Here is a 55,077-nt window from a genome sequence, read left to right on the forward strand (position 1 = left end):
GGTCTTTGCTGGACCGGCGGCGGGTTTTTCTTCTTGCGGTCTTGCCGTTTCTTCAGGCCGGTCGCGCGCCCAGGATGCGCGCCGCCGCCGTCACGCCCCACCAGGCCGCTTCCTCGAACACCGAATAGCCCGACAGGTCGGCGTGGGCGAACAGGATCGGGCCGTCCACGTCCCGCAGCGCGGCCAGGCCGGCGTTGGACAGGCTGCCGCAATGCGGCGTGGCCATCGCATGGCCGCGCACGGTGATTTCCAGCCGGCGCGCGCGGCGCCAGAATTCCTCGCCATAGGCGGCGACCAGGTCGGCGGCGGCTTCGTCGCGCAAGGCTTCGGGGCTGGCCTGGCTGAGCCAGCGGCGCGCGTCGGCGGGCGCCAGGCGATTCAGCGCGTGATAGGCGGTGAAGACGCTGCGCGGCGACCGCGCCACCCGCAGCAGCTGGTGCGTGGAGACCACATAACCCAGCCCCTGGCCCTGGTAGACCACGTTGTCCCAGGACAGCGGTTCGCCGGGCGCTTCCAGCGGGTAGCCGTCCATGACGAAGTTCGACACCATCCAGGCCGCGCGCGGCGAGGCGTGGACCGCCGGGTCGTAGCCATAGGCGCGGATGTCGGGCAGCAGGCGCTGCGCCACGAACAGCGGCATGGCGCAGACGGCGCGGCGCGCCTGCAGGGCGTAGGCGCCGCCGTCATCGGCGACGCAGGCGATGCGCGGGCCGGCCGGCGTTTCGCGGATGCGCGCGGCCGTGCCGGGCAGCAGCCAGCGGTCATGGCCCAGCCTGGCGCTGATCGCCGCGCGCATGCGCGCCATCAGTGCGGACAGGCCGCCCGGCCAGGTCAGCACCGCGCCTTCGGCGGCGTTGGCGGCATGGCCGTCGCGCGCGGCGAAGTAGTGCAGTCCGGCCCAGGCCGACACGGCGCCGGCGTCCGCGCCGTAGTCGTCGCGGCAGCAATAATCCAGGTACCAGCGCAGGGCCGGCGAGGTATAGCCCTCGCGTTCCAGCCATTGCCTGAAGGTGATGCCGTCCAGCGCGGTCCAGGCCGGATCGCGCGAGGACAGGGCCAGCGGGATGGCGAAGACCTTGCGGCCGTCGTTGCCGCGCCGCGTATGCAGGGCCTGCACCTGGGCCAGGAAGCGGCGGTGCTGCGCCAGATCGGCCTCGGGCAGGCCGTGCATGGGCAGCAGACTGTCTTCCCAGCGGCCGTCGCGCAGCAGCCGTTCCTGCGGCGAATGGACCAGCGCGGTTTCGTCGTAGTAGGGGGCGTCGCCGCCGGCGTCGCGCTCGATCAGGCCGAAGTCGGCCAGCATCTCGCGCACATGGGTCGATTCGCGCGAGGGCAGGGGCAGGTAGTGCGCGCCCGTCGGATAGTCCAGGCCGTCCTGCGCGCCGCCGGCGGCGTTGCCGGCGTATTCCGGCCCCGCGACCACGACGAAATCCGCATGACCCTCGCGCGCCAGTTTCCAGGCGCAGGACAGGCCGGCGACGCCGGAACCCAGGATGGCCACGCCGCAGGCGCGCGCGTCCGTGGGCTCGGGCAGCGCGGCGCCGTCGCGCAGCGCGTGGCCGGCCTGCATGCCGGGATAGCGGACCTGGGCCGGCGTCTCGACGATGCGCGCGCGCAGGTAGCCGGCGCCGCCGGCGATGGCGGCCGCGGCGGTCGCGCCCAGCAGGAACGCGCGGCGCTGCATCAGCGGATGACCTTGCGCCAGTCTTCGTCGAAGTAGCGCACGAGGGACTGTTCGTTCAGGCGGTTCGGTGGCATGGCCAGCGCGGGCATGTCGGCGGGGAAGTGGAACAGCTCGCGCAGCGTGGCCGGGTCCAGGTAGCGCGCGGGCACGGTGACTTTTTCCGGAGGCGTGTAGTCGCGGCGCTTGCCGGCCAGGATGAAGCCCCAGTCGCCGAAGGACGGCACGTAGGCATGGTAGGGCCAGGTGTGCAGGCCGGCTTCCTTGAGCGTGGCGTCCACGCTCCAGAACGAGCGTGGCGCGAAGTACGGCGAGGTGGACTGGATCACCATGTAGCCGTTCTCGGCCAGGTGGCGCGCCATCAGATGATAGACCGGCACCGAGTACAGCCGGCCCAGGCCGAAGTTGGACGGGTCGGGGAAGTCGACCACGATGTAGTCGTAGACCTCGGCATGGCTTTCCAGCCAGCGGCCGGCGTCGTCGTTGATGACGGTGACGCGCGGATCCTTGAGCGCGCCCTGGTTCAGCTTGACCAGCGGTTCGGAGCGCGAGAACAGGCCCGTCATGGCCGGGTCCAGGTCCACCAGCGTGACGTGTTCGACGTTCGGGTGCTTGAGGATCTCGCGCACCGCCAGCCCGTCGCCGCCGCCCAGCACCAGCACGTTGCGGGCCCAGGGCAGGGCCAGCAGGCCGGGATGCACCAGGGCTTCGTGGTAACGATGCTCGTCGCGCGAAGAGAATTGCAGGTTGCCGTTGATGTACAGGCGCAGGTCGTCGTGCCAGCGCGTGACCACCAGGCGCTGGTAGGGCGTGGTCTCGGCATGGACCATGTCGTCGCCGTACAGGCCTTTCTCGGCCCAGGCCGTCATGTGGCCGGAATAGACGAAGCCCAGCGTCAACAGGCCCAGCACCACGCCGCCGCGCACCGCGCGCTCGGCCGGCCGGCGCACTTCGGCGCGGAACAGCCAGGTGGTCCACAGCGCCACGCCGGCGTTCAGCATGCCGAACAGGAAGCTGGTGCGCAGCAGGCCCAGCTTGGGCGCCAGCAGCAGCGGAAAGACCAGCGACACGGCCAGCGCGCCCAGGTAGTCGAAGGTCAGCACCCGGCTGACGATTTCGCGGAACTCGGCCTTGCGCTGGTTGAACACGCGCATCACCAGCGGGATCTCCATGCCCACCATCAGGCCGATGACGAACACGCCCACGTAGAGCGCGGCGCGGAACGGCGCCGCCAGCCAGGCGAACACCAGGAACAGCACGGCGGCCGACACGCCGCCCAGCAGCGCGACCAGCAGCTCCACGTCGATGAAGCGATTCAGAACGTCTTCATCTTTTACATATTTTGACAACCACGAGCCGATGCCCATGGCGAACAGATAGCAGCCGATGACCGAGGAGAACTGCAGGATCGAATCGCCCAGCAAATAGCTGGCGAGCGCGCTGCTGATGAGCTCGTAGCCCAGGCCGCAGGAGGCGACGATGAGGACCGACAGGATGAGGACGCGATCGCGCATGGAGGATCCGACAGGAAAAATGCACTCGGAGTATATCGAAGGCGCCGTATATACTTCGCGCAATTGGGGAGGGGCAACCATGCATCCTGCAGTGACCTATCTGATCTACATCGTCTCGGCGCTCGTCATGCTGGGACTGTTCACGGCGATCTATACCGCCGTGACGCGCTACAAGGAATTCGACCTGATCCGCGAAGGCAACATCGCCGCCGCGCTGTCCTATGGCGGCGCGCTGGTGGGCTTTTCGCTCACGCTCTGCTCCAGCATCGCCGTCCATGCCAGCTTCATCATGTTCCTGGTCTGGGGCCTGGCCGCGCTGGTCGTGCAGATCGTGGTCTACGTGGCGGTGGCGCAATGCGTGCGCGGCATGAATGACGCCATCCAGGAAAACAACGTCGCCATGGGCGGGCTGATGGGCGCCGTCTCGCTGGCGGCGGGCATCGTCAACGCCGCCTGCCTGACCTGATCGGGCGCGGCACCGGAATCGCAACAGGAGGACTGGCCATGAGTCTCGGTTCATTTATCCGCAAGCAATTTATCGACATCCTGCAGTGGAACGAGGATCGCGACGGCGTGCTCGCCTGGCGCCATCCGATGCAGGATTTCGAAATCCAGTACGGCGCCAGCCTGACGGTGCGCGAGTCGCAGATGGCGGTGTTCGTCAACGAAGGCAAGGTGGCCGACGTGTTCGGCCCCGGCATGTACAAGCTGACCACGCAGACGCTGCCGATCCTGACGTACCTGAAGAACTGGGACAAGCTGTTCGAGTCGCCCTTCAAGTCCGACGTGATCTTCTTCAGCACGCGCCTGCAGCTGGGCCGGCGCTGGGGCACGGCCCAGCCGGTGACGCTGCGCGACAGCGAGTTCGGCATGGTGCGCCTGCGCGCCTTCGGCGTGTACTCGTACCAGATCGCCGATCCCGGCATCTTCTACCGCGAAATCAGCGGCACGCGCGACGTGTACACGGTTGACGACCTGGAATTGCAGCTGCGCAACATGGTGGTCGCCGCCATGACCACGGCGCTGGGCGGCTCCAAGGTGCCGTTCCTGGACATGGCCGGCAACCAGGGCCTGATGTCGCAGAGCATCAGCGAGCAGCTGGCGCCGACCTTCGAGCGCTACGGCGTCAAGCTGGACAACTTCACCGTCGAGAACGTGTCGCTGCCCGAAGAGCTGCAGAAGGCGCTGGACACGCGGATCTCCATGGGCATGGCCGGCGACCTGGCCAAGTTCACCCAGTACCAGACGGCCACGGCCATTCCGATGGCGGCGCAGAACGAAGGCGGCATCGCCGGCATCGGCGCCGGCCTGGCCGCGGGCGCGGCGCTGGGCCAGACCATGGCGCAGGGGCTGGGCGCGGCGGCGGCAGGGCCGGCCGCCCAGCCTGCCGCGCAGCCGGCGCCGGCCGCCGTCGATCCGGTGCAGAAGCTGCAGCAGCTCAAGGACCTGCTCGACAAGGGCCTGATCACCGCGGCCGACTATGACGCGGCCAAGGCCGACGTGCTCAAGAAACTCACCAGCTGATCCCAGACCGCACCAGAGCATCCTCCGAACCCATGCAGCAGGTCCTGTGCCCGCAGTGCGGCGCTCCCGTCTCGTTCACGTCCGCCGCCTCCGTCATGGCGGTTTGCGGCGCCTGCCGCAGCACGCTGCTCAAGGATGCCGCCTCGGTGCGCCGCATCGGCGAGGCGGCCGAGGTGCTGGAGGACTACTCGCCGATCTGCCTGGGCGCGGCCGGCAAGTACGAGAACAAGCGCTTCGACGTGGTCGGCCGCATCCAGATGCGCTACGACGACGGTTTCTGGAACGAGTGGTACCTCTGGTTCGAGGACGGCTCGGACGGCTGGCTGTCCGATGCGTCCGGCCAGTACGCGGTGACGCGGCGGCGGCGCGCCAAGACTGCCAGGGAGATGCCGGCCTTTGACCAGATCAAGCCGGGCTTCTTCTTCAAGCTGGACGGCCAGAACTACGTGGCCTCCGACATCCGCACCTGCGCGGCCGGCGGCACGCAGGGCGAGCTGCCCTTCGTGGCCGATGGCGGCTGGCAGGCCAAGGTGGCCGACTTCCGCAGCCTGGACGCCTTCCTGACGCTGGACTATTCCGACGGGCCCGAGCCCGAGCTGTACATCGGCCGCGCGTTCGAACTGTCCGACATGCAGGCCGCCTCGCTGCGCAACGCCGATCAGGTGCGCGAGACGGCGGGGCGCTTCCGTGGCCAGATCAAGGCGCTGGACTGCCCCAATTGCGGCGGCTCCATCAGCTTCGTGGCGGCGATGGCGACTCAGGTGGTGTGCCCGTCCTGCGGCTCGACCGTGGACTGTGCCGGCGAGAAGGCCGAGGTCATCGAGAAGGCGCGCAAGCTCAAGTCCATCAAGACCACGCTGGCGCTGGGCGAGATGGCCAGCATCGACGGCGCCGACTACAGCCTGATCGGCCTGATGAGATGCGCGGACCCGGATCCCGAGGAACCGTCGCAGTGGATCGAATACCTGATGTTCAACCCGGCCAAGGGTTTTCTGTGGCTGGTCGAGACCGATGACGGCTGGGAGCGCGTCAAGGTCTGCGATACCTGGCCCAGCCTGGTCAATGCGTCCACTGTGCGCTGGCAGTCGCGCCAGTACCGCAAGCTGCACGACTACACCTCGCGGGTGGAGCTGGCGCTGGGCGCGTTCAACTGGCGCGTCAAGGTCGGCGACAGCACCCAGATCACCGACTACCAGACGGGTAGTTTCAAGCTGACGCGCGAGCAGGGCGGGGCCGAGCTGGGCTGGTCCGCGTCCACGCCGGTGTCGGCGGCGCAACTGGCCGAATGGTTCAAGCGGCCGGAGCTGGCGAAGCTGAAGTCGTCGATCGACGGGGGCAAGTCCGGCGCCTACGCCGGCTGGGCCTGGATCGCGACCATCGTCCTGGCCTTCCTGAATTTCGACAACATCCTAGAAGGCCGGCTGCTGCCGTCGCTGATCGGGCTGGCCTTTCTGTGGCTGCCGGCCAAGCTGGCGGACAAGCTTTCCGGCAGGGGCGAATAAGACGATGGGCAAGTTCATCTACACCGTCTATGCCGTGATCGTGGTGCTGGCCACCACCGGCGCCAGCGCGCCGGGCGCGCGCTTCGGCGGCACGGGCACCAGCGGCAGCACCTGGGGCGGAAGTTCCTCCAGCACCGGCTGGTCCAGCGGGTCGCACAAGTGACGGTCCACGCCACGCCCGGCCGCCATGTGCTGGCCGATTTCCACGGCGTGGCCGCCGCCGGCCTGACCGACGCCGCCGCGCTGGAGCGCCAGCTGCTGGCGGCCGCCGAAGCCGCCGGCGCGCGCGTGCTGAGCGCGCATTTCCATCATTTCGGAGTAGGGGCGGGCGTGACCGGCGTGGTCATGCTCAGCGAGTCCCATATCAGCATCCACACCTGGCCGGAGCACGGCTACGCGGCGCTGGATGTGTTCATGTGCGGCGCGGCTCAGCCCGAACGGGCGCTGGACAGCCTGCGCGCCGCGCTGGCGCCGGCCTCGGTCCGCGTCACGGTCGTCGACCGGGGCTGACGCGCGGCGCCTTTTCCCTTGTTTGACATGCCTCAAGTCGCTACAGGGTCTAAATTGACGTTCGCTATATACCTATATATATTTCGTGACCAATAGACAACCCGATCGCTCTGGAGAGCAAGATGTCCGTCAAACGTCCGAACCTGCGCCCGACCCTGGCCGCCGCCTTTGCGCTGGCCACCCTGTGGGGCGCCAACGCCAGCGCCGGTGAGCTGGTCGTGTCCGCCGCCGCCAGCCTGACCAACGCGTTCAAGGACGTGGCCGCCGCCTATGAAAAAGAGCATGCCGGCACCAAGGTGGTCCTGAACTTCGGCGCCTCCGACGTGCTGCTGCAGCAGATCGTCAAGGGCGCGCCGGCCGACGTGTTCGCCTCGGCCGACCAGAAGGCCATGGACAAGGCGGTCGAGGAAAAGGCCGTCAAGCCCGCCTCGCGCGTGGACTTCGCCGCCAACCAGGTGGTGCTGATCGTCCCGACCGACAGCCGCGCCAACATCACCGCATTGAAGGACCTGACACGCGACGACATCAAGCGCATCGCCTACGGCAATCCGGCCTCGGTGCCGGTGGGCCGCTACACGCAGGGCGCGCTGCAGGCCGCTGGCCTGTGGGATGCCGTGCAGGCCAAGAGCGTGCTGGCGCAGAACGTGCGCCAGAGCCTGGACTATGTGTCGCGCGGCGAGGTCGACGCCGGCTTCGTGTTCGCCACCGACGCCGCCATCATGGCCGACAAGGTCAAGGTCGCCGTGCGCGTGCCGTCGCAGACGCCCGTCACCTATCCCATCGCCGTGACCGCGCGCGAAGCCGCCGCCAAGGAAGCCCAGAGCTTCGTGGCCTATGTGCTTTCGCCCGCCGGCCAGGAGATACTGTCGCGCTACGGCTTCCAGAAGCCCTGATTCCGCCTGAGCGCATGCGTCGATGAGTGATTCTGTCTGGGTGCCCCTGCTGCTTTCCTTGAAAGTGGCGGGGTGGGCCACCTTATTGGCCGCGGTGGCCGGCACCGCCGCCGCCTATGGCCTGTCGCGCTGGCGCTGGCGGGGCCGCGACCTGCTGGACGCGTTGCTGACGCTGCCGCTGGTGCTGCCGCCCACGGTGCTGGGCTACTACCTGCTGGTGCTGCTGGGCCGTCGCGGCGTGCTGGGCGAGACGCTGGCCGGCTGGGGCATCGAACTGGTGTTCACCTGGCAGGGCGCCGTCATCGCCGCCGCCGTGGTGGCGTTTCCGCTGGTGTTCAAGTCGGCCCGCGCGGCGTTCGAAAACGTCGATGCGCAGCTGGAGAACGCGGCGCGGGTGCTGGGCGTGTGCGAGGCGGGGGTGTTCTTCCGCGTGACGCTGCCGCTGGCCGCGCGCGGCATCGCCGCTGGCGTGCTGCTGGCCTTCGCGCGGGCGCTGGGCGAATTCGGCGCCACGCTGATGATCGCCGGCAACCTGCCGGGCCGCACCCAGACGCTGTCGGTCGCCATCTACGAGGCGGTGCAGGCGGGCGACGATGCCACCGCCAACCTGCTGGTGCTGGTTACGTCCGTGACTTGCGTGGTGGTCCTGCTGCTGGCGGGCCGGCTGGTGCCGGTGTCCGGCCGGCGTGATTCGGGGGCACGATGAGCGTCGCCATACAGATCCAGAAGCGCATGGTGTCCGGCGACCGGCATTTCGCGCTGGACGTGGATGTCACGTCCAAGTCCAAGCGCATCGCGCTGTTCGGCCCGTCCGGCGCGGGCAAGAGCCTGACCCTGCGGGCCGTGGCCGGCCTGCTGCGGCCGGACGCCGGCCGCATCGACATCAACGGCCGCGCCCTGTTCGATTCGGCGCAAGGCGTCTGCCTGCCGCCGCAGTCGCGCCGCGTGGCCTATCTGTTCCAGGACTATGCGCTGTTCCCGCACCTGACGGTGGCGCAGAACATCGCTTTCGGCATGCGGCGCGGCTGGCGCAATCCGCCGCGCAAGCAGGTCAGCGAGCAGGCGCGGCGCTGGGTCGACGCCTTCGAGCTGGGCGCCATCGTGGGCAGCTACCCCAGCGAAATATCGGGCGGCCAGAAGCAGCGCGTGGCGCTGGCGCGGGCGCTGATGCTGGAACCCGACATCCTGCTGCTGGATGAGCCGTTCTCGGCGCTGGACTCACAGCTGCGCGGCAAGATGCGGCAGGAATTGGACGCGCTGCAGCGCAGGCTGGACGTGCCGATGCTGCTGATCACGCACGATCCGGCCGACGTCGAGGCGCTGGCCGACGAGGTGTTCGAGCTGCGCGACGGCCGCGTGCGCCGCCGGGATGAAGACGTGGGATTGTGACGGCGACCGGATCGCCGTCTGATTGATCGACGCTGGCCCGCTGGCGCGAGACCGCCGCGGGCCGGTTCCCGGCCCGTGCGGAACGCTTCCCGGCCTGTGCGGGACCGCTTAGTCCAGCACGCCCAGGATCACGTTCGAGGCCTTGAAGATGGCCACGGCCGGCGAACCCTGTTTCAGGCCCAGTTCCTGCGCGCTTTCATTGGTGACGATGGAGGCCACCGTGGCGCCGCCATCGAGCTGGATCAGGATCTCGCTGTTCACCGCGCCGGGGCGCACGGCCGAGACGGCGCCCGGCAGCTGGTTGCGGGCAGACAGGCGCAGGCCCTTGCCGGGCACGCCCACGATCACCGAGGATGCCTTGATCAGGGCGATGGCTTCCTTGCCGTCGGCCAGGCCCAGTTCCTGGGTGCTTTCGCGGGTGATGGTGGCGGTGAGCGTCTGGCCGCCGGCGATGCGCAGGCGGATTTCGTCGTTGACCGCGCCCGGCGTGATGCCGACGACGGTGCCCATCAGCCGGTTGCGTGCGGAGGTTTTAAGCATGAAGCGCCTCATGAGGTCGATGTCGCCGCTGGCGTCCAGGCCGGCGCGCGTCAGGTTTTCCATGAACTTGCGGTGTTCGGCTTCCAGCGCGCGGAAGGTCGCGATCAGGCGGCGCGCGCGGTCGGTCAGCTGCGTGCCGCCGCCGCCCCGGCCGCCGGCCGCCCGCAGCACCAGCGGTTCGCCCGCCAGGTTGTTCATGGCGTCGATGGCGTCCCACGCGCCCTTGTAGCTCATGCCCACGGCGCGCGCGGCGGCGGTGATCGAGCCGGTGGCGTCGATCTGGGCGAGCAGGTCGATGCGGTTCTTGCCGCCCCAGGTCTGGGCGCCGGAGCGCAGCCAGATCGAGCCGTCGAGTTCCAACATGGCGGTGAGGTCCGTTCAGTTCCGATTGAAGGCTTGCAGTGTAATGGACGGCCGGCCCGGGCGGCGAGGGCGCAATGGGAATGAGAGGCGTCATTGAAACTTTGCGGGCTTCGCGGCACTATGTGCTGGCCTCGGATTCCTGGAGACTGGATCATGAAAGCCTCAACCTTGCTGGCCGCGGGCTGCCTGGCCGCGCTGCTGTCGGCCTGCGCCACCGGACCGTCGATACGCAGCGACTACGACCAGAAGGCGGATTTCTCGCGCTATCGCACCTTCGGCTACATGAGCCCGCTGGGCACGGACAAGGCTGGCTACAGCAGCCTGCTGACCGAGCGCCTGAAAGACGCCACGCGCGGCCAGATGGAAATGCGCGGCTACGTCTACAGCGCCGCCGACCCGGACCTGCTGATCAATTTCAACGGCAAGCTGCAACAGAAGACCCAGGTCACCGAGGCGCCGCCGGCCATCGGTCCTTATTACGGTTATCGCAGCGGCTTCTATGGCGGCTGGCCCGGCTATGGCTGGGGCGACACCGTCTATCAGTACACCGAGGGCACGCTGAACATCGACCTGGTCGACGCGCGCCGCAAGCAGCTGGTATGGGAAGGAGTGGCCGTGGGCGAGGTGCGCAATCCCGAGATGGCCACGTCGCAGCAGAGCGTGGAAAAGGCCGTCGCCCAGGTGTTCTCGAAGTATCCGTTCCGCGCCGGCGTGGCCGCGCCGCAGGGACCGGACAAGTCCAAGCCTTGAGGAGCCCCGCATGAGCACGGCACGCCCGTCCCGCAAGCCCCAGGCCGCCCCGGCCGACGCAGACAGCCCGCGCCGCAAGTCCAAGACCGCCCCGGCCGACGCCGACAGCCCGAGCCGCGCCGCCGCGGATTCCGGCGGCGCGCAGTCCTACGACACGGTCGCCCTGGTGCTGCAGGGCGGCGGCGCCCTGGGGGCCTACCAGGCCGGGGTGTACCAGGGCCTGCACGAGGCCGGCATCCGCCCCAACTGGGTGGCGGGCATTTCCATCGGTTCGATCAACGCCGCCATCATCGCCGGTTCCCCCGAGGATGAGCGCGTGGCGCGGCTGCGCGGTTTCTGGGAGACGATCTGCCGGCCGACCGGTTTCGCCGCCGTGCCCTGGGGCGATACGCTGGCCGGCATGTTCGAGGGCATTCCGTTCGGCTTCGGCTCGCCGGCCATGAACGGCCAGCTGTCCGCCTTCCATGCACTGGTGTCCGGTCAGCCTGGCTTCTTCAAGCCGCGCTTTCCGCCGCCCTATCTGCTGCATGGGCAGGGGGCGGCCTCCACCAGCTTCTACGATACGTCTCCGCTGGCCGACACGCTGCGCCAGTTCGTCGACTTCGACCTGCTGAACGCGGGCTCGGTGCGCGCCAGCTTTGGCGTGGTCAATGTGCGGACCGGCAACTTCGCCTATTTCGACAGCCGCAAGGACCGGCTCGGACCCGAGCACGTCATGGCTTCCGGCGCGTTGCCACCGGGCTTCCCATCCGTGGAGATCGATGGCGAGCACTACTGGGACGGGGGCGTGGTGTCCAACACGCCGCTGGCCCAGGTGGTGGGCGCAGAGAACATGCGCGACACGCTGGCTTTCCAGGTCGATCTGTGGCCGGCGCGCGGCGGTCTGCCGACCTCGCTGGAAGAAGTGGCCGAGCGGCAGAAGGACATCCAGTATTCCAGCCGGACCCGCCTGGTGACCGACCAGCTGCGCCGGGTGCTCAAGCTGCGCCACGGCCTGCAGAAGCTGCTGGCGCGCCTGCCCGAATCCGAGCGCGGCGCGGCCGACCTGGAAGAGCTGCGCCGGTTGTCGCACACGCCGGCGACCAACATCGTCAACCTGATCTACGAGTCCAAGCACCGCGAACGCTATTCCAAGGATTATGAGTTCGGCACCGAGGCCATGCGCGAGCACTGGGAGTCCGGCCTGTCGGATATCCGCCTGACCCTGGCCCGGCCGGGCGTGCTGGACCGTCCGACCGAGGACAGTTGTTTTGTCGCCCACGACATCCATCGCAATGGCAATCGCCATTGATATAGGGCAGCAGCAGGGCGGAGAAAACTTAGGACATCCAGCTGATACGAGCTCAATTTAAGGGGATTGGTCTGATCCTGGCGTAGCAAGGGGAAATCCGGCTTGCAAGCCCGTTAGTCTCTCGAACAAGTTGCATTTTTTGTTTCCGGCGCCCGGAAACCGCGGATTGCGCGGTGCCGAGTCCGGTGGAGAGCCAGCCGTGATCGTCCATGCCCAATCCGAGCCCGTTCTGTCTGTTTCCGGCGCGCCCCTGGCCGCGCCGGTCCATGCCGTCCAAGGCGTTGCGCCCGTTGATGGCCTGATGGCCGCCAGTGACAGGCTGGAAGGCTGGTGGACGTTGCGCTACGGCGGCTGGACGCTGCTCACGCCCCGAGGCGGCCGCCTCGACCTGTCCGAACTCGAGCGCGCCTGCTTCCTGTGTCTGTTGCGCAACCCGAGGCGCGAGCTGTTGCGGTCCGAGTTGGTGGCCATGCGGCAGCACACCAAGATGCGCACGCTGAATGTCGCCATCTGCCGGTTGCGCCGCAAGGTGGGCGATGCCGGCGACCAGTTGCCGCTGCATACCGTGCACGGCATCGGCTACGTCTTCCTGGGCAAGCTCCGGGAATTCGCCGAACCCTGACGGGCAAAGGGGGGGGCACGGCCCGCGCCCATGTGCGCGGGGTCACTCGCCATTCGCGGCAAGGCGTGCTCTCCGCCAGGCGTACCCCGTTTTCCGCAGCAAGACGTCCCGCCGCTGGTCTCAAGGCGTCCGCCTGCCCGGCCCCCATTCTTGCGGCGAACGCCTCTTCATATGTGTGGCGCCGCGCCAAATTTGGCGTCCGCACTCGCACAACTGCGCCAAATCCCCCTCGAAAACCCTTGGATCGCCTGATAACTGAGTTACATTATTGGGCTATTCAGGCACCCGCCCCGGCGCGGATCTTGCACTGGCCGTGGCTGCACGCGGGCGCCTGACGATCTTGCTTACTTGACGCGGCATACTACGCGGGGGTTTCGATGCGGTTTTCGCCTAAACGTGTTTCAGGTCTGGCTCTTTCGGGTGGCGCGCTGGCGCTGCTGTTGGCTGGTTGCGGCGAGCAGCCGCAGATGAACCCCGGCATGCCCCAGGTCAGCGTCATCACGGTCCAGCCTGAGCGCACGCCGATCGTGGCCGAGCTGCCTGGCCGTGTCGATGCGGTCCGCGACGCGCAGATCCGCGCGCGGGTGACCGGCATCGTCCAGAAGATCGCTTTCGAGCAGGGCGGCGATGTCCAGGAGAAGCAGCTGCTCTTCAAGATCGATCCGGCGCCATACAAGGCCGCCTACGATCAGGCCACCGCCCAGCTCAAGCAGGCGCAGGCCAATCTGTTCAGCGCCAAGGTGCTGGCCGATCGCTACGCGCCGCTGGTCAAGGCCAACGCGGTCAGCAAGCAGGAATACGACAACGCCGTGGCGTCGTACCGCCAGGCCGACGCCGCCGTGGCCGCCGCCAAGGCGGCGCAGGACAACGCCTCGATCAACCTCGGCTATACCGACGTGACCTCGCCCATCACCGGGCGCATCGGCAAGCCGCTGGTCACCGAGGGCGCGCTGGTCGAGGGCACCTCGGCCACGCAGATGGCCACGGTGCAGCAGCTCGACCCCATCTATATCGACTTCAACCAGTCCACCACGGATCTGGCGGCGCTGCGCCGCGCCTTCGCCAGCGGCAAGCTGCAGCAGGTCGGCAAGGACGCCGCCCGCGCCACGGTGGTGCTGGAAGACGGTTCCGAGTACCCGCACCCGGGCAAGCTGCTGTTCACCGGCATCACGGTCGACCCGACCACCGGCCAGGTCAACCTGCGCGCCGAAGTGCCGAACCCGGACAACGTGCTGTTGCCGGGCATGTATGTGCGCGTTAGGCTGGAGCAGGGCGTGGACGACAAGGCGCTGCTGGTGCCGCAGCAGGCGCTGCAGCGCACGCCCGACGGCGCCCAGAGCCTGATGCTGGTCAACAAGGAAAACAAGGTCGAGCAGGTGCCGGTGACCACCGGCGGCGCCATCAAGACCAACTGGATCGTCACCAGCGGCCTGAAGGCCGGCGACACGGTGGTAGTCGAGGGTTTCCAGAAGATCCGCCCCGGCGCGCCGGTGCAAGCCAGCCCGTGGAAGGCCGGCGGCCAGCCGGGCGCCGCGCCCGCCGGCCAGCCCGCTGCGCAGCAGCCGGCCAAGCCGGCCGACGGCGCGCCCGCCAAGCAGGAGCCTGCCAAGCAAGACCCGGCCGCAGGCCAGAAGTCCTAAGCGGCTCGCGGCGCCTACCAGGCGCCGCGTTCCCCTTCAGTGAGCATCGCTTTCAGAGTCCGCCCACATGCCGCAATTCTTTATTGAAAGACCAATTTTCGCCTGGGTCGTCGCCCTGTTCATCCTGCTTGCGGGTGTGCTGGCAATCCCCAGCATGCCGGTGTCGCAGTACCCGAACGTGGCACCGCCCGCCATCACCATCACGGCTACCTATCCGGGTGCGTCCGCCAAGGAGGTGGCTCAGTCGGTGACCTCTATCATCGAGGACAAGCTCAACGGCGCCAAGGGCCTGCTGTACTACGAATCGGTCAGCGATTCCTACGGCACCTCGACCATCACCGCTACCTTCGCGCCCGGACGAGACCCCGATCTGGCGCAGGTGGATGTGCAGAACCGCGTGTCCAACGTGATCGCGCAGCTGCCCACCGCCGTGCAGCAGCAGGGCCTGAAGTACGAGCAGACCAGCACGGGCTTCCTGCTGGTGGTGACGGTGTCGTCCACCGACGGTTCGCTCGACCAGACCGCGCTGGCCGACTATATCGCCCGCAATGTCCAGAACCCGATCTCGCGCGTGCCCGGCGTCGGCCAGTTCCAGCTGTTCGCGGCGCCGCGCGCCATGCGCATCTGGGTCGATCCCGCCAAGCTGGTCGGCTTTAACATGAGCATGGCCGAGGTCAACCAGGCGATTTCCGCGCAGAACATCCTGATCTCGGGCGGCAGCGTCGGTTCGCCGCCTAACCCGGATTCGCAGCGCATCACCGCCACGGTGACCGCCAACGGCCAGCTGTCCACGATCGAGGGCTTTGGCAAGATCGTGCTGCGCGCCAATACCGACGGTTCCAAGGTGCTGCTGCGCGACGTGGCACGCATCGAGGTCGGCGCCGACAACTACCAGTTCGGCGCCCGCCTGAACGGCAAGCCCACTGCCGCCTTCGCCGTCGTGCTGTCGCCCAACGCCAACGCGCTGGCCACGGCCCAGGGCGTGCGCAAGCAGATGGACGAGCTGGCCAAGTATTTCCCGGGCAACATCACGTATTCCATTCCCTATGACACCGCGCCCTACGTGCAGGTGTCGATCGAGCAGGTGCTGCACACCCTGGTGGAAGCCATGGTGCTGGTGTTCCTGGTGATGTACCTGTTCCTGCAGAACGTGCGCTATACCCTGATCCCGGCGCTGGTGGTGCCGGTGGCCATGCTGGGGACATTCGCGGTGATGCTGGGGCTGGGCTTCTCCATCAACGTATTGACCATGTTCGCCATGGTGCTGGCCATCGGCATCCTGGTGGACGACGCCATCGTGGTGGTCGAGAACGTGGAGCGCATCATGGCCACCGAGGGCCTGCCGCCCAAGGAGGCCACCAAGAAAGCCATGCCCCAGATCAGCGGCGCCATCGTCGGCATCACGCTGGTGCTGGTGACTGTGTTCCTGCCGCTGGCCTTCATGAGCGGGTCGGTGGGCGTGATCTACCGCCAGTTCTCGGTGGCCATGGCCGTGTCGATCTTCTTCTCGGCCCTGCTGGCGCTGACCTTCACCCCGGCGCTGTGCGCCACCATCCTCAAGCCCATCCCCAAGGGGCACCATGAGGAAAAGAAGGGCTTCTTCGGCTGGTTCAACCGCAAGTTCGACGCCACCACGCACAGCTACCAGAACTGGGTGGCGCGCGTCCTGCACAAGGGCGGCCGCATGATGCTGGCCTTCGTGCTGCTGGTCGTGCTGCTGGGCTGGCTGTTCCTGCGCCTGCCGTCTTCGTTCCTGCCCGAGGAAGACCAGGGCTACGTGGTCAGCAACATCGAGCTGCCCACCGGCGCCACGGCCAACCGGACTGTCGACGTGCTCAAGCAGGTCGAAGACTACTTCATGAAGATCCCGGCGGTCGAGAACGTCATTGCGATCCAGGGGTATAGCTTCAACGGCAACGGCCTGAACGCCGCCATTGCCTTCACCACGCTCAAGGATTTCAGCAAGCGCAAGGGCAGCGAGGATTCCGCAGGCGCCATCGCCTTCAACGCCTTCCAGCAGCAGTTGATGGGCATCCACGACGCCATGGTGTTCACCCTGGTGCCGCCGGCCATCTCCGCGCTGGGCAACGCCACCGGCTTCGACTTCCGCCTGCAGGATCGCGGCGCTGCCGGGACCGACGCACTGGCCGCGGCCACCGGCCAGCTGATGGGCCTGGCGATGCAGAGCCCGGTGCTGTCGCAGGTCCGCATCACCGGCCTGGGACCGGGCGCGCAGCTCAGCCTGAACATCGACCGCGAGAAGGCGGCCGCGCTGGGCGTGGACTTCAACGAGGCGGCGGCGCTGATTTCCACCGCCGTCGGCTCGGCCTACCTGAGCAAGTTCCCCAACCTGGGCCGGATGCAGAACATCTGGGTGCAGGCCGACGCGCCGTACCGCATGCAGCTCAAGGATGTGCTGGCGCTGAACGCCCGCAACCTGCAGGGTGGCATGGTGCCGCTGTCGTCCTTCGTCACGGCCGAATGGAAGCAGGGTCCCGTCCAGGTGGTGCGCTACAACAGCTACGAGGCTATCCGTATCGGCGGCAATGCCGCGCCGGGCTACACCACCGGCGATGCCATGGCCGAGATGGAGCGCCTGGTGGCGCAGCTGCCGCCGGGCTACGGCTTCGAGTGGAACGGCCTGTCCTATCAGGAACGCCAGGCCGGCAACCAGGCCCCGATCCTGATGGGCCTGTCGCTGCTGGTCGTGTTCCTGGTGCTGGCCGCGCTGTATGAAAGCTGGGCCATTCCGCTGTCGGTCATGCTGGTGGTGCCGCTGGGCATGCTGGGTGCGGTGGCGCTGGTCAGCGCGCTGGGCATGTCCAACGACGTGTACTTCCAGGTGGGCATGGTGACCGTGATCGGGCTGGCGGCCAAGAACGCCATCCTGATCGTGGAATTCGCCAAGGACCAGTACGCGCGCGGCATGGGGCTGTACGAGGCGGCGGTCGAGGCCGCGCGATTGCGGTTCCGGCCCATCCTGATGACCTCGCTGGCCTTCATCCTGGGCGTGGTGCCGCTGGCCATGGCCACCGGCGCCGGCGCCGCCAGCCAGCGCGCGGTGGGCCTGGGCGTGCTGGGCGGCATGCTTGCCGCCACGCCCTTCGCCGTGATGTTCGTGCCGACCTTCTTCGTGGTGGTGCTGGGCCTGTTCAAGACCAAGCCCCGCCTGCTGGGCGCCGAACTGAAGGCGTACGAGGAAGAACAGGCCGCCAAGAAGGCCGCCGAGGCTTCCGGCGCGCAACAATCCGCTCAACCCCATGGTGGCCAGGAGGGCAAGGTATGAAAGCCCTGATGTACAAACAGACCGCCTTGTCCGCCTTCGTGGCGGTGGCGTTGGCCGGCTGCTCGCTGGCGCCTGATTACAAGCGTCCCGACGCGCCAGTGTCCGGCAACTGGCCGGACCAGCCCAAGGTGCAGTACGGCGCCTACGCCAAGCCGACCGCGCTGGGCACGCAACCCGCGGCCTCGGTGGAGCCGCAGGCCGGCACGCCGGCCGCCGAGATCGGCTGGCGCGAGTTCTTCCGCGATCCGCGCCTGCAGCGCCTGATCGAGCTGTCGCTGGCCAACAACCGCGACCTGCGCGTGGCCGTGCAACGCGTCGAAGAAGCGCGCGCGCAATACGGCGTGCAGCGCGGCGCGCAGTGGCCCAGCATTGGCGCCGGCATCCAGGGCCAGCGCCAGCACCTGCCCGCCAACATGCGGGCGCCGGGCGCGGGCTCCATCAGCAGCAACTACCAGGCCGGCATCGGCCTGACCACGTTCGAGATCGACCTGTTCGGCCGGCTGCGCAGCCTGTCCGAGGCGGCGTACCAGCAGTACCTGTCGACCGAGCAGGCGCAGAAGAGCGTGCACATCACGCTGGTGGGCTCGGTCGCGCAGGCGTATTTCAACCTGCGCGCGGCCGAGGTCCAGATGGACCTGACCCAGCGCACGCTGGCCTCGCGCCAGGAGTCCTACAACCTGGTCAAGCGCCGCTTCGACGGCGGCGTGTCGTCCGAACTGGACCTGAACCAGGCCAAGACCTTGCTGGATTCGGCTTCGTCCAGCCTGGCCGAGCTGGCCCGCGTGCGCGCGCAAGCCGTCAACGCGCTGGTGGTGCTGGTGGGCGCGCCCTTGCCCGAGGACCTGCCCGCGCCGGCCGCGTTCGGCCGCGAGCAGTTGCTGGCCACGGTGCCGGCGGGGCTGCCGTCCGACCTGCTGGAGCGCCGGCCCGACATCGTCGCCGCCGAGCACCAGCTCAAGTCGGCCAATGCCAATATCGGCGCGGCGCGCGCGGCGTTCTTCCCGACCATCTCCCTGACCGGCCTGCTGGGCGCGGCCAGCCCCTCGCTGTCCGATCTTTTCAAGGGCGGGCAGGGGTACTGGAGCTTCTCGCCGTCGATCACCACGCCGCTGTTTGCCGGCGGCAGCATCCGCGAAGGGCTGAACCTGGCCAAGGCGCGCGATAATATTGCCGTGGCGCAGTATGAGAAAACCATCCAGCAGGCGTTCCGCGAAGTCTCGGACGCGCTGGCCGGCGAGGCCACCTACAGTGCCCAGCTGGATGCCCAGCGCGGCCTGCAGGATTCCTCGGCGCGCACGCTGGAACTGTCGAACCTGCGCTATACCAACGGAGTCGACAGCTATCTGCAGGTGCAGACGGCGCAAGTGGACTTTTTCAATGCCCAGATTTCCCTGGTGCAGACGGGGTTGGCCGCATTGATCAACCGCGTGGAACTGTACAAGGCCCTGGGCGGCGGCTGGCAGGAAACGACTAGGACGCAATGATAGAACTTGGTGTAAATATCGATCACGTGGCCACGCTGCGCCAGCAGCGTCACACGGTTTATCCGGACCCGGTCGCCGCCGCCCTGCGGGCGGAGGACGCCGGGGCCGACCTGATCACGCTGCACCTGCGCGAGGACCGGCGCCACATCCAGGACAAGGATGTCTACGCGCTGCGTCCGCTGCTGCGCACCCGCATGAACCTGGAGTGCGCGATCACGGCCGAGATGCTGGAGATCGCCTGTGCCGTCAAGCCCAGCGACGTCTGCCTGGTGCCCGAAAAACGCACCGAGCTGACCACCGAAGGCGGCCTGGAAGTGGCCGGCGCGCTCGCCGCCGTGACCGACGCCGTCGGCCTGCTGGCCGAGTCCGGCATCCGCGTGTCGCTGTTCATCGATCCCGAGCCGGCGCAGATCGCGGCCGCGGCCCAGGCCGGCGCGCCGGTGGTCGAACTGCATACCGGCGCCTATGCCGAAGCGCAGGACGAGGCCACGGCCCAGGCCGAGCTGGCGCGCATCCGCCTGGCGGTGGCCGAGGGCCTGCGCCACGGCCTGCGCGTGAATGCCGGCCATGGCCTGCATTACGGCAATGTGGGTCCGGTGGCGGCGGTGGACGGGATCGCCGAATTGAACATCGGCCACGCCATCGTGGCGCAGGCGGTGTTCGACGGCTGGGAAAAGGCGGTGCGCGACATGAAGGCGCTGATGGTGCAGGCGCGCCTGGAAGCGCTGCGCGGCCGCTGATACGTGGCCGCCAGGCCTGACGCATTCCGCATCCGAACCCGCCGCCTTGCCCATGTCCATGTCCGACGCTGCTTCTGACCCCGCCTCCGCCGCGCCGCCTGTCCCGTCCGCCCCGAAGGCGGGCGCCATCGCCGGCATCGGCATGGACCTGCTGCGCATCGATCGCATCGAGCGCGCGCTGGCGCGCCATGGCGACCGCTTCGCCGAGAAGATCCTGGGCGTGGAGGAACTGCGCAAGTTCCATGCGCGCCGCGCCCGCGATCCGGTGCGCGGCGTGCGCTTCCTGGCCACGCGCTTCGCCGCCAAGGAGGCCTTTTCCAAGGCCATCGGCCTGGGCATGCGCATGCCCATGACCTGGCGCCGGGTGCAGACCCTGAACGCGCCGGGCGGGCGGCCCGTGCTGGTGATCGCGCCGGAGCTGCAACAATGGTATGCGGCGCGCTTCGGCGCCGCGCATGTGTCGATTACCGATGAAACCGACATGGCCGCCGCCTACGTGGTGGTCGAAAGCAAGCCCTGACCCCGGCGCCCGTGTCCGCGGGCCTGCCTGATACAACGAAAAGGATTGCCAGATGGCCAAGAAATCATCCAGGAAGGCGGTCCTGCCTCCCGGCCCCGTGATGGTCGATGTGGCGGGATTCACGCTCACCAAGGAAGAAAAGAAGCGCCTGCGCCACCCGCTGGTGGGCGGCGTGATCCTGTTCGCGCGCAATTTCGAGAGCCGCGCCCAGCTGACCCGCCTGACGCGCCAGATCCACAAGGCGCGCAAGGAACCGCTGCTGATCCTGGTGGATCACGAGGGCGGCCGTGTCCAGCGCTTCCGCGAGGACGGCTTCACGCCGCTGCCGCCGATGCGCGCGCTGGGCGAGCTGTGGGACCGCGATCCGCTGAACGCCATGCGCCTGGCCACCGAGGCCGGCTACGTGCTGGCCGCCGAGCTGCGTGCCTGCGGCGTGGACATGAGCTTCACGCCCGTGCTGGACCTGGACTATGGCGTCAGCAAGGTGATCGGCAACCGCGCCTTCCACGCCGATCCGCGCGTGGTCGCCATGCTGTCGCGCGCCCTGATCCAGGGCCTGTCGCTGGCCGGCATGTCGTCCTGCGGCAAGCATTTCCCCGGCCATGGCTATGTGCAGGCCGATTCGCACCACGAGATCCCGGTCGACCCGCGTCCGCTGGCCGACATCCTGCGCGACGACGCCGCGCCCTATGCCTGGCTGGGCGACGCCGTGCTGCCCTCGGTCATGCCGGCGCACGTCATCTACCCCAAGGTCGACAAGCATCCCGCCGGCTTCTCCAAGCGCTGGGTGCAGGACATCCTGCGCAAGCGCCTGGGCTACGATGGCGTGGTGTTCTCCGACGACCTGACGATGGAAGGCGCCTCGGTGGCCGGCGATATCCTGGACCGCGCCAACGCGGCGCTGGGCGCGGGCTGCGACATGGTGCTGGTGTGCAATCGGCCCGACCTGGCCGACGAGTTGCTGTCGCGGCTGGCGTTCAAGCATCCGCCCGAGTCGGTGGAACGCATCCGCCGCCTGATGCCGCGCTTCGACGCGCCGGACTGGGACACCCTGCAGGCCGAAAGCCGCTATCAGAATGCCCGACGACTTCAATCTCAAATCGTTCCTGGCTGACCTGCCGCATCTGCCGGGCGTGTACCGGCACCTGGATGCGGCCGGCGAGGTCATGTATGTCGGCAAGGCGCGCGACCTGAAGAAGCGCGTCTCGTCGTATTTCCAGAAGACCCTGTCCAGCCCGCGCATCGCCCAGATGGTGGCGAAGGTGGCGCGGCTGGAGGTCACGGTCACGCGCTCGGAGGCCGAGGCGCTGATCCTGGAAAACAACCTCATCAAGACGCTGAAGCCGCGCTACAACATCCTGTTCCGCGACGACAAGTCCTACCCGTACCTGCTCATCACCGGCCATGAATGGCCGCGCATCGCCTACTACCGCGGCGCCACCAACAAGCGCGGCCAGTACTTCGGCCCGTTTCCCAATGCCTGGGCGGTACGCGAGACCATCCAGATCCTGCAGAAGGTCTTCCGCCTGCGCACCTGCGAGGACTCGGTCTTCGCCAACCGTTCGCGGCCCTGTCTGCTGCATCAGATCGGGCGCTGCTCGGCGCCCTGCGTGGGCGTGATCGGCGCCGAGGATTATGCGCGCGACGTGCAGCGCGCCGCGCGCTTCCTGAACGGCGAGGCCAAGGACGTCATGGGCGAGATCGAGTCGCGCATGCAGCAGGCCGCCAGCGAGCTGCGCTTCGAGGAGGCGGCGGCGCTGCGCGACCAGATGGGCTCGCTGGCGCGCGTGCTGCACCAGCAGACCATGGAAAGCACCAGCGGCGAGGACACGGACATCATCGCGGTGGCCATCGCCGGCGGCAAGGTCTGCGTCAACCTGGCCATGGTGCGCGGCGGCCGCCACCTGGGCGACAAGCCGTTCTTCCCGTCGCACGCCGAGGGCGAGGCCGCGCCGCAGGTGCTGGAAGCCTTCGTCGCCCAGCACTACGCCGACAACGCGCTGCCGCCGGTGCTGGTGTGTTCGCACGCCTTGCCCGATCCCGAGCTGGTGGACCTGCTGGCCGAACAGGCCGGCGGTCGCCCCGCGCGGGTGCTGACGCGGCCGCAGGGCGCGCGCCGCGCCTGGCTGGAGCAGGCCGGCAAGAACGCCGACATGGCGCTGGCGCGGGCGCTGACCGAATCCGGCGCGCGCGCCGCCCGCACCCTGGCCCTGGCCGAGGCGCTGGACCTGGACACCGACGAGGCCGCGCTGGACGCGCTGCGCATCGAGTGCTTCGATATCAGCCACACGGCCGGCGAAGCCACCCAGGCGTCCTGCGTGGTGTTCGAGCACCATGACGTGCAGCCCTCGCTCTACCGCCGCTACAACATCGCCGGCATCACGCCGGGCGACGACTACGCCGCCATGCGCCAGGTGCTGTCGCGCCGCTTCGCCAAGGTGGCCGACGGCGAGGCGCAGATGCCGGGCCTGGTGCTGATCGACGGCGGCAAGGGCCAGGTGGAAGTCGCGCGGCAGGTGTTCGCCGAGCTGGGCCTGGACATCCAGACCCTGGTCGGCGTGGCCAAGGGGGAAGGGCGCAAGGTCGGCCTGGAAACCCTGGTCTTCGCCGACGGCCGCCCGCCCGTGGCGCTGGGCGGCGAATCGGCCGCGCTGATGCTGATCGCGCAGGTGCGCGACGAGGCGCACCGCTTCGCCATCACCGGCATGCGCGCCCGCCGCGCCAAGGCCCGCAACGTGTCGCGCCTGGAAGAAATCGAAGGCATCGGCGCCCGCCGCCGCCAGCGCCTGCTGGCCCGCTTCGGCGGCTTTTCAGGCGTGGCCTCGGCCAGCATCGAAGACCTGGCCTCGGTCGACGGCATCTCCCAAGACCTCGCCATCCGCATTTATGAAGCCTTGCGGTAGCACTTCCGTGCTACATATCCCCACCTTGTTCAGTCCCGCAGCGGGGCGCGGCCCGGCGTCCGTTGATCGCGAGGTTCGGCGAGCGCGCATCCCGGCCGGCCAGCGCCGCGGCATGTCGGTAACGCGACACCACCGCGCAGCCGCCACGCAAGCAGCCGGCCCAGCCAGGCCGAGCCACGCAAGCCGAGCGACGCAAGTAGCCAGCCCAGCCAGGCCGAGCCAAGCAAGCCAAACGACGCAAGCCGCTGATGCCCCACAAGCCAGGTCGCGCGGATCCGGCTCCGCCGGTCCGCAGCGACGCCCCCCTGGGGGGGAAGCGCCGCAGGCGCTGCGGGGGGGAACCCTTGATGTAGCATACGGATACTATGCCAATTAACGTACCCATAATCCTGACATGGCTGCGCATCGCCATGATTCCGCTGGTCGTCGGGCTGTTCTACCTGCCCGATAGCTGGATGGCGGTCACCACGCGCGACACGCTGGCCGCCTGGGCCTTCATCATCGCCGCGCTGACCGATTGGTTCGATGGCTGGCTGGCCCGCCGCTGGAACCAGACCTCGGCGTTCGGCGCCTTCCTCGATCCGGTGGCCGACAAGCTGATGGTCTGCGCCGCGCTGATCGTGCTGCTGGACCTTAGCCGCGTCGACGCCTTCATTTCCCTGATCATCATCGGCCGCGAGATCACGATTTCCGCGCTGCGCGAATGGATGGCCCAGATCGGCGCCAGCGCCAGCGTGGCCGTGCACCGGCTGGGCAAGTTCAAGACCGCGGCGCAAATGGTGGCGATTCCCTGCCTGCTGTACAACCAGCCGGTCATGGGCGTCAGCACCAAGCTGCTGGGCGACCTGCTGATCATCGTCGCGGCGGTGCTGACGGTCTGGTCCATGCTGTACTACCTGCAGCGCGCCTGGCCGGCGATCCGCGAAAAGGCCAAGTAAACTAACGTGTTAACGTAATGGCGGCCCGGCTCGCGCCCGGGGCCGCCATCGCATTCCAAGAGCGATGCCGGCAGACCGGCACGGCCGCCGCGCCGCATTCGCCGAGAGACCGGCGCCGTGATCCGCGGCGCCGCCGGAGACAACCCGCGAGCCGCCCGCAGCCGGCGGCCGCCATCGCCGCCTTGCGCGGCCCATCGCAATGAACAGCGCAGCAAACTCCCTGGCCTCGGACCCCGCCGTCCGGCGCCGCGACTGGCAGATCATCCTCCTGATCGGCGTGATCCACGCCAGTTCGCACTTCTTCCAGCTCGTCCTGCCGTCGCTCTATGTCTCGCTGGGCAATGCCTTCGGGCTGGATTTCGCCCGGCTGGGCCTGCTGGTGTCCACCTTCTATGTGGTGTCCGGCATCGGCCAGGCGTCTTCCGGATTCGTGGTCGACCGCATCGGCGCGCGGCCGGTACTGTGGTTCGGCCTGAGCTGCTTCGTGGTGTCGGGGCTGCTGATCGGCTCGGCCAATGGCTACGCCATGCTGATGGCCGCCGCCGTGGTTGGCGGCATCGGCAATTCGGTGTTCCATCCGGCCGACTATTCCATCATCAACCATCGCGTCACGGCCCCGCGCCTGGGCCATGCGTTCTCGGCGCACGGCCTGACCGGCAACCTGGGCTGGGCGCTGACGCCGGTGTTCATGACCAGCATCACGCTGCTGGCCGATTGGCGCGTGGCGGCCTACTGCGCCGCCGGGCTGGTGGCGCTGGTGCTGCTGCTGGCCGTGCTGGGGCGCGACCTGATCGGCGGCCCGGCGGCAGCCGAGGGCGACGCGGCCAAGACCGGCGCGCGGCCGGCCGCGGCGCAGCAGGGCGTGCTCGCGACCCTGGCGACGCTGCTGTCCAAGCCGGCGCTGTGGGGCGCCTTCCTGTTCTTCGCTTTCACCTCGATCGCGCTGTCCTCGGTGCAGAACTACACCATTCCGCTGCTGGGCCAGCTCTATGACCTGTCCAAGGTCGCCGCCAGCTCGGCGCTGTCCGGCTACATGATCGCGTCGGCGGTGGGCATGGCGGCGGGCGGCTTCCTGGTGTCGGCCAATCCGCGCACCGAGCGCACCGTGATGGTGGCGCTGATCCTGGCCGGCCTGACGCTGGTGGTGCTGGCGCTGGGCCTGGTGCCCGCCGCGCTGGCCGCGCCGGTGGTGGGGCTGGCGGGCTTTTGCTCCGGCGTGGCGGCGCCGTCGCGCGACATGCTGATCCGCCGCGTGACGCCCAAGGGCGCCACCGGCTCGGTCTATGGCCTGGTGTATTCGGGCATGGACGTGGGCTCGGCCCTGGGGCCGCTGGCCTTCGGCCTGCTGCTGGACGCCGGTCTGCGCCAGGGGCCGTGGGTGGGCGCGGGCGTGGCCTTCGCCGTCGCGGCGCTGCTGGCTCAGTGGATCGCGGTGCAGGCGCGCCGCGCCGATCCGGTGGCTGCCGCGCCCGCGCGGTCCTGAGGCGCGCCGTTCGCGGCGATCCGTCAGGCGGATCGCCGTGGGCCCGAGCGCCGGCACAATGGCCGCGACGCTCCCGCCGGCCGTCCGGTCGACCTTTCTCTTGGTTCTGCGCCGCATCCGCCGCGCGCATCTGCTCATTCCCCCTTTCCCCTTTGCGTGCTTGCGCCTGGTCAACGCCAGGCGTGGCTGGCGCGCGACCGGCTTGCAGGCTTGACCGGCCGCAAGCAGCGCCGGGGCCTTCATCGCTGTAATACCTCACAAGCAGAGAGGTTATTCAACGGGAGTAAGCAACATGAGTAAGCAAAGCGCATGGCTCGCCGCAGGACTGGTCGCGGGGCTGTGGGTCAGTCCGGCCACGGCGACGACCGCCACGCAGGAGCCGATACAGCCGATCGAGGCCGCGGTGATCAAGGATCCCGCCAAGGTGGAGCTGGGCAAGAAGCTGTTCTTCGATCCGCGCCTGTCCAAGTCCGGCGCCATTTCCTGTAATTCCTGCCACAACCTGGGCATGGGCGGCTCGGACAACATCAAGGGTTCCATCGGCCACAATTGGCAGCAGGGCGGCATCAATTCGCCCACGGTGCTGAACTCCAGCCTGAGCATCGCCCAGTTCTGGGACGGTCGCGCCAAGGACCTGAGCGAGCAGGCCGGCGGCCCCATCGCCAACCCCATGGAAATGGCGTCCTCGCACGAGCTGGCGGTGCAGGTGCTCAATTCCATCCCCGGCTACAAGGCCGAGTTCAAGAAGGTGTTCGGCAAGGATGCCATCACCATCGAGGAAGTGACCGGCGCGCTGGCCGCGTTCGAGGAAACGCTGGTGACGCCGAACGCGCGCTTCGACAAATGGTTGCGCGGCGACAAGCAGGCGCTGACCGTGCAGGAACTGGCCGGCTACCAGCTATTCAAGAACAGCGGCTGCGTGGCCTGCCACAACGGCGCGGCGGTGGGCGGCAACTCGTTCCAGAAGATGGGCGTGGTCGAGCCCTACAAGACCGACAACAAGGCCGAGGGGCGCTCGGCGGTCACGGGCAAGGACGCCGACCGCTTCAACTTCAAGGTGCCCACGCTGCGCAACGTCGAGCTGACCTATCCCTACTTCCATGATGGCGAAGCCGCCACGCTGACGCAGGCGGTGGACGTGATGGGCCGGCTGCAGCTGGGCCGCACCTTCACGCAGGAAGAGAACGCGCAGATCGTGGCCTTCCTGAAGACGCTGACGGGCGACCAGCCGGTGTTCCAGTATCCGATCCTGCCGCCGTCGGCGGACGATACGCCGCGGCCGCAGCCGTTCACGAAGTAGGCCCTGGCCAGGCGCGCGCAGTCCTCGATGGGGCTGCGCCGCGGCATTCCGCCGGCCGGGTGCGCCGGCGGTTTGCCTTATTGGCGCACCGTGCGCACGTCGGGCGGCGGGGCCGCCTCGAAGTTGCTGCGCCACGGGTTGATGTCCAGCCCGCCACGGCGCGTATAGCGCGCATAGACCGTCAGCAGCTCGGGCCGGCAGGCCGCCATGATGTCGGTGTAGATGCGCTCCACGCAGTGCTCGTGGAATTCCGCGTGCTGGCGGAACGAGATCACGTAGCGCAGCAACGCTTCGCGGTCTATCGGCGCGCCGCGATAGCGGATCTGCACGCTGGCCCAGTCGGGCTGGCCGGTGACCGGGCAGTTCGATTTCAGCAGCCGCGAGCACAGCGTTTCCTCGACGGCATCGCCGGGCCGCGTGCGCAGCAGCTCGGGCGCGGGCTCGTAGGTGTCGATCTCGATGTCCAGCTTGTCTATATAGATGCCGTCCAGCTCGCCCATGCGCAGTTCGCCGAAACGCTGTGGCAGGATGAAGTCCAGGCCCACCGGCGCGCCGGCGGCCGCGCTCAGGTCGCGCTCCAGCCGGCCGCGCAGCGCGGCGGAATTGACCAGCCGGGTCTGGTTGAACGAGTTCAGGTAGAGCTTGAACGACTTGGACTCGATGATGTTGGGGCTGTCGGCCGGCACCGAGAACGTGGCCATGGCCACGCGCGGCTTGCCCTTGGCGTCCAGCCATGACAGTTCATAGGCGTTCCACAGGTCGACGCCGGCGAAGGGCAGGGCGCCGGCATGCAGGTCCAGCGCGGCGCGGTTGTGCGAGCGGGCGATGGGGAACAGCAGCGAGGGATCGTATTGCGAGGCGTAGGCCACGCTCTGGCCCAGCGGGCCGTGAGACAGCGTCATGGATGGATTGGAATCTGCAAGGGAATGGACGCATTTTAGGCGCTTTGAAATGCGCATTTTTTTGCATTGTGAAATGCCGTCTTCGTCATGTGAAAGTTCGTGTTGCGCAGCAGCGGGAGGCCATTTCACAGATGGCGATAGCGTTCCGTAATGCAAAATTGAACTTTCAAGTTATTGATATTAAAGAAATAACTTTTTCGTCTTATATAAGATATCTGGCCACATTGCTCCGCAGCACAGGAATAGACTTTCTCCAACGATTCACGCAATGCCCGGGCCGCGAAATTCCTCCGGACCCATCCTTGAAAGTCTTTCCCACTACTGACCAGGAGCATCACCATGAGCACCCGCGAAACCGAAATCCGCAATCTGCAGAAGGACTGGGCCGAGAACGCCCGCTGGCAGGGCATCAAGCGCGCCTACAGCGCCGAGGATGTGATCCGTCTGCGCGGTTCGGTCGCCGTCGAGCACACGCTGGCCCGCCGCGGTTCGACCCGCCTGTGGGAACTGCTGCACAGCGAACCGTTCGTGAATTCGCTTGGCGCGCTGACTGGCAACCAGGCCATGCAGCAGGTCAAGGCCGGCCTGAAGGCCATCTACCTGTCGGGCTGGCAGGTGGCGGGCGACGCCAACCTGGCTGGCGAGATGTATCCCGACCAGTCGCTGTACCCGGCCAACTCGGTGCCGCAGGTGGTTCGTCGCATCAACAACTCGCTGACACGCTGCGACCAGGTCCAGTGGATGGAAGGCAAGAATCCCGGCGATGAAGGCTATATCGACTACTTCGCGCCCATCGTGGCCGACGCCGAAGCCGGCTTCGGCGGCGTGCTCAACGCCTTCGAACTGATGAAGGGCATGATCGAAGCGGGCGCCTCGGGCGTGCACTTCGAAGACCAGCTGGCCTCGGTCAAGAAGTGCGGCCACATGGGCGGCAAGGTGCTGGTGCCGACCCGCGAGGCCGTGTCCAAGCTGGTCTCGGCCCGCCTGGCCGCCGACGTGATGGGCACGCCGACCGTGCTGCTGGCCCGTACCGACGCCGACGCCGCCGACCTGGTGACCAGCGACGTGGACGACAACGACCGCCCGTTCATCACCGGCGAGCGCACCGTGGAAGGCTTCTTCCGCACTCGCGCCGGCATTGACCAGGCGATCTCGCGCGGCCTGGCCTATGCGCCCTATGCCGATCTGATCTGGTGCGAAACGTCCACGCCGAACCTGGAATACGCCCGCAAGTTCGCCGAGGCCATCCATCGCCAGTTCCCGGGCAAGCTGCTGGCCTACAACTGCTCGCCCTCGTTCAACTGGAAGAAGAACCTGGACGACGCCACCATCGCCAAGTTCCAGCGCGAGCTGGGCGCCATGGGCTACAAGTTCCAGTTCATCACGCTGGCCGGCTTCCACGCGCTGAACTACGGCATGTTCGAGCTGGCCCACGGCTACGCCCGCCGCCAGATGAGCGCCTTCGTGGAACTGCAGCAGAAGGAATTCGCCGCCGCCGAGATTGGCTTCACCGCGGTCAAGCACCAGCGCGAAGTCGGCACCGGCTACTTCGACGCCGTGACCCAGACCATCGAGGGCGGCCAGTCCTCGACCACCGCGCTGACCGGCTCGACCGAGGAAGCCCAGTTCGAACACGGCGCCGCCGGCAAGGCCAAGTTGGTCGCCTGACGAGGCCCGGGCCGCGAGGCCCGCGCTTCCCGAGTTTGCTGTAACCGTAGTTTGTAGTAGCTGTTGTAGGGTGGATTAAGGGTGCCTGCGGGCACCCTCTTTTTTAGCCTGATTCCTGCAACCAGACCGGCAGATTGCGCCGGGTATGAAGCACGCGCCATACGTCGATGTGTTGTGGACATTCGACGTAGAAAACCAGGAAAGGGTAGCGCGACAGAGGCCACGAGCGCAGGTCCGGGAGATCCAGCTCGTGCGCGTATCGGCTGGAACCGGAAGCGGGATGGCGGGCAATGTGGCGATACGCGGCTTCCAGTGCGTCGACGAATCCCGATGCCGCCCGGGGCGCTTGCTCATCCAGGTAGTGGGTGATGGCCTCGTCGATGTCCTGCTCGGCCCGCGTTCTGGGAATGATCGGCTTGGCGGACATGTCCGCTAGGCGCCCGATTTCGTGCTTTGCCGGATGCGGCCGCGCAATGCGTCGAAATAGCTCGCGTCGACGGGCTTGGTCGGCTCTGAAGCCGCGCCGGCCAGCAGTAACTCGCGCAGTTGCAGGCGGTCCTTGTCCTTGCGGATCAATTCGCGGACATACTCGCTGCTGGTGCCATAGCCGCGCTGGCTGACCTGCTCGTCGACGAACGATTTCAGCGCGTCGGGCAGGGAGATGTTCATCGTGCTCATGGCGCTAGCTTAGGATTCTTGGCAAAAATTGGCAAGCCTGTCCAGGGCGTCGGTGAACGTTCTTGTCCTACTCACATTCACGGCAGCAACTCCCGCGCCAGGATGTACTCGCTGGCGCTCAGCAGGTCCGCGTGCAGCGCCTGGCGCGCGGCGGCGGGGTCGCGTTTCTCGATGGCGGCGACCATGGCGCGGTGGTGCAGGTGGGCCTCGCCCTGGCTCAGGCGCGCGGCGCTGCTGGCCAGGTCGTAGTTCAGCACCGGGCCGATCTGCAGCCACAGGCTCTCGATGATCTGCAGCAGCGCCGGCATGCGCGCGCTGCGGTAGATGGCGAAGTGCAGGTTCTTGTTGGCGCGCACCGCCGCGCGTGAATCAGGCTGGGCGCGGGCCTGCAGGAATTCCTGTTCGTGGCGCTGGATCTCGGCCAGTTCGTCCTCGTCGCGCTTGTCGGCGGCGGATTCGATGGCCAGGCATTCCAGTTGCAGGCGGATGGTGCGCAGTTCCAGGAAGCGCTCGCGCGTCATCAGCGGCACGCGGATCGCGCGGTTGGGCAGTACTTCCAGCGCCTGTTCGGCCGCCAGCCGGGTGACCGCCTCGCGCACCGGCATGGCGCTGGTGCCGATGGCCGCGGCCAGCCCGCGCAGCGTGAAGCGCTGGCCGGGCTCCATTTCCCCGGCCTGCAGCAGCTCCTTCAGGTCGCCGTAGACCTGGTCCGACAGCGTCTGGCGGACGATCTTTTCCATCTTCCCGTCCAGATCGGCCTCGGCGCCGAAACGCGAGGCGCGCGAGGGAGAACCCTGAGATTCCAACGGTTGCGTGGCCGGATTTGCAGTCGTACTATTATTTTTCATGATCTGTGATCACAGATAAGATTGGTCCTACAACAAGCTTAACCCGACCGGAGCCGCAAGAGTTCCGGCATGCGTGAAAACCTGCTGCCCGACGTGCCGGATCCCGCCCAGGCTGGACCGGGCCGGCCGGGATCAGGCGCCCCGATCCAGGAACCGCCTGGACCCGCCGCGCAACCAGACGTTGTCCATCGCAATACCGCGATAACCAACCGTTCCGGCCAGGAGACAAGCAAATGCATCGGTGGATCAAGAATGGGGCGGCCTGCGCCCTGGTTGCAGCCGGCCTGTTGCCCGCGCTGGCTGGCGCGCAGGCGCAGCCCGCCAGGGCCAAGGTGTTCCTCAGCATGAGCTACGTCGGCAACGACTGGCAGGCGGAAGCCTCGAACATGGTCAAGGCGATGGCGGCGCATCCCTCGCTGGCCAACAAGATCGACCTGCAGGTGCAGGTCGCCGGTCCCAACGCGCAGAAGCAGATCCAGCAGATCAACGCCATGGTGCAGGCCGGCGCCAAGGCCATTGTCATCTTTCCCATCTCGCCCACCGCACTGAACCAGGTGGTGCGCAGCGCCTGCGCCAAGAAGGTGCTGGTGTTCGCCTACGACGGCGAGATCACCGAGCCCTGCGCGCACAACGTCACCATCGACCAGGAAGAGGCCGGCCGCGTCACGGCGCAATGGCTGGCCGACAAGCTGGGCGGCAAGGGCCGGGTGGTGATGGTGACCGGCGTGCCGGGCACCTCGGTCGACACGCAGCGCACCGACGCCGCGAAGAAGGTGTTCGCCAAGTATCCGGACATCAAGGTGGTGGGCGAGGCCGTGGGCATGTGGAGCCAGGCCGTGGCGCGCACCGAGCTGTCCAAGCTGCTGGCCACGCGCAGCTGGAACGATATCGACGGGCTGTGGATGCAGGTGGGCTGCTACACCGCCAACGCCATGCAGCTGGAAGCGGGCCGCAAACCCGGCCAGTTGCTGCCCTGCGCGGGCGAGGGCTCCAACGGCGGCCGCGTGCAGATGCTGCTGGCCGGCACGACGGTCGACGGCGCGACGGGCAGTTACGCGCCCATGGGCGCGCCGCGCATTTCCTACGCCTCGCCACCGTACTCGGGCGCGCTGGCGCTGAAGCTGGCGGTGCAGGCGCTGGAAGGCAAGGACGTGCCCAAGCGCGTCACGCTGCCGCTGCCGCTGGTCACCAACGACACCATCAAGCTCTGCCAGGAGGGCAGCTGGGCGGAGATGAAGGCGGGTTGCAACGCGTTCAAGCCGTCCGTGGTGCAGAACCCGGGCTGGTTCGCGTCGATCTTTTCGGCCGACACGCCGGAGGTCGGGCTGAACGCCGCGCTGTCCGCTCAGCCTGAAAAATGAGTAAACCAGTGAATGGGCCCACCCCCGAAGCGCTGCGCGCCTCCCCCTCGAGGGGGCATGCCTGCGGACCGGCGGAGCCGGATCCGCAGCATCCCTATGGCGTGGCGGCTGCTGGTTGCGCGGACGGTGGCGCCGCGCAGGCGCCGGCGGTGCGCGCGCAGGGCTTGCGCAAGGCCTATGGCGCCACGGTGGCGGTGGACGACGTGTCGTTCGACATCTTGCCCGGCTCCGTGCATGCGCTGCTGGGCGAGAACGGCGCGGGCAAGTCCACCATCGTCAAGCTGCTGTCGGGGCTGGTCGAGCCCAGCGCGGGACGGTTGTGGGTGCACGGCAGCCCGGCCGCGCTGCGCTCGCCGCGCGCGGCGCACGCGCTGGGCATCCAGACCGCGTTCCAGGAAATGACGCTGGTGCCGGACCTGAGCGTGCTGGACAACATGCTGCTGCCGTATGCGCCGCGAGGGCCGCTGGGCATGATCGCGCGCCGCCGCGCGGCGGAACGCGTGGACGCGCATCTGCGCGGCCTGGCGTTCGAGGTGGACCTGCGGGCCGAGGCCGGCGCGCTGGAGCTGGCGCAGCGCCAGAAGGTCGAGATCGCGCGGGCGCTGTGGCGGCAGCCGCGCATCCTGCTGCTGGACGAGCCCACGTCCACGCTGGCCGGGCGCGACGTGGACTGGCTGGGCGGCATCATCGAGCGTCTCAAGCGCCAGGGCGTGACCGTGGTGTTCATCTCGCATCGCATGCGCGAGGTGCGCGAGTTCTGCGACCGCCTGACCATCCTGCGCAACGGCAAGCACATTTCCACCGGCCCGGCCGATGCATTGAGCGACGACGAGGTGATCGAGCGCATCATCGGCCGCAGCCTGTCGCAGGCGTTTCCGCCGCGCCCCGAGCCGCCGACCGAGACGCGGCCGCCGGTGCTGGAGGCGCGCGGGCTGGACGCCGGCCGCGCGCGCGGCGTGGACTTCGTGCTGCGGCAAGGCGAGATCCTGGGCGTGGCCGGCCTGCAGGGCATGGGCCAGCAGGACCTGTTCAACGCCTGCTTCGGCATGGCGCCGCCGAGGGCGGGCCAGATCCTGGTGGACGGGCGCGAGGTCGCGCTGGGTTCGCCCGCCGACGCGATCCGGCCGAACATCGGCATCGGCATGGTGCCGGAGGACCGCAAGACCGAGGGCCTGTTCCTGAAGCTGGACGGTCGCGCCAACGCCACGCTGCCGGTGGCCGCGCGCTTCGCGCGCTGCGGCGTACTGAGCGCCCAGGCCGAAGGCGCCGCCGTGGCGCGCGCCTTCGCGCAGGTGCAGGTGGACCGGCGCGCGGACTGGACGCCGGCCGGCGCGTTCTCGGGCGGCAATCAGCAGAAGATCGCCATCGCCAAATGGCTGGTGGCGCAAAGCCGCATCCTGCTGCTGTTCGATCCCACGCGCGGCATCGATGTGGGCACCAAGCACGAGCTGTACCTGCTGATGCGCCGCTACGTCGAGGCGGGCGGCGCGATCCTGTTCCATTCCACCGAGATCCCCGAAATCGTCCACCTGTGCGACCGCGCGCTGGTGCTGTACGGCGGCCGCGTGCAGGCCGAGCTGGCGGGCGGGGCGCTGACCGAGGCGGGCATCATGCGCGCCGCCCTGGGCGGATCCGAGCCCGGCAGGAGCGCCGCATGAATACAGACCTGACCGGGAGCGCGCCCATGCTGCGTCGCGTATCGCAAGACCGCCGCGCCGGCGCGGGCTGGAGCCGGCATCGCGGCCTCGTCACCGCCATCGCCGTGTTCGCGCTGCTGCTGGCCACGGTGGCGGCGCTGGGCAATGGCGGCCTGAGCTACTTCGACCTGTCCTTCCTGGCCAGCGGCGGCGCCACGCTGGCGATCGCCGCCATGGGCGCGACGCTGGTGATCCTGACCGGCGGCTTCGACCTGTCGGCCGGCGCGGTGATCTCGCTGGTCAACGTGGCGCTGGCGCTGGGGCTGGCCGGCGGCGAATCGGCCTCGCCGCTGGCGCTGACGGCGGCAGGCATCGCCATCGGCATGGCGGCGGGCGCGTTCAACGGCTTCTTCGTCGCCGTGCTGCGGCTGCAGCCCATCGTGGTGACGCTGTCCACCATGTTCATCCTGCAGGGCGCGACGCTGCTGGTGATGGACAAGCCCGGCGGCGCGGTCGCGCCGGCGCTGGCCGAGTTCTACATGGGCGACGCCGTGCCGGGCCTGCTGCCGATGCCGCTGGCGCTGCTGGCGGCGCTGGGACTGGCCTGGGCCTGGTTCAAGCGCACCCGCGCCGGGGTGGCCTTGTACGCCGTCGGCAGCGACGCCGAATCGGCGCGGGCCGCCGGCCTGCGGGTCGACGCGACGCGTTTCCTGGCCTATGTCATGGCCGGCGGGCTCTATGGGCTGGCCGGCGTGTTCCTCAGCGCGCAGACCGGCTCAGGCGATCCGCTGGTGGGCAATCCGCTGCTGCTGTCGCTGTTCGCGGCCGTGGTGGTGGGCGGCACGCGGCTGGGTGGCGGCCGAGGCGGGCCGATGGGCTCGGTGTTTGGCGCCTACATCCTGATGATCGTCGTCAACATCCTGCTGGTGTTGAACGTGTCGGCCTATTTCTCGACGGTGGCCGAGGGCCTGATCCTGATCGCCGCGGCGCTGGCCGCCGCCGCCAGCCGCGACTCGGCGCTGGCGCTCCAGCTGCGCGCGGCGGCGGCGCGCTGGCGGGCCTGGCGCGCGGGCACGCTGCCTGGCCAGCTGGGCGGGCCGGACCGGCGGCTGGCGCTGCCGGCGGCCGAGAACGCGGCAGCCGCCGCGCCCAGGCCGGGCTTCGCGGTCCGTCACGCCCAGACCTTGCGCTATGCATTGCCGGCCGTGGCCTGCCTGCTGCTGGTGCTGGTCGTCACGCAATGGACCCTGGGCCGTTCGCTGACGCACTGGGGCTACTGGAACGCGCTGATCGTGCTGTCCAGCTTCCTGGCCATCCTGGCGCTGGGGCAGGGCGCGGTGATCCTGACCGGCGGGCTGGACCTGTCGCTGCCATGGACCATCGGCCTGTCGGGCATCCTGTTCGCGGGCATGACGCAGGGCATGGACGCGGCCATGCCGGGCGCGCTGGCGGCGGTGTTGCTGGTTGGCTGCCTGATCGGGCTGGTCAACGGCCTGGCCGTGGCGGCGCTGGGGCTGTCGCCCATCGTCGCCACGCTGGCCGTCAACGGCATCCTGCAAGGCCTGGCGCTGCTGTATTCGGGCGGCACGCCGGCGGGCTTCGCGCCGCCGCTGCTGCGCGGCTTCATGACGGGGCAGGTGATGGGCGTGACGCCCGTGGTGCCGGCGATGGCGCTGTTCGCCGTGCTGGCGGTGCTGCTGCTGTCGCACACGGCCTTCGGCCGGCGCGTGTACGCGGTCGGCAACAGCGTGCGCGCGGCGCGGCTGGCGGGCGTGCCGGTGGGGCGCACGCTGATCGGCGCCTATGTGCTGTCGGGCCTGTGCGCCGCGCTGGCCGGCATCCTGCTGACGGGCTTTTCCGGCCAGGCCAGCCTGGGCATGGGCGACGACTACCTGCTGCCGTCGATCGCGGCGGTGGTGGTGGGCGGCGGCCTGATCACGGGCGGACGCGGACATTATCTGGGCATGCTGGCCGGCGTGCTGCTGCTGACGGCGTTGCAGACGCTGCTGGCTGGCAGCAACCTGCCTTACGCGACGCGCGCCATCCTGTACGGGCTGGTGGTGCTGGGCGCGGTGATCGCGCTGCGCGAGCGGCGCGCATAGCGGATTCGTAGCGGGCCGCCGTGAGCGGCCCGCCATCAGGCGGCGCGAGCCGCGGGAGAGAGAGCAGCATGGCGAATGTGGCAATCATCGGCGCGGGCCTGATCGGCCGGGCATGGGCCCTGGTGTACGCGCGCGGCGGGCACCGGGTCCGGCTGTGGGACAGCCAGCCCGGGCAGGTCGAGCAGGCGCTGGCCTTCGCGCGCGAGGTGGCGCCGGGGCTGGCGCAGGCGGGCCTGCTGCGCGGGCGCACGGTGGACCAGCTGCTGGCGGCGCTGGAGCCCGCCGAGCGCATGGAGGACGCGCTGCGGGACGCCGACTACGTGCAGGAAAGCACGCCCGAACGGCTGGACAGCAAGCGTCGCGTCTATGCCGAACTGGATCGCCTGGCGCCGGCCGGCGCGATCCTGGCCAGCTCGACCTCGGCGCTGCTGCCCTCGCATTTCACGGCCGACCTGCCTGGCCGCGCGCGTTGCCTGGTGGCGCATCCGATCAATCCGCCGTACCTGGTGCCGGCCGTGGAAATCGTGCCGGCGCCCTGGACCGACGCGGCCTGCGTCGAGCGCGCGCGCAGCCTGTTGGCCGAGGCCGGCCAGCAGCCCATCGTGATGCAGCGCGAGATCGACGGCTTCGTCGTCAACCGGCTGCAGGGCGCGCTGCTGCACGAGGCGTTCCGGCTGGTGGCCGACGGCTATGCCGGCGTCGAGGACGTGGACACCTGCATCCGCGACGGCCTGGCGCTGCGCTGGGCCTTCATGGGCCCGTTCGAGACCATCGACCTGAACGCCCCGGCCGGCGTGCGCGATTACGCCGAACGCTATGAAGGCATGTACGCCGAGATGTTCGAGTCCATGACACGGCGGGTGCCCTGGAGCGGCGACACGCTGGACCGCGTCGAGGCGCAGCGCCGCGAGCACCTGCTCGCCGATGGGCTGGCCCAGCGCCAGATCTGGCGCGACCTGCGACTGATGGAGCTGGCCGCGCACAAGGAGCGGCTGCGCCAGCGGCGGGAGCTGCCCTGAACCCCATTTCCCTTTCCGATCCTTGATTCCCTATCGCGCCGGCCGCCGGCCCGCGCATCTTCCAAGCTTGGAGCAGAAGCATGTCCCAGGAAAAAGTCATCATCACCTGCGCCATCACCGGCGCGATCCACACGCCGTCGATGTCGCCGCACCTGCCGATCCAGCCGGAGCACATCGCGCGCGAGGCCATTGCCGCCGCCGAGGCGGGCGCCGCCATCCTGCACCTGCACGCGCGCAACCCCGAGAACGGCAAGCCGGACCAGACGCCGGAGGCCTTCGCGCGCTTCCTGCCGCAAGTCAAGCAGGGCACCAACGCGGTCATCAACATCACCTCCGGCGGCAGCCCCTACATGCGGGTCGAGGAACGCGTCCGGCCCGCCGCGCAATTCAAGCCCGAGGTCGCCTCGCTGAACATGGGCTCGATCAACTTCGGCCTGTACCACCTGCTGAACAAGTACACCGAGTTCCAGTTCGAGTGGGAGCGCGAGCACCTGGAGGCCACGCGCGACCTGGTCTTTCGCAACAGCTTCAAGGACATCGAATACATCCTGTCCACCTGCTACGACAACGGCACGCGCTTTGAATTCGAGTGCTACGACATCGCCCACCTGTACAACCTGGCCCACTTCGCCGACCGTGGCCTGGTCAAGGCGCCGTTCTTCGTGCAGTCGGTGTTCGGCCTGCTGGGCGGCATCGGCACGCACCCCGAGGACGTGATCCACATGCGCCGCACCGCCGACCGCCTGTTCGGCAAGGACTACCGCTGGTCGGTGCTGGGCGCCGGCGCCAGCCAGTTCCGCATCGCCGCGCAGTCCGCCGCCATGGGCGGCAATGTGCGGGTGGGGCTGGAGGACAGCCTGTGGGCCGGCAAGGGCAGGCTGGCGCAGTCGAACGCCGAACAGGTGCGCTCGGTGCGGCAGATCATCGAGGGCCTGGGCCTGCAGATCGCCACGCCCGAGGACGCCCGCCGCATCCTGCAGCTCAAGGGCGGCGATCAGGTGGCGTTCTGAATCAAAGGAGACAGGCATGCGCATCGAGATTCTGGCCGACGTCAAGACCACGCTGGGCGAGGGGCCCTTGTGGGACGTGGACGAACAGCGGCTGTATTGGATCGACAGTTTCGACGGCCGGGTATTCCGCTGCACGGCCGACGGCCGCGAGCTGCGCGCCTGGGACGTGCCGCAGAAGATCGGCTCGATGGCGCTGCGCAAGCAGGGCGGGGCGGTGGTGTCGCTGGCGCGCGGCTTTCACTTCCTGGATTTCCGCAGCGGCGAGGTCGAGCTGATCGTCGATCCCGAGCCCGACAAGCCCGCCAACCGGCTGAACGACGGCAAGGTCGACCGGCAGGGGCGCTTCTACGCCGGCAGCATGGACACGCAGGAGGCCGGACCCAACGGCGCGCTCTACCGGCTGGATCCGGACCTGTCGCTGCACCGGCTGGACACCGGCATCGTGGTGTCGAACGGACCCTGCTGGAGCCCGGACGGCAGGACCTTCTATTTCGCCGACACCTGGTCGGGCGAGATCTGGGCCTATGACTGCGATCCGGCCAGCGGCGCGATCTCGAACCGCCGCACCTTCACGCGCGTGGACATGAGCGGCGGCGGCGCGGCCGATGGCTCCACGGTGGACGCCGAGGGCTATCTGTGGAACGCCCAGGTCTACGACGGCAAGCTGGTGCGCTACGCGCCCGACGGCAGCGTGGACCGCGTTATCGAGATGCCGGTCAAGAAAGTCACCAGCGTGATGTTCGGCGGCCCGGAGCTGGACGTGCTGTACGTCACGTCCATGGCCAAGCCGCCGCTGCCGCGCTTTCCGCAGGACGGCGTGGCGCGCGGCAGCCTGTTCGCGCTGCACGGGCTGGGCGTGCGCGGCTTGCCCGAGCCGCGCTTCGGCGGTTGAAGCGGCCGGGCGGTTTGGGCCCCCGGCCCGCCTTGGCGCGGCGGCGGGTTCAGCCGCCGGAGCCGCCCTCCAGATCGCCTGCCAGCGTCGCCAGGCAATCGGCCAGCGGCGCGATGCCGCGCGCCAGCTCGGCCACGGCCGCCGCGTCCACCCGCGCCAGCGGCGGGATCTCGGCCAGCACGCGGACGTCGCCGAAGCGTTCGATGGCTTCCTTGTTGCCGGGCGACAGCGGGCCGCTCATGACCACGCCCAGCACCGGGATGCCACGGCGGCGCAGCGCCTCCAGGCTGAGCAGCGTGTGGTTGATGGTGCCCAGGCCGCTGCGCGCGGCCAGCACCACGGGCATGCCCAGCCGCGCGATCAGGTCGATCATCATGTGCCGGTCGTCGATCGGCACGTACAGGCCGCCGGCGCCTTCCACGATCAGCGGCGCGTCGGTGTCCGGCGGCACGATGGTGGTGGCGTCCAGCTCGGCGTCTTCCAGCGGCGCGGCCGCCCAGGGCGACAGCGGCGCCTGCAGCACGTAGGCCGGCAGGTGCAGGCGCTCGGGCGGCAGCTGCGCCAGCCCGGCCACCGTGTCGGTGTCGCCGGGTTCTTCGGCCACGCCGGTCTGCACCGGTTTCCAGTAATCGGCGTTCCAGGCGCGCGCCAGGATGGCGGAGACCAGGGTCTTGCCGATGCCGGTGTCAGTGCCGGTCACGAAGACGCCGGCGGGGCAGGAGTCGGTTTTTTTCCACATGCCATAGGCCAGGTGATAGGTCACGCTGGCTCCTTGTTCGTCGAATTTCGCCAGCACGCGGCGCAGCGCCGCCGCGCCCAGCGGCTTGTGGCCGGGCGTGGCGGCGGTGGCGCCGATGCCTTTCAGGTCCTGCAGGAAATGCAGGCCGTCACGATGCTGTTGTACCAGCCGTTCGGCGCGCACGGCACCGATCAGATTGCCCATGGCCGGACGGATGGCGCCGGACGGCGGATAGGCCGGGGTGCCGGCATCCAGGCCGGCGCTGCCGTGGGCGGCGCGCCATTCGGCGAAGGTGTCCTCGGCCAGCGTGGCGATGGCCAGATGGCCGCCCGGCGCCAGCAGCGCGGCCAGCCGGCCCAGCCCGGCGTTCAGGTCGCCGAACCACTGCACCGCCAGGCTGGAGCAGATGAGGTCGTAGCCGCCGGGCAGCGCGTCGGGATGTTCCCCGTCCAGCGCCGCGTAGCGCACGCTGCCTTGTGGCGCTGGAGCGAGCCGCGCGATCTCCAGCATGGCCGGGGATATGTCGGTGAGCGTCCAGTCGGCCGGTCCCAGGCGGCGCGCCAGCTCGCGCGTCAGCAGTCCGGTGCCGCAGCCGATCTCCAGGATGCGCGGGCGCGGCGGCAGGTCCAGCCGGGCGATATCTTCGGCCAGGCGCCGCGCGGCGGCGCGCTGGGCCGGGGCATGCGCCTCGTAGCGGCCGGCGGCGCGGCCGAAGCGCGCGCCGATGGCGGCGTTGCGTGCGTAGCGGTTCGCGTCAGTCATGCGTGGCCGCCCGGCGTCGATAGGCTGTCGAAAGCGGGGCCGCGCGCAGTATTGCCAAGGCGGGCGTCATGTCTGCAGGAACTCGCGGATGCGTTCGGCGCACCATTGTGGGTCGGACTGCGGCAGCAGATGTCCGCCCTGCTCGTGCCAGCGCAAGGTGACGCCGGGCAGCGCCGCGCGGGTCATGGCCGGCGGCACGACCGGATCCTCGGCGCCGGCCAGCGCCAGCGTCGGCATGGGCAGCGCCGCCAGCTCGGCGCGCCGGTCCTCGTCGCGTAGCGCCAGCAGGCCGAGTTCCAGCGCGGCCATGTCGGGCGCGCCGGATGGCGTGTCGTCGCCGCAGCGCGCGCGGAAATCGCGCAGCACCGCCTGGGGGTGGGCGGCCAGCTGGCGCAGCATGCGGTCGAGCAGGCGCGGCGCCACGCCTTCGGGAAAGTCCGGGCCGGCGCCGAAGCGCGCGAAGCCGTTGATGCAGACCAGGCCGGCGCAGCCGGGCGGTGGCTGGCGCAACAGGCGTAGCGCGCCCAGCGAATGGCCGATGGCGATCACCGGGCCGGAGACTTCCGGCAGGCGGGGGGCGCCGAAATAGCCGGCGTCGTCGGCCACCTGGGGCCAGTCGGACAAGGCCGCGCGCAGCGGCGCCCAGAATGACGCGTCATAGGCCCAGCCGTGCGCGAACCAGAGCGTGGCTTGCGGCATGGTCAGGCCAGCTCGGCCGTCAGGCCGTCGATCAGGCGGGCGAGATCGTCCTCGCCATGGGCGGCGCTGAGCGCGATCCGCAGCCGGCTGGTGCCGGCGGGCACCGTGGGCGGGCGGATGGCCACGGCCAGCAGGCCGCGCCGTTCCAGCCCGGCGGCCAGCGCCAGCGCGCGGGCTTCGTCGCCGACGATGGCGGGCACGATCTGGGTCGAGGAACCGCCCGTGTCCACGCCCAGTCCGGCCAGCGCGGCGCGCAGCGTTTGCGCGCTGTCGGCCAGCCGCGAGCGTTCGGCGTCCAGATGCGGCAGCAGGTCCAGCGCCGCGTCCATCGCGCCCAGAACGGCCGGCGGCAGCGCGGTGGTGTAGATGAAGCCCGAGCAGGCGTTGACCAGGTAGTCGCACAGCGCCCGCGAGCCGGCCACATAGGCGCCGAAGCCGCCCAGCGCCTTGCTGAAGGTGCCCATGATCAGGTCCACCCGGCCCGGCGCCAGGCTGGACAGGCCGGCGCCCTGGGCGCCCAGCACGCCGGTGGCGTGCGCCTCGTCCAGGTAGAGGAAGGCTTGGTGGCGTTCGGCGATCTCGCCCAGCCGGGCCACGTCGGTCCGGTCGCCGTCCATGCTGAACACGCTTTCGGTGACGATGAAGCGCACCGGCGGCTTGCCGCCGGGGCCGGGCTCGGCGCGGGCCGACAGCAGGCTTTCCAGGTGGTCCAGGTCGTTGTGGCGGTAGCGGATCTGCTTCACGCTGGCGGCCTGGCAGCCGTGGTGCAGGCTGGCGTGGTTGAGCTTGTCGGCATAGAGCTGGACCTCGCCCTGGCCGGCGGCGGCGCGCAGCAACGCGGGCAGCACGGCGGCGTTGGCCTGCCAGCCCGAGGCCAGCAGCAGGGCGGCCTCGGCGCCCTTGAGCCGGGCCAGCTTGGCCTCGACCTGTTCGTGCAGGTCCAGGTTGCCGCAGACCAGCCGCGAGGCCTGGGCGCCGGCGCCGCGCAGCGCGGTCCATTCGCGCGCCCGCTCGACCAGCAGCGGGTGGCGCGCCAGTCCCAGGTAGTCGTTGCTGGAGAAGTTCAGCATGGGCGCGCCGTTCAGGACGATGCGGCCGGCGGGGGCGGCGGCGGCGGTGCGCAGGCGGCGGCGCACGCGGCGCGTCTCGGCGAGCGCGAGCTCAGAGGAAAAAAGGGAATCCAGCTTCGACATCGGCAAATCCGGGGGGGCGGCCGGGCGCGGCGGGGCGGCCAGGCCGTAGAATGCGGGCCATTGTAGTGGAGGCGCCGCCGTCCGCCCGGCGCCCCGGGCAGACGGCCCACCGGGAGTTTCCTGGCCCGGGCCTCCGGTTTTGCAGGAGCTCTATATATGCACACGCCCGACTGGGTGGCCCAGGGCCAGCCCCACATCTGGCTGCCCTATGCCCAGATGAAGACCGCCACGCCGCCGCTGCCCGTGGTGCGCAGCCATGGCAGCCGGCTGGAACTGGCTGACGGGCGCAGCCTGATCGACGGGGTGGCGTCCTGGTGGACCGCCTGCCACGGTTACAACCATCCCCACATCGCCCAGGCCGTGCGCGCCCAGCTCGACGCCATGCCGCACGTGATGTTCGGCGGCCTGACCCACGAGCCGGCGCTGACGCTGGCGCGGCGGCTGGCGGCGCTGCTGGGGCCGGGCCTGGACCGGGTCTTCTATACGGATTCCGGCTCGGTGGCGGTGGAAGTGGCCATGAAGATGGCGCTGCAATACTGGCTCAACCAGGGCGAGCGCGGCCGCGGCCGCTTCCTGGCGTTCAAGGGCGGCTACCACGGCGACACCTTCGGCACCATGGCGGTCTGCGATCCGGAGGAGGGCATGCACAGCCTGTTCCGGGGCATGCTGGCCGAGCACGACATCGTCGCCCTGCCACGCGACGAGGCCGGCGAGGCCGAGCTGGATGCCTTCCTGGCGCGCCGTGGCCCGCAGCTGGCGGGGATCCTGGTCGAGCCGCTGGTGCAGGGCGCCGGCGGCATGCTGATGCACGATCCCGAGGTGCTGCGCCGCCTGCGCCGGCTGGCCGACCGCCACGGCCTGCTGCTGATTTACGACGAGATCTTCACCGGCTTCGGCCGCACCGGCACGATGTTCGCCTTTGAACAGGCCGGCGCGCGCCCCGACATCATCACGCTGTCCAAGGCGCTGACCGGCGGCACGCTGCCGCTGGCCGCCACGGTCGCCAGCAGCCGGGTGTTCGACGCCTTCTGGTCCGACGAGCCGTCGCACGCGCTGATGCATGGTCCCACCTTCATGGGTAACGCGCTGGCCTGCGCCGCCGCCAATGCCTCGCTGGACCTGTTCGAGCGCGAGCCGAGGCTGGATCAGGCGCGGACGATCAGCGCCGCGCTGGAGCAAGGGCTGGCGCCGTGCCGCGAGCTGCCCTGGGTGCGCGACGTGCGCGTGCTGGGCGCGATCGGCGCGGTGGAACTGGACGGCATCGCCGACCGCGAAGCGCTCAAGCGGCGGCTGGTCGAGGCCGGCGTCTGGGTGCGGCCGTTCGGCAACGTGGTTTATCTGACCCCGGCGCTGACCATCGCGGCGGACGAGCTGGCCGTCCTGACGGGCGCCGTGTCGGACGTGCTGCGCCGCCAGCGGCCCTGACCCGGCGGCCGAATCGCCGGCGCGCCGGTCGCCAGTCCTGACCCGGCCGGCGGCAAATCCGGTCCGGCGGCTTGATCCATGTCAAGACGCCGACGCCGGCGGCTGGCTAAGATCGGCGCATGCGAGCCAAATCGATCTTCGCCGTCCCCGTCGGCCTGTCCGACGCCGACCGCCAGCAGCGCCGGCACGCGCTGGTGCGCCTGTCGCTGGCCTGGCTGGCCATGATGCAGGTGATGATGTTCGCCTGGCCCGGCTACCTGCGCCACGACGGCATCCCCACGGATGCCCTGGAGACGCTGGACTGGGCCATCGTGCTGATGAACTGGGCCAGCTTCGCGCTGACCGTGCCCGTGGTGCTGTACTCGGCCTGGCCGATCTGGCGTCACGCCGGCGACAACCTGCGCCATGGCCGCGCCGGCATGGACGTGCCGGTGGCCCTGGGCATCGTGGCCGCCTTCATTCCCTCGGTGCACGCGACCTACACCGGATACGGCGAGGTGTATTTCGATTCGGTGACCATGTTCGTGGCCTTCCTGCTGACCGCCCGCTACCTGGAACTGTGCGCGCGCCAGTCCTTTGGCGGCTCGGCCGGCGGCCTGCGCCATTCCCGCGTCGAGGCGCGCCGCCTGAGCCTGGGCGCCAGCGCCGACCGGCTGGCCTCGCGCTTCGTGATGATCCAGGTGATCCTGGCGCTGGCCGCCGCCGCGGCCTGGGCCTATGTCGATCCGGCCCACAGCATCCCGGTGATGGTGGCGCTGCTGGTCATGAGCTGTCCCTGTGCGATGTCGATGGCCGTGCCGACGGCCATGGCCTCGGCGCACGCCGCGCTGGCGGCGCATCCGTCCATGCCCGACGCGGCCTTGCAGGCGCTGCTGGACGAGGCGGGCCGCAAGGCGCGCCAGAACTTGTATGGCTCGCTTGTATGGCACCTGCTGATGACGCCGCTGGCGCTGGTCGGCTGGGTCACGCCCTGGCTGGCGGCCATCACCATGCTGCTGTCCTCGCTGGCGGTGGCCTGGAACTCCTGGCGGCTGTCGCGCCGTGACTGGTCCGGCGCGCTGGCCGCCGGCGCGCCGGAATCCGCATGACCATCCTCTACCTGCTGCTGCCCCTGTCGCTGCTGTTCGTGCTGGCGATCGGCGTGTCGCTGTGGTGGGCCGTATTCAACGGCCAGTACGACGACACCGACAGCGCCGGCACGGCGATCCTGCGCGATGACGACAGCGGGCCGGCCAGCCGGGGCTAGGCCGCCGCGCGAGGCCTGGGGCGCCGGGGATTCCGCGCCGGAAAATCACCGAAAGGCCGGACAGTGCTTCGCCACTGATCCGGCTGATATGGCTGATACGGTCGAAAACCGCTGCTTCTGACCCGTTGCCCGCGCGCCGCGTTCCCCATTTCTCGAGTAGGGACTTGATCCACATCAACGCGGGTTTACCCCGGCCCCCCCATCATTGAAGCCTGGAACTGTTTGTTTCTTTTAGGGGAAGGGTGATGAACGATTGCGCCGCAATCGCAAGCAAGGCCGACACCTTCAACTACAAGATCGTGAGGCAATTCGCGCTCATGACGGTAGTGTGGGCAATCGTCGGCATGGCTGTGGGCGTACTGCTCGCCGCGCAGCTGATTTGGCCTCAGTTGAACTTCGACACCGCCTGGCTGACCTATGGCCGGCTGCGTCCGCTGCACACCAACGCGGTGATTTTCGCGTTCGGCGGCAGCGCGCTGTTCACCACGTCGTACTACGTGGTCCAGCGCACCTGTCAGACCCGCCTGTTTTGCGGCCCGCTGGCCGCGTTCACCTTCTGGGGCTGGCAGATCGTCATCGTCGCCGCCGCGATCACCCTGCCGCTGGGCTACACCAGCAGCAAGGAATACGCGGAACTCGAATGGCCCATCGACATCCTGATCACGCTGGTCTGGGTGGCCTACGCCATCGTGTTCTTCGGCACCATCATCAAGCGCCGCTCCAAGCACATCTACGTGGCCAACTGGTTCTTCGGCTCGTACATCCTGACCATCGCCCTGCTGCACATCTTCAACAACATCGAAGTGCCGGTGTCGTTGTGGAAGTCGTACTCGGCCTACGCCGGGGTGCAGGACGCCATGGTGCAGTGGTGGTACGGCCATAACGCCGTGGGCTTCTTCCTGACCACCAGCTTCCTGGGCATGATGTACTACTTCGTGCCCAAGCAGGCCGGCCGTCCGATCTACTCGTACCGCCTGTCCATCGTCCACTTCTGGGCGCTGGCCTTCACGTACATGTGGGCGGGCCCGCACCATCTGCTGTACACCTCGCTGCCGGACTGGACCCAGTCGCTGGGCATGACCTTCTCGCTGATCCTGCTGGCGCCTTCGTGGGGCGGCATGATCAACGGCATCATGACGCTGCAGGGCGCCTGGTACAAGCTGCGCACCGACCCGATCCTGAAGTTCATGGTCACGGCGCTGTCGTTCTACGGCATGTCGACCTTCGAAGGCTCGATGATGTCGATCCGCACGGTCAACGCGCTGTCCCACTACACGGACTGGACCATCGGCCACGTGCACTCCGGCGCGCTGGGCTGGGTCGCCATGATCTCGTTCGGCTCGCTGTACTACCTGATCCCGCGCCTCTATGGCCGCGAGAAGATGCACAGCGTCAAGGCCATCGAACTGCACTTCTGGATCGCGACCATCGGCGTGGTGCTGTACATCGCCGCCATGTGGATCGCCGGCGTGCAGCAGGGCCTGATGTGGCGCGACACCGCTCCCGACGGCACCCTGGTCTACAGCTTCGTCGAGGAACTGAAGACGCGCGTTCCGTACTACCTGATCCGTCTGCTGGGCGGCACGCTGTTCCTGTCGGGCGTGTTCGTGATGGCGTGGAACGTCTGGATGACGGTGCGCGGCGCGACCGCGGTCAACCCCGCCATTCCCCAGGACGATCCGCAAGCCGCGCGCACGCCGGTCACCGCCGCCGCTCCGGCTACCGTTTGACGAGGACATCATGGCCAACAAGCAACACGGCTTCTTTTCCCACCAGACGCTCGAGAAGAACATCGGCTGGATGATCATCGCCAGCATCCTGGTGGTGTCCTTCGCCGGCCTGGTGCAGATCATCCCGCTGTTCTTCCAGCACAGCACCACGCAGGCGGCCGAGGGCGTCGAGCCCTACAGCCCTCTGCGCCTGATGGGCCGCGACGTCTACATCCGCGAAGGCTGCGTCGGCTGCCATTCCCAGCAGGTGCGCCTGCTGGCGGCCGAAGTGCAGCGCTACGGTTCGTACTCGCTGGCCTCGGAATCGGTGTTCGACCATCCGTTCCTGTGGGGTTCCAAGCGCACGGGTCCCGACCTGGCGCGCCTGGGCGAGCGCTATTCCGACGAGTGGCACCGCATCCACCTGCGCAACCCGCGCATGGTGGTGCCGGAGTCCAACATGCCGGCCTATCCGTGGCTGGAGAAGACCTCGATCACCGGCCAGAACGTGCAGGACCGCATGCGCGCCCTGCGCCTGCTCGGCGTGCCTTACAGCGACGAGGACATCGCCGGCGCGCCCAAGGCCATCGAGGGCAAGACGGAAGAGGACGCGCTGGTGGCCTACCTGCAAGGGCTGGGCGTGGGCGTACGCAAGGCGCAGCAGGCCAAGAAGGCCGCCGCCGCCGAGGAAGCCGCCAAGAAGGCCGTTGACGCCGCCAGGCAGCCGGCCGCCCAGCCGGCGTCGGGAGGTTGATCATGGCCTACATCAGCGCAATCGTCACCGCCATCTCGATGGCAACCTTTTTCGGCATCGTCTGGTGGGCCTGCTCGCGCGGCCGCCAGGGCGCCAACAGCGAATCGGCGATGCTGCCGTTCGCGCTGCCCGATGAATTCGGGCCGGCACAACAAGATGGAGCGAATCGGTCATGAGCGATTTCGTCAATGGCTTCTGGGGGTATTTCATCTCTGTCGTCGCCGTGGGCGGCGTGGTCTGGTGCGTGTGGCTGCTGTACACGCAGCGCCGCTGGCTCAGCACCAAGCCGGCCAACGGCCAGGTCGAGGACACCGGCCATGTCTGGGACGGCGACCTGACCGAGCTGAACAACCCGGTCCCCAGCTGGTGGACCTGGATGTACCTGCTGGCTTGCGTGTTCGCGCTGGGCTACCTGTTCTTCATGCCGGGCCTGGGCGAGTACAAGGGCTCGCTGGGCTACAGCAGCGCCGAGGAAGTGGCGCGCAACCAGGCCAAGCTGGCCGAGGCGGTGCGCCCCATCTATGCGCGTTTCGAGACCATGACCGTGCCGCAGATCGCCGCCGACCCCGGCGCGCGTGAAATCGGCCAGCGCCTGTTCCTGAACACCTGCGCGCAGTGCCACGGCTCGGACGCCAAGGGCGGCCCCAGCTTCCCCAACCTGGCCGATGGCGACTGGCTGCACGGCGGCTCTCCCGAAGCCATCATGCAGACCATCACCCAGGGCCGCGTCGGCGTGATGCCGCCGTGGAAGGGCGTGATCGATCCCAAGACCGCCGGCGATATCGCGCAGTACGTGCGCTCGCTGTCGGGCCTGACCGCCGATCCGGTGCGCGTGTTCCGCGGCAAGCGCGAGTTCGCCAACTACTGCGTGGCCTGTCACGGTGTCGACGGCAAGGGCAACCAGTCGCTGGGCGCGCCCAACCTGACGGACGAAGTCTGGCTCTACGGCAGTTCGGAAGCGACCATCGTGCAGACCATCCTGGAAGGACGCCAGAACCGCATGCCCGCGCATGAGGACGTGCTGACGCCCGACCAGATCAAGATCCTGACGGCCTGGGTATGGGGCCTGTCCAACAAGCCGGACGCCAAGCCGCAGGCGACCGAAAAGACGGCGGCCCGCTGATCGCGGACCTGTATGTGGCATAGAGCCTGGGGGAAACGGCGTTTCTCTCAGGCGACGTGGACTTGATGAGTACGGAGCAGCAAATGAAGATGACCCCCCACGCCGCGCGCACGTTGTGCGCTTGCTGCCCCCCCGAGGGGGGCGCGCTTCATCTTGGGGCGGCCCGGCGATGAAAAACGATGGGTCAACCGCAAGCGTCAGCACGCCGCCCGGCGGCGACCCGCCGCCCTGGCGGCCGCATGTGCGGCCGCCGCGTCCCGGCCAGGAAACGCTGGAACAGACCCTGGCCGGCGTGCGCAGCAAGATCTATCCGCGATCCGTCAGCGGCCTGTTCGCGCGCTGGCGCATCGCCTTCGTCTTTCTGACCCAGCTCATCTTCTACGGCCTGCCCTGGCTGCAATGGAACGGCCGACAGGCCGTGCTGTTCGACCTGGGCGCGCGCAAGTTCTACCTGTTCGGCCTGGTGCTGTGGCCGCAGGACGTGGTCTACCTGGCGGTGCTGCTGGTGATCTCGGCGCTGGCGCTGTTCCTGTTCACCGCCGTGGCCGGCCGGCTGTTCTGCGGCTACGCCTGTCCGCAGACCGTCTACACCGAGATCTTCATGTGGATCGAGCGCAAGGTCGAAGGCGACCGCGTGGCCCGCATCCGCCTGGACGAATCGCCCTGGTCCTGGCACAAGGCGCGGCTGAAGATCACGAAGCATTTCCTGTGGATCGCGCTGGCCTGGTGGACCGGCTCGACCTTCATCGGCTATTTCGCGCCCATCCGCGAACTGGGCCATGAATTGTTCAGCTTGCAGCTGGGCCCCTGGCAGTGGTTCTGGATGCTGTTCTACGGATTCGCCACCTGGGGCAACGCCGGTTTCATGCGCGAGTCGGTGTGCAAGTACATGTGCCCCTACGCCCGCTTCCAGAGCGTGATGGTGGACCCGGACACCTTCGTGGTGACCTACGACAAGCGTCGCGGCGATCCGCGAGGCGGCCGCTCGCGCAAGGTCGACCACAAGGCCGCCGGCCTGGGCGACTGCGTCGATTGCAGCCTGTGCGTGCAGGTCTGTCCGACCGGCATCGACATCCGCGAAGGGCTGCAATACATGTGCATCGGCTGCGGCGCCTGTATCGACGCCTGCGAGCAGGTGATGGACAAGATGCAGTACGAGCCGGGCCTGATCCGCTACACGTCCGAGCGCGCCATGCTGGACGGCCTGTCGACCAAGAGCGCCCGTTCGCACCTGCTGCGTCCGCGCGTGCTGGTCTACGGCACGCTGATCCTGATCCTGGTCATCGCCTTCATCACCTCGCTGGTCGTGCGCAACCCGCTGCGCGTGGACGTGATCCGCGATCGCGGCGTACTGGGCCGCGAAGTGGCCGGCGGCCTGATCGAGAACGTCTACCGCCTGCAGATCATCAACACCTCGGATTCGCCGCTGCGCCTGCGTTTGTCGGCCGAGGGCCTGCCCGGACTGGCCGTGCTGGCCGGCCAGGAAGCGTCGGACGTGGTCGAAGTCGAGGCCGCCGCCAACAAGCTGGTGCCGATGGTGATCCGCGTGCCCGTGGGCGCCGCGCCCGGCGCGCATCCGATCACCTTGCACGCCCGCGCCCAGGACGGCGAGAATCGTGGCATCGAGACCGACGAACCCGCCAGCTTCTACATTCCCAACTGAGCGCGGCATGGACCCGCGCAAGGATCAAAGGATCACGTTATGACTACCGCCACGATCGCCAAGCCCTGGTACCGCGAATTCTGGCCCTGGTTCCTGATGGCCGGCCCGTTCCTGGCGATGGTGGGCTGCTTCATCACCATCTATTTCGCCTTCACCCAGTTCAGCAACCAGCCCATCCAGGAGGAAGGGCTGGTCAAGCGCGGGCTGGTCATCGAGCAGCAGGGAGCGGGGGCCGCGCGCCAGGCGGCCGTCCAGTCCAAACCGTAAGACAAAGGAGGGGCCGCATGGGCTTGAGATCATTGATGTGGATCCTGTGGCCGTCGTTCCTGGCGGCGGCGGCGTGCAGCGCGCTGGTCTTCGCGCTGATCGACCCGCTGGACGTGGCCATATTCGGACACGTGCCCACCGGGCGCACCGGCTTCTACACCGTGTCCTTCTTCGTGCTGTGGGTGATGGCCGGGCTGTCCAGCGCGCTCACGGCCTACCTGATGCCCAGGCCGCGCGAGGACGAAGACCTGTGATCGACCCGCCGTCCGGCCTTGCGGCCGGGCGGCGTCGGGCGGATCGCGTCATTGGCCGCCAAGCGCGAACACTGCGTTCCGTCGCCGTGCACAAGCCTCTGTCCGCCGGCAGGTAAAATCCCCGCTGTTCGAAACCTTCCAACGGGGCGTCCGTGCAGCCGGTCATTTCAGTCCAGGGCTTGTCCAAGCGATATGCATCCGGGTTCCAGGCGCTCAAGGGCGTGGACCTGGAAATCCGGCGCGGAGAGATCTTCGCCCTGCTCGGGCCCAACGGCGCGGGCAAGACCACGCTGATCAGCATCATCTGCGGCATCGTCAACGCCACCGAGGGCCGGGTGCTGGCCGACGGCCACGACATCGTCGCCGAATACCGCGCGGCCCGCGCCAAGATCGGGCTGGTGCCGCAGGAAATCTCCACCGACGCCTTCGAGAGCGTCTGGAACACGGTGTCGTTCAGCCGAGGGCTGTTCGGCAAGCCGGCCAATCCCGCCCTTATCGAGAAGATCCTGCGCGACCTGTCGCTGTGGGACAAGAAGGACAACCGCATCATGGCGCTGTCCGGCGGCATGAAGCGGCGCGTCATGATCGCCAAGGCGCTGTCGCACGAGCCGCAGATCCTGTTCCTGGACGAGCCCACCGCCGGCGTGGACGTGGAGCTGCGGCGCGGCATGTGGGACATGGTGCGGCGGCTGCGCGAGAACGGCGTGACCATCATCCTGACCACGCACTACATCGAGGAAGCCCAGGAAATGGCCGACCGCGTCGGCGTGATCCGCAAGGGCGAGATCATCCTGGTCGAGGAAAAGCACGCGCTGATGGAAAAGCTGGGCAAGCGCCGGCTGGCGCTGACGCTGAAGACGCCGCTGGCGGCCGTGCCGCCCGGCCTGGAAGCCTATGAGCTGGAGTTGGCCGAGGACGGCCGCAAGCTGGTCCACACCTACGGCAAGCAGGACGGCGGCGACATCTCGCTGCTGCTGCGCGCCCTGGCCGAGCGCGGCGTCGAGTTCACCGATCTCAACACCTCCGAAAGTTCGCTCGAGGAGATCTTCGTCAGCCTGGTGCACGCGCAATCATGAACTTCCACGCCATCCTCGCCATCTACAAGTTCGAAATGGCGCGCGCCTGGCGCACGCTGATGCAGAGCGTGGCCTCGCCGGTCATCTCCACCGCGCTGTACTTCGTCGTGTTCGGCTCGGCCATCGGCTCGCACATGGTCGAGATCGACGGCGTCAGCTACGGCGCCTTCATCGTGCCTGGCATGATCATGCTGGCGCTGCTGACGCAGAGCATCGCCAACGCCTCGTTCGGCATCTACATGCCGCGCTTCACCGGCACCATCTATGAAATCCACTCGGCGCCGATCTCCTACGTGGAGATCGTGGCCGGCTACGTGGGGGCGGCGGCCAGCAAGTCCATCCTGCTGGGCCTGATCATGCTGGCCACGGCCAGGCTGTTCGTGTCCTTCGGCGTGGCGCATCCGTTCTGGATGCTGGGCTTCCTGGTGCTGACGGCGGTCACGTTCAGCCTGTTCGGCTTCATCATCGGCATCTGGGCGGACGGCTTCGAGAAGCTGCAGATCATCCCGCTGATGATCATCACGCCGCTCACCTTCCTGGGCGGCACCTTCTATTCCATCAAGATGCTGCCGCCGTTCTGGCAGACCGTCACGCTGCTGAACCCCGTGGTCTACCTGGTCAGCGGATTCCGCTGGGCGTTCTACGGGGTGGCCGATGTCAGCGTGGGCGTCAGCTTCGGCATGACGCTGGCCTTCCTGGCGCTGTGCCTGGTCTGCGTGCGCTGGATCTTCAAGACCGGCTACCGGCTCAAGACCTGAGGCGGGCAGGGCGGGATCAGGCGGCTTGCGTTCAGGCCGCCTGAGCGGAGGCCGCCTGCGCGGCGCGCGCCAGCCCGCCGTGCGCGTCCAGCAGCCGTTCGCGCCAGGCGTGGACGGCGTCGTCCGGCGCCAGCAGTTCCAGCGCGCTGGTGCAGCGCGCCCACATGAACATCCCGAACACCGCGTAGTCGGCATAGGCCGGCGCGGCGCCGGCCAGGTAGGGCTGGCGCGTCAGCGTCAGGCGCAGCGGCTGCAGGGCGGCGCGCAGCGCCTCGATCTGCGCCGCGTAGCCGGCCGGCAGCTCCTCCAGCGGGCCGAAGCGCTTCTCGCGCGTGGCGCGGAAGTAATCGCGGTCCTTCTCGTGGATCAGGGCATGGATGGACGGCAGCAGCAGCCGGGCCAGGATGGGCACCAGCGTGGCGTCGCTCCAGCTGTTGACGAACAGGCTCAGGCTGCGGCCGGCCTCGCCGCCGAACAACGAGGGGCGGTCGGGGAAGGCGTCTTCCAGGTGGCAGGCGATCCGCCAGGAATCGCTGACCGCCTGGCCGCCGTGCACCAGCACCGGCACCAGCTTCTGGCCGGAGAACGCGATCTCTTCCTTTTCCGTGAAGCGCCACGGCACCGTGGCGGCCGACAATCCCTTGTGGGCCAGGGCCATGTGGATCTTCCAGCAATGCGGGCTGAACCGCAGCGACGCGTCGGCGCCGGCCAGGTCGTACAGGGTGAGATCGGGATTCAAGGCGATGCGCTCCTTGCGATGGCGGGACGGAAACCCTGGCCCCAAGGATAGCGCGCTACGCCGATCCGCCGGCATGGGCGGATCGGCGGGACAGCTCGCTAGCGCGTCTTGCCGGACGGATTGAGCTTGGACACGCGCTGCTGCAATTGCGGATCCTGCTGCACGGCGCGGCTGATGCCGTTGAATTCATCGACGGTCAGGCCGTCGGCGCGCACCAGCTGCACCATCTTCTCGTCGGCTTCCTTGACCAGTTTCTGCTTGGCCTCGTCGGTCTTGGCCGATTCGACCTTGGGGCGATATTCGTCCACGACGCCGGAGACCTTCTGCGAGGCCGAGGCGAAGCGCTGCAACTGCTGGTCGGACGGCTGCGGCACGGCCGGCGCCTGCATCGGCGATGGCGTCTGGCTGGCTGGAGGTTGCTGCTGCGCCATGACAGGCGCGGCCAGGGCGGCGGACAGCAGGGCGGCGTACAGGAACGTGCTGGGGGATCGCTGCATGGGGACCTCCTTGTGATGCGAAAGGCGTGGCAGGCCAAAGGGGAACCCCGTCGGGGCATCCCGATGGATACGGGTCCATGATGGCAAAGCGCGCCGGCCGGCCTCAAGTTTCCCGATGTGTTTTCCTGTGTCGGCGAGCCACCGCAAGGCCGCGGCGGCTCCCAGGGCGCGCCCTGGGGCGGCGCCGGAAACGTTTTGCGCGATTTGGTAGGCGCTGCTGGCCGCCATGTTTCCTTGCGTATGCGGCCGCGCCATAATCTGGGGCCGTCCATTCCAACCGAGGCCACGCCGTCCATGAGCGCGCTGCGCATTTCCACCGACAAGTCCGAACTCGACGTCGATATGATCCACGCCTTCCTGCGTGACCAGACGCCCTGGGCGCGCGGCATTCCCCGGGATACGCTGGAGCGCGCGCTGGCCGGCTCGCGCTGCTACGGCGCCTACCTGGACGGACGCCAGGTCGCCTTCGCGCGGCTGGTGACGGACGAGGCCACCTTCGCCTATCTGTGCGACGTGTTCGTGCTGCCGGACTACCGGGGACGCGGCTATTCGCGCGCGCTGATGCGCCATGTGTTCGACGATCCGGTGGTAGCGGCGCTGCGGCGCATCGTGCTGGTCACCACCAGCGCGCATGGCGTCTACGCGCCGCTGGGCTTCACGGCGCCCGAGCATCCCGAGCGCTACATGGAACTGCATCGCCCGGACGTCTACGCCGCGTCGCCGGCCGTCCCCGGCTAGCGTGTCATGGCGGCTCGCGGCCGCCCGAAAGGCAAGGGCGCGGCGGACCGGAGGCCCTAGGCCAGCAGCATGCCCAGCAGCACCAGCGCCAGCAACACCAGATAGGCGCGGGCGTGCAGGCGGTCGGGGATGCGCGGGATCAGCGGCGCGCCCAGCCGGATGCCCACCAGCGATCCCAGCGACAGCAGGGCGAAGGCGGGCAGGTCCACATAGCCGGCCATCCACGGCGCCAGCCCGGCGGGCAGGTCGCGGGCGGCGACGACATAGGCCAGCGTGCCGGCCACGGCCACGGGCAGCGTCAGCGGATTGGCCATGGCCGCGGCCTGGGCCATCGGCAGGCCGCGCCGGCGCAGCAGCGGCACCGTCATCACGCTGCCGCCCACGCCCAGGAAGGCCGCCACCGCGCCGATTGCCAGGCCGCCGCCCGCCGTTGCCGCGCCGCCCA

54 protein-coding genes (1 of these 54 only partly in view) are annotated in these 55,077 nt (G+C 68.7%); 41 read left to right on the plus strand and 13 right to left on the minus strand.

Features of this window, described 5'->3' with window-relative positions; genetic code table 11:
• Nucleotides 1–52: 52 nt before the first annotated feature.
• On the minus strand, nt 53–1,684 hold the full coding sequence (locus AC6LJ9_RS09150; RefSeq protein ID WP_498147318.1) for an FAD-dependent oxidoreductase: 1,632 nt from the start codon (nt 1,682–1,684) through the stop codon (nt 53–55).
• Nucleotides 1,684–3,195 (minus strand): polyamine aminopropyltransferase, encoded by a 1,512-nt coding sequence (locus AC6LJ9_RS09155; RefSeq protein ID WP_498147319.1) that lies wholly within the window; start codon nt 3,193–3,195, stop codon nt 1,684–1,686. The genes AC6LJ9_RS09150 and AC6LJ9_RS09155 overlap by 1 nt, the downstream gene beginning before the upstream one ends.
• 79 nt (nt 3,196–3,274) lie before the next feature.
• On the opposite strand from AC6LJ9_RS09155, the gene AC6LJ9_RS09160 reads away from it, so the two are divergent.
• The 8 genes from AC6LJ9_RS09160 to AC6LJ9_RS09195 all read left to right on the plus strand — a co-directional run bounded on the left by AC6LJ9_RS09160 (nt 3,275) and on the right by AC6LJ9_RS09195 (nt 9,013).
• Entirely contained in the window at nt 3,275–3,661 is a 387-nt protein-coding gene (locus AC6LJ9_RS09160) for a DUF350 domain-containing protein (protein ID WP_498147320.1), read from the plus strand.
• 38 nt (nt 3,662–3,699) lie between these two features.
• Nucleotides 3,700–4,719, plus strand: coding sequence for an SPFH domain-containing protein (locus AC6LJ9_RS09165; protein ID WP_498147321.1), 1,020 nt, complete (start codon nt 3,700–3,702; stop codon nt 4,717–4,719).
• Nucleotides 4,720–4,751: 32 nt separating this feature from the next.
• Nucleotides 4,752–6,221, plus strand: coding sequence for a DUF4178 domain-containing protein (locus AC6LJ9_RS09170; RefSeq protein WP_498147322.1), 1,470 nt, complete (start codon nt 4,752–4,754; stop codon nt 6,219–6,221).
• Nucleotides 6,222–6,225: 4 nt separating this feature from the next.
• Entirely contained in the window at nt 6,226–6,384 is a 159-nt protein-coding gene (locus AC6LJ9_RS09175; protein ID WP_212321653.1) for a hypothetical protein, read from the plus strand.
• Nucleotides 6,381–6,731, plus strand: coding sequence for an adenosylmethionine decarboxylase (gene speD / locus AC6LJ9_RS09180; RefSeq protein WP_498147323.1), 351 nt, complete (start codon nt 6,381–6,383; stop codon nt 6,729–6,731). The genes AC6LJ9_RS09175 and speD overlap by 4 nt, the downstream gene beginning before the upstream one ends.
• 122 nt (nt 6,732–6,853) lie before the next feature.
• Nucleotides 6,854–7,624, plus strand: coding sequence for a molybdate ABC transporter substrate-binding protein (gene modA, locus AC6LJ9_RS09185; RefSeq protein WP_212321656.1), 771 nt, complete (start codon nt 6,854–6,856; stop codon nt 7,622–7,624).
• A gap of 22 nt (nt 7,625–7,646) precedes the next feature.
• The gene (modB, locus tag AC6LJ9_RS09190; protein WP_212321659.1) at nt 7,647–8,330 is read left to right on the plus strand and encodes a molybdate ABC transporter permease subunit; all 684 of its coding nucleotides are present in this window, start codon (nt 7,647–7,649) and stop codon (nt 8,328–8,330) included.
• Nucleotides 8,327–9,013 (plus strand): ATP-binding cassette domain-containing protein, encoded by a 687-nt coding sequence (locus AC6LJ9_RS09195; protein WP_212321660.1) that lies wholly within the window; start codon nt 8,327–8,329, stop codon nt 9,011–9,013. Before modB ends, AC6LJ9_RS09195 begins: the two co-directional genes overlap by 4 nt.
• Nucleotides 9,014–9,121: 108 nt before the next feature.
• Here the strand turns inward: AC6LJ9_RS09195 and AC6LJ9_RS09200 are convergent, their stop codons facing one another.
• Complete coding sequence (locus AC6LJ9_RS09200) at nt 9,122–9,916, minus strand: TOBE domain-containing protein (protein ID WP_498147324.1); 795 nt, start codon at nt 9,914–9,916, stop codon at nt 9,122–9,124.
• 153 nt (nt 9,917–10,069) lie between these two features.
• On the opposite strand from AC6LJ9_RS09200, the gene AC6LJ9_RS09205 reads away from it, so the two are divergent.
• The 13 genes from AC6LJ9_RS09205 to AC6LJ9_RS09265 all read left to right on the plus strand — a co-directional run bounded on the left by AC6LJ9_RS09205 (nt 10,070) and on the right by AC6LJ9_RS09265 (nt 26,873).
• Nucleotides 10,070–10,666, plus strand: a complete 597-nt coding sequence (locus AC6LJ9_RS09205) for a DUF4136 domain-containing protein (protein WP_212322666.1) — start codon at nt 10,070–10,072, stop codon at nt 10,664–10,666.
• Nucleotides 10,667–10,676: 10 nt separating this feature from the next.
• Nucleotides 10,677–11,957, plus strand: a complete 1,281-nt coding sequence (locus AC6LJ9_RS09210; RefSeq protein WP_498147325.1) for a patatin-like phospholipase family protein — start codon at nt 10,677–10,679, stop codon at nt 11,955–11,957.
• Nucleotides 11,958–12,258: 301 nt separating this feature from the next.
• Complete coding sequence (locus tag AC6LJ9_RS09215) at nt 12,259–12,579, plus strand: helix-turn-helix domain-containing protein (protein WP_212320771.1); 321 nt, start codon at nt 12,259–12,261, stop codon at nt 12,577–12,579.
• A gap of 377 nt (nt 12,580–12,956) precedes the next feature.
• On the plus strand, nt 12,957–14,219 hold the full coding sequence (locus AC6LJ9_RS09220; RefSeq protein WP_498147326.1) for an efflux RND transporter periplasmic adaptor subunit: 1,263 nt from the start codon (nt 12,957–12,959) through the stop codon (nt 14,217–14,219).
• 67 nt (nt 14,220–14,286) lie between these two features.
• Entirely contained in the window at nt 14,287–17,505 is a 3,219-nt protein-coding gene (locus AC6LJ9_RS09225; protein ID WP_498147327.1) for an efflux RND transporter permease subunit, read from the plus strand.
• Nucleotides 17,502–18,989, plus strand: a complete 1,488-nt coding sequence (locus AC6LJ9_RS09230; RefSeq protein WP_498147328.1) for an efflux transporter outer membrane subunit — start codon at nt 17,502–17,504, stop codon at nt 18,987–18,989. Before AC6LJ9_RS09225 ends, AC6LJ9_RS09230 begins: the two co-directional genes overlap by 4 nt.
• Nucleotides 18,986–19,729 carry a pyridoxine 5'-phosphate synthase gene (locus AC6LJ9_RS09235; protein ID WP_498147329.1) on the plus strand — a complete coding sequence of 248 codons (744 nt, stop codon included), beginning with the start codon at nt 18,986–18,988 and terminating at the stop codon, nt 19,727–19,729. Before AC6LJ9_RS09230 ends, AC6LJ9_RS09235 begins: the two co-directional genes overlap by 4 nt.
• Nucleotides 19,730–19,787: 58 nt before the next feature.
• On the plus strand, nt 19,788–20,249 hold the full coding sequence (gene acpS, locus AC6LJ9_RS09240) for a holo-ACP synthase (protein ID WP_498147380.1): 462 nt from the start codon (nt 19,788–19,790) through the stop codon (nt 20,247–20,249).
• A 52-nt stretch (nt 20,250–20,301) separates the two neighbouring features.
• Nucleotides 20,302–21,363, plus strand: a complete 1,062-nt coding sequence (nagZ, locus tag AC6LJ9_RS09245) for a beta-N-acetylhexosaminidase (RefSeq protein WP_498147330.1) — start codon at nt 20,302–20,304, stop codon at nt 21,361–21,363.
• On the plus strand, nt 21,326–23,152 hold the full coding sequence (uvrC, locus tag AC6LJ9_RS09250) for an excinuclease ABC subunit UvrC (protein ID WP_498147331.1): 1,827 nt from the start codon (nt 21,326–21,328) through the stop codon (nt 23,150–23,152). Before nagZ ends, uvrC begins: the two co-directional genes overlap by 38 nt.
• Nucleotides 23,153–23,517: 365 nt before the next feature.
• Nucleotides 23,518–24,090 carry a CDP-diacylglycerol--glycerol-3-phosphate 3-phosphatidyltransferase gene (gene pgsA, locus AC6LJ9_RS09255; RefSeq protein WP_103273697.1) on the plus strand — a complete coding sequence of 191 codons (573 nt, stop codon included), beginning with the start codon at nt 23,518–23,520 and terminating at the stop codon, nt 24,088–24,090.
• Nucleotides 24,091–24,289: 199 nt separating this feature from the next.
• Nucleotides 24,290–25,573, plus strand: coding sequence for an MFS transporter (locus AC6LJ9_RS09260; RefSeq protein WP_498147332.1), 1,284 nt, complete (start codon nt 24,290–24,292; stop codon nt 25,571–25,573).
• A gap of 292 nt (nt 25,574–25,865) precedes the next feature.
• On the plus strand, nt 25,866–26,873 hold the full coding sequence (locus tag AC6LJ9_RS09265; protein WP_498147333.1) for a cytochrome-c peroxidase: 1,008 nt from the start codon (nt 25,866–25,868) through the stop codon (nt 26,871–26,873).
• A 77-nt stretch (nt 26,874–26,950) separates the two neighbouring features.
• On the opposite strand, the gene queF is transcribed toward AC6LJ9_RS09265, so the two are convergent.
• Nucleotides 26,951–27,775, minus strand: coding sequence for an NADPH-dependent 7-cyano-7-deazaguanine reductase QueF (gene queF / locus AC6LJ9_RS09270; protein WP_103273700.1), 825 nt, complete (start codon nt 27,773–27,775; stop codon nt 26,951–26,953).
• Nucleotides 27,776–28,114: 339 nt separating this feature from the next.
• Here queF and aceA point away from each other — a divergent pair, with 339 nt between their 5' ends.
• Nucleotides 28,115–29,443, plus strand: a complete 1,329-nt coding sequence (gene aceA, locus AC6LJ9_RS09275; protein WP_212321335.1) for an isocitrate lyase — start codon at nt 28,115–28,117, stop codon at nt 29,441–29,443.
• Between the two features lie 103 nt (nt 29,444–29,546).
• Here aceA and AC6LJ9_RS09280 read toward each other — a convergent pair whose 3' ends face one another.
• The 3 genes from AC6LJ9_RS09280 to AC6LJ9_RS09290 form a co-directional block, all read right to left on the minus strand.
• The gene (locus tag AC6LJ9_RS09280; RefSeq protein WP_498147334.1) at nt 29,547–29,870 is read right to left on the minus strand and encodes a type II toxin-antitoxin system RelE/ParE family toxin; all 324 of its coding nucleotides are present in this window, start codon (nt 29,868–29,870) and stop codon (nt 29,547–29,549) included.
• 5 nt (nt 29,871–29,875) lie between these two features.
• Nucleotides 29,876–30,121, minus strand: a complete 246-nt coding sequence (locus AC6LJ9_RS09285; protein WP_212321339.1) for a type II toxin-antitoxin system ParD family antitoxin — start codon at nt 30,119–30,121, stop codon at nt 29,876–29,878.
• Between the two features lie 77 nt (nt 30,122–30,198).
• A complete protein-coding gene (locus AC6LJ9_RS09290; RefSeq protein ID WP_498147335.1) occupies nt 30,199–30,861 on the minus strand; it encodes a GntR family transcriptional regulator in 663 nt (220 codons plus the stop codon).
• A gap of 341 nt (nt 30,862–31,202) precedes the next feature.
• On the opposite strand from AC6LJ9_RS09290, the gene AC6LJ9_RS09295 reads away from it, so the two are divergent.
• From AC6LJ9_RS09295 to AC6LJ9_RS09320, 6 genes are all read left to right on the plus strand, one after another.
• Complete coding sequence (locus AC6LJ9_RS09295; RefSeq protein WP_498147336.1) at nt 31,203–32,330, plus strand: sugar ABC transporter substrate-binding protein; 1,128 nt, start codon at nt 31,203–31,205, stop codon at nt 32,328–32,330.
• Between the two features lie 8 nt (nt 32,331–32,338).
• Nucleotides 32,339–33,988 (plus strand): sugar ABC transporter ATP-binding protein, encoded by a 1,650-nt coding sequence (locus tag AC6LJ9_RS09300; RefSeq protein WP_498147337.1) that lies wholly within the window; start codon nt 32,339–32,341, stop codon nt 33,986–33,988.
• Nucleotides 33,985–36,069 carry an ABC transporter permease subunit gene (locus tag AC6LJ9_RS09305; RefSeq protein ID WP_498147338.1) on the plus strand — a complete coding sequence of 695 codons (2,085 nt, stop codon included), beginning with the start codon at nt 33,985–33,987 and terminating at the stop codon, nt 36,067–36,069. Before AC6LJ9_RS09300 ends, AC6LJ9_RS09305 begins: the two co-directional genes overlap by 4 nt.
• A gap of 68 nt (nt 36,070–36,137) precedes the next feature.
• Nucleotides 36,138–37,088 carry a 3-hydroxyacyl-CoA dehydrogenase gene (locus tag AC6LJ9_RS09310; protein WP_498147339.1) on the plus strand — a complete coding sequence of 317 codons (951 nt, stop codon included), beginning with the start codon at nt 36,138–36,140 and terminating at the stop codon, nt 37,086–37,088.
• A gap of 80 nt (nt 37,089–37,168) precedes the next feature.
• The gene (gene kce / locus AC6LJ9_RS09315; RefSeq protein ID WP_498147340.1) at nt 37,169–38,098 is read left to right on the plus strand and encodes a 3,5-dioxohexanoate:acetyl-CoA acetone transferase; all 930 of its coding nucleotides are present in this window, start codon (nt 37,169–37,171) and stop codon (nt 38,096–38,098) included.
• A gap of 16 nt (nt 38,099–38,114) precedes the next feature.
• A complete protein-coding gene (locus AC6LJ9_RS09320; RefSeq protein WP_103273707.1) occupies nt 38,115–38,990 on the plus strand; it encodes an SMP-30/gluconolactonase/LRE family protein in 876 nt (291 codons plus the stop codon).
• 49 nt (nt 38,991–39,039) lie between these two features.
• On the opposite strand, the gene bioD is transcribed toward AC6LJ9_RS09320, so the two are convergent.
• The 3 genes from bioD to AC6LJ9_RS09335 form a co-directional block, all read right to left on the minus strand.
• Nucleotides 39,040–40,491, minus strand: a complete 1,452-nt coding sequence (gene bioD / locus AC6LJ9_RS09325) for a dethiobiotin synthase (RefSeq protein ID WP_498147341.1) — start codon at nt 40,489–40,491, stop codon at nt 39,040–39,042.
• A gap of 66 nt (nt 40,492–40,557) precedes the next feature.
• Nucleotides 40,558–41,190 carry an alpha/beta fold hydrolase gene (locus AC6LJ9_RS09330; protein ID WP_498147342.1) on the minus strand — a complete coding sequence of 211 codons (633 nt, stop codon included), beginning with the start codon at nt 41,188–41,190 and terminating at the stop codon, nt 40,558–40,560.
• Nucleotides 41,191–41,192: 2 nt separating this feature from the next.
• The gene (locus tag AC6LJ9_RS09335) at nt 41,193–42,383 is read right to left on the minus strand and encodes an aminotransferase class I/II-fold pyridoxal phosphate-dependent enzyme (protein WP_498147343.1); all 1,191 of its coding nucleotides are present in this window, start codon (nt 42,381–42,383) and stop codon (nt 41,193–41,195) included.
• A gap of 156 nt (nt 42,384–42,539) precedes the next feature.
• Here AC6LJ9_RS09335 and AC6LJ9_RS09340 point away from each other — a divergent pair, with 156 nt between their 5' ends.
• The 12 genes from AC6LJ9_RS09340 (at nt 42,540) to AC6LJ9_RS09395 (ending at nt 52,658) form a co-directional block, all read left to right on the plus strand.
• Complete coding sequence (locus AC6LJ9_RS09340) at nt 42,540–43,808, plus strand: adenosylmethionine--8-amino-7-oxononanoate transaminase (RefSeq protein WP_498147344.1); 1,269 nt, start codon at nt 42,540–42,542, stop codon at nt 43,806–43,808.
• Nucleotides 43,809–43,927: 119 nt separating this feature from the next.
• On the plus strand, nt 43,928–44,896 hold the full coding sequence (locus AC6LJ9_RS09345; RefSeq protein WP_498147345.1) for a hypothetical protein: 969 nt from the start codon (nt 43,928–43,930) through the stop codon (nt 44,894–44,896).
• Entirely contained in the window at nt 44,893–45,054 is a 162-nt protein-coding gene (gene ccoS / locus AC6LJ9_RS09350; RefSeq protein WP_498147346.1) for a cbb3-type cytochrome oxidase assembly protein CcoS, read from the plus strand. Before AC6LJ9_RS09345 ends, ccoS begins: the two co-directional genes overlap by 4 nt.
• 245 nt (nt 45,055–45,299) lie before the next feature.
• Nucleotides 45,300–46,784 (plus strand): cytochrome-c oxidase, cbb3-type subunit I, encoded by a 1,485-nt coding sequence (gene ccoN / locus AC6LJ9_RS09355; protein ID WP_498147347.1) that lies wholly within the window; start codon nt 45,300–45,302, stop codon nt 46,782–46,784.
• A gap of 10 nt (nt 46,785–46,794) precedes the next feature.
• Nucleotides 46,795–47,517, plus strand: coding sequence for a cytochrome-c oxidase, cbb3-type subunit II (ccoO, locus tag AC6LJ9_RS09360; protein WP_212313799.1), 723 nt, complete (start codon nt 46,795–46,797; stop codon nt 47,515–47,517).
• Complete coding sequence (locus AC6LJ9_RS09365) at nt 47,517–47,693, plus strand: CcoQ/FixQ family Cbb3-type cytochrome c oxidase assembly chaperone (RefSeq protein ID WP_212313878.1); 177 nt, start codon at nt 47,517–47,519, stop codon at nt 47,691–47,693. Before ccoO ends, AC6LJ9_RS09365 begins: the two co-directional genes overlap by 1 nt.
• Nucleotides 47,690–48,640, plus strand: a complete 951-nt coding sequence (gene ccoP / locus AC6LJ9_RS09370) for a cytochrome-c oxidase, cbb3-type subunit III (RefSeq protein WP_498147348.1) — start codon at nt 47,690–47,692, stop codon at nt 48,638–48,640. Before AC6LJ9_RS09365 ends, ccoP begins: the two co-directional genes overlap by 4 nt.
• 169 nt (nt 48,641–48,809) lie before the next feature.
• Nucleotides 48,810–50,303, plus strand: a complete 1,494-nt coding sequence (gene ccoG / locus AC6LJ9_RS09375) for a cytochrome c oxidase accessory protein CcoG (protein WP_498147349.1) — start codon at nt 48,810–48,812, stop codon at nt 50,301–50,303.
• A 39-nt stretch (nt 50,304–50,342) separates the two neighbouring features.
• A complete protein-coding gene (locus tag AC6LJ9_RS09380) occupies nt 50,343–50,570 on the plus strand; it encodes a FixH family protein (protein ID WP_212313804.1) in 228 nt (75 codons plus the stop codon).
• Nucleotides 50,571–50,587: 17 nt separating this feature from the next.
• Nucleotides 50,588–50,824, plus strand: coding sequence for a hypothetical protein (locus AC6LJ9_RS09385; protein ID WP_498147350.1), 237 nt, complete (start codon nt 50,588–50,590; stop codon nt 50,822–50,824).
• 152 nt (nt 50,825–50,976) lie between these two features.
• Nucleotides 50,977–51,900, plus strand: coding sequence for an ABC transporter ATP-binding protein (locus AC6LJ9_RS09390; RefSeq protein WP_212313813.1), 924 nt, complete (start codon nt 50,977–50,979; stop codon nt 51,898–51,900).
• Nucleotides 51,897–52,658: an ABC transporter permease gene (locus AC6LJ9_RS09395; RefSeq protein WP_498147351.1), complete on the plus strand. Its 762-nt coding sequence runs from the start codon at nt 51,897–51,899 to the stop codon at nt 52,656–52,658. The genes AC6LJ9_RS09390 and AC6LJ9_RS09395 overlap by 4 nt, the downstream gene beginning before the upstream one ends.
• A 31-nt stretch (nt 52,659–52,689) precedes the next feature.
• On the opposite strand, the gene AC6LJ9_RS09400 is transcribed toward AC6LJ9_RS09395, so the two are convergent.
• Together AC6LJ9_RS09400 and AC6LJ9_RS09405 are read right to left on the minus strand one after the other, a co-directional pair.
• Nucleotides 52,690–53,397, minus strand: coding sequence for a glutathione S-transferase family protein (locus tag AC6LJ9_RS09400; RefSeq protein WP_498147352.1), 708 nt, complete (start codon nt 53,395–53,397; stop codon nt 52,690–52,692).
• Nucleotides 53,398–53,495: 98 nt separating this feature from the next.
• Nucleotides 53,496–53,894, minus strand: coding sequence for a DUF4168 domain-containing protein (locus AC6LJ9_RS09405; protein WP_498147353.1), 399 nt, complete (start codon nt 53,892–53,894; stop codon nt 53,496–53,498).
• A gap of 294 nt (nt 53,895–54,188) precedes the next feature.
• On the opposite strand from AC6LJ9_RS09405, the gene AC6LJ9_RS09410 reads away from it, so the two are divergent.
• Nucleotides 54,189–54,632: a GNAT family N-acetyltransferase gene (locus AC6LJ9_RS09410; protein ID WP_498147354.1), complete on the plus strand. Its 444-nt coding sequence runs from the start codon at nt 54,189–54,191 to the stop codon at nt 54,630–54,632.
• Between the two features lie 56 nt (nt 54,633–54,688).
• Here AC6LJ9_RS09410 and AC6LJ9_RS09415 read toward each other — a convergent pair whose 3' ends face one another.
• Nucleotides 54,689–55,077 carry the 3' portion of a sulfite exporter TauE/SafE family protein gene (locus AC6LJ9_RS09415; protein WP_498147355.1) on the minus strand. The gene runs 427 nt beyond the window's last position, so the window shows 389 of its 816 coding nt (coding positions 428–816); the start codon falls outside the window, past its right edge — the gene reads right to left on this strand; it ends in the stop codon at nt 54,689–54,691.

Source organism: Achromobacter sp. 1011811831 (assembly GCF_059760905.1).

What these genes read in the sequence shown, in the direction of transcription:
- nagZ (WP_498147330.1), top strand. Translation starts at nt 20,302, where the DNA reads ATGGCCAAGAAATCATCCAGGAAGGCGGTCCTGCCTCCCGGCCCCGTG.
- AC6LJ9_RS09200 (WP_498147324.1), bottom strand. Translation starts at nt 9,916, where the DNA reads ATGTTGGAACTCGACGGCTCGATCTGGCTGCGCTCCGGCGCCCAGACC.
- AC6LJ9_RS09230 (WP_498147328.1), top strand. Translation starts at nt 17,502, where the DNA reads ATGAAAGCCCTGATGTACAAACAGACCGCCTTGTCCGCCTTCGTGGCG.
- ccoN (WP_498147347.1), top strand. Translation starts at nt 45,300, where the DNA reads ATGAACGATTGCGCCGCAATCGCAAGCAAGGCCGACACCTTCAACTAC.
- AC6LJ9_RS09220 (WP_498147326.1), top strand. Translation starts at nt 12,957, where the DNA reads ATGCGGTTTTCGCCTAAACGTGTTTCAGGTCTGGCTCTTTCGGGTGGC.
- ccoS (WP_498147346.1), top strand. Translation starts at nt 44,893, where the DNA reads ATGACCATCCTCTACCTGCTGCTGCCCCTGTCGCTGCTGTTCGTGCTG.
- AC6LJ9_RS09160 (WP_498147320.1), top strand. Translation starts at nt 3,275, where the DNA reads ATGCATCCTGCAGTGACCTATCTGATCTACATCGTCTCGGCGCTCGTC.
- AC6LJ9_RS09340 (WP_498147344.1), top strand. Translation starts at nt 42,540, where the DNA reads ATGCACACGCCCGACTGGGTGGCCCAGGGCCAGCCCCACATCTGGCTG.
- AC6LJ9_RS09165 (WP_498147321.1), top strand. Translation starts at nt 3,700, where the DNA reads ATGAGTCTCGGTTCATTTATCCGCAAGCAATTTATCGACATCCTGCAG.
- kce (WP_498147340.1), top strand. Translation starts at nt 37,169, where the DNA reads ATGTCCCAGGAAAAAGTCATCATCACCTGCGCCATCACCGGCGCGATC.
- AC6LJ9_RS09170 (WP_498147322.1), top strand. Translation starts at nt 4,752, where the DNA reads ATGCAGCAGGTCCTGTGCCCGCAGTGCGGCGCTCCCGTCTCGTTCACG.
- AC6LJ9_RS09305 (WP_498147338.1), top strand. Translation starts at nt 33,985, where the DNA reads ATGAATACAGACCTGACCGGGAGCGCGCCCATGCTGCGTCGCGTATCG.
- pgsA (WP_103273697.1), top strand. Translation starts at nt 23,518, where the DNA reads ATGCCAATTAACGTACCCATAATCCTGACATGGCTGCGCATCGCCATG.
- AC6LJ9_RS09285 (WP_212321339.1), bottom strand. Translation starts at nt 30,121, where the DNA reads ATGAGCACGATGAACATCTCCCTGCCCGACGCGCTGAAATCGTTCGTC.
- AC6LJ9_RS09320 (WP_103273707.1), top strand. Translation starts at nt 38,115, where the DNA reads ATGCGCATCGAGATTCTGGCCGACGTCAAGACCACGCTGGGCGAGGGG.
- queF (WP_103273700.1), bottom strand. Translation starts at nt 27,775, where the DNA reads ATGACGCTGTCTCACGGCCCGCTGGGCCAGAGCGTGGCCTACGCCTCG.
- AC6LJ9_RS09260 (WP_498147332.1), top strand. Translation starts at nt 24,290, where the DNA reads ATGAACAGCGCAGCAAACTCCCTGGCCTCGGACCCCGCCGTCCGGCGC.
- AC6LJ9_RS09225 (WP_498147327.1), top strand. Translation starts at nt 14,287, where the DNA reads ATGCCGCAATTCTTTATTGAAAGACCAATTTTCGCCTGGGTCGTCGCC.
- uvrC (WP_498147331.1), top strand. Translation starts at nt 21,326, where the DNA reads ATGCCCGACGACTTCAATCTCAAATCGTTCCTGGCTGACCTGCCGCAT.
- AC6LJ9_RS09405 (WP_498147353.1), bottom strand. Translation starts at nt 53,894, where the DNA reads ATGCAGCGATCCCCCAGCACGTTCCTGTACGCCGCCCTGCTGTCCGCC.
- AC6LJ9_RS09380 (WP_212313804.1), top strand. Translation starts at nt 50,343, where the DNA reads ATGACTACCGCCACGATCGCCAAGCCCTGGTACCGCGAATTCTGGCCC.
- AC6LJ9_RS09330 (WP_498147342.1), bottom strand. Translation starts at nt 41,190, where the DNA reads ATGCCGCAAGCCACGCTCTGGTTCGCGCACGGCTGGGCCTATGACGCG.
- AC6LJ9_RS09195 (WP_212321660.1), top strand. Translation starts at nt 8,327, where the DNA reads ATGAGCGTCGCCATACAGATCCAGAAGCGCATGGTGTCCGGCGACCGG.
- AC6LJ9_RS09215 (WP_212320771.1), top strand. Translation starts at nt 12,259, where the DNA reads ATGGCCGCCAGTGACAGGCTGGAAGGCTGGTGGACGTTGCGCTACGGC.
- AC6LJ9_RS09410 (WP_498147354.1), top strand. Translation starts at nt 54,189, where the DNA reads ATGAGCGCGCTGCGCATTTCCACCGACAAGTCCGAACTCGACGTCGAT.
- modB (WP_212321659.1), top strand. Translation starts at nt 7,647, where the DNA reads ATGAGTGATTCTGTCTGGGTGCCCCTGCTGCTTTCCTTGAAAGTGGCG.
- acpS (WP_498147380.1), top strand. Translation starts at nt 19,788, where the DNA reads ATGTCCGACGCTGCTTCTGACCCCGCCTCCGCCGCGCCGCCTGTCCCG.
- ccoO (WP_212313799.1), top strand. Translation starts at nt 46,795, where the DNA reads ATGGCCAACAAGCAACACGGCTTCTTTTCCCACCAGACGCTCGAGAAG.
- modA (WP_212321656.1), top strand. Translation starts at nt 6,854, where the DNA reads ATGTCCGTCAAACGTCCGAACCTGCGCCCGACCCTGGCCGCCGCCTTT.
- AC6LJ9_RS09175 (WP_212321653.1), top strand. Translation starts at nt 6,226, where the DNA reads ATGGGCAAGTTCATCTACACCGTCTATGCCGTGATCGTGGTGCTGGCC.
- AC6LJ9_RS09345 (WP_498147345.1), top strand. Translation starts at nt 43,928, where the DNA reads ATGCGAGCCAAATCGATCTTCGCCGTCCCCGTCGGCCTGTCCGACGCC.
- AC6LJ9_RS09310 (WP_498147339.1), top strand. Translation starts at nt 36,138, where the DNA reads ATGGCGAATGTGGCAATCATCGGCGCGGGCCTGATCGGCCGGGCATGG.
- ccoG (WP_498147349.1), top strand. Translation starts at nt 48,810, where the DNA reads ATGAAAAACGATGGGTCAACCGCAAGCGTCAGCACGCCGCCCGGCGGC.
- AC6LJ9_RS09290 (WP_498147335.1), bottom strand. Translation starts at nt 30,861, where the DNA reads ATGGAAAAGATCGTCCGCCAGACGCTGTCGGACCAGGTCTACGGCGAC.
- AC6LJ9_RS09385 (WP_498147350.1), top strand. Translation starts at nt 50,588, where the DNA reads ATGGGCTTGAGATCATTGATGTGGATCCTGTGGCCGTCGTTCCTGGCG.
- bioD (WP_498147341.1), bottom strand. Translation starts at nt 40,491, where the DNA reads ATGACTGACGCGAACCGCTACGCACGCAACGCCGCCATCGGCGCGCGC.
- AC6LJ9_RS09150 (WP_498147318.1), bottom strand. Translation starts at nt 1,684, where the DNA reads ATGCAGCGCCGCGCGTTCCTGCTGGGCGCGACCGCCGCGGCCGCCATC.
- aceA (WP_212321335.1), top strand. Translation starts at nt 28,115, where the DNA reads ATGAGCACCCGCGAAACCGAAATCCGCAATCTGCAGAAGGACTGGGCC.
- AC6LJ9_RS09280 (WP_498147334.1), bottom strand. Translation starts at nt 29,870, where the DNA reads ATGTCCGCCAAGCCGATCATTCCCAGAACGCGGGCCGAGCAGGACATC.
- AC6LJ9_RS09295 (WP_498147336.1), top strand. Translation starts at nt 31,203, where the DNA reads ATGCATCGGTGGATCAAGAATGGGGCGGCCTGCGCCCTGGTTGCAGCC.
- AC6LJ9_RS09395 (WP_498147351.1), top strand. Translation starts at nt 51,897, where the DNA reads ATGAACTTCCACGCCATCCTCGCCATCTACAAGTTCGAAATGGCGCGC.
- AC6LJ9_RS09235 (WP_498147329.1), top strand. Translation starts at nt 18,986, where the DNA reads ATGATAGAACTTGGTGTAAATATCGATCACGTGGCCACGCTGCGCCAG.
- AC6LJ9_RS09155 (WP_498147319.1), bottom strand. Translation starts at nt 3,195, where the DNA reads ATGCGCGATCGCGTCCTCATCCTGTCGGTCCTCATCGTCGCCTCCTGC.
- ccoP (WP_498147348.1), top strand. Translation starts at nt 47,690, where the DNA reads ATGAGCGATTTCGTCAATGGCTTCTGGGGGTATTTCATCTCTGTCGTC.
- AC6LJ9_RS09335 (WP_498147343.1), bottom strand. Translation starts at nt 42,383, where the DNA reads ATGTCGAAGCTGGATTCCCTTTTTTCCTCTGAGCTCGCGCTCGCCGAG.
- AC6LJ9_RS09205 (WP_212322666.1), top strand. Translation starts at nt 10,070, where the DNA reads ATGAAAGCCTCAACCTTGCTGGCCGCGGGCTGCCTGGCCGCGCTGCTG.
- AC6LJ9_RS09210 (WP_498147325.1), top strand. Translation starts at nt 10,677, where the DNA reads ATGAGCACGGCACGCCCGTCCCGCAAGCCCCAGGCCGCCCCGGCCGAC.
- AC6LJ9_RS09265 (WP_498147333.1), top strand. Translation starts at nt 25,866, where the DNA reads ATGAGTAAGCAAAGCGCATGGCTCGCCGCAGGACTGGTCGCGGGGCTG.